The sequence below is a fragment of the Bacillus cereus group sp. MYBK245-2 genome, from assembly GCF_051916145.1.
In the GTDB taxonomy this organism is placed as follows: domain Bacteria; phylum Bacillota; class Bacilli; order Bacillales; family Bacillaceae_G; genus Bacillus_A; species Bacillus_A pacificus.
Map to the genome: position 1 here is coordinate 57,672 of NZ_JBQAGB010000013.1, position 57,671 is coordinate 115,342.

The window sequence follows — 57,671 nt, forward strand, 5'->3', positions numbered from 1 at the left end:
TATTTTGATAAGAATGAATTTTCTTCTCTATCTATTGCACAAGTCGTACTAAAAGAAAAGGATTGTAAAGAGTTTTTATCAGAAATGATTCGCTCTGGAAAATGTCAATTTCCACAAGAGGGTACAGGTGAAAAAATTAATAAAATACAAGATTTAAATGAATATCTATTGGAATATTCACCTGTCATGCTTGATAAGGTAACAAAATTAGATGAGCCATTGCATCAACCAATGAAAGATCAGGCATTATCTCATTTTGATACATACAAAAGACCATTATTCCCTGTACAGGCACATGTAGCAACAGGTGCAGCAAAAGCATTACAAGTACAAAAAGGAATCATTATACAGGGGGAAATGTCGTCCGGCAAAAGTGCAATTATGACAGCGACAGTAGATGGATATTTCCATTTAACCGGGAAAAAAGGGTATCGTACCTGCGTATTTGTTCCACCTACTCTTACTGAGAAGTGGGCAAAAGAAGAAATACGACACTTAATACCAGAAGCAGAAGTACATCTGATTAAACGTACAGAGGATTTAATTGGCATTCATCAATCATGGATTCAATCTGGAAGACCAAAACCAGAAAAACCAACCTACTTTGTCATTAGTTTTACTACGATGCGAGGGGATTCTATTAAACACATGCCATTACGCTATAAGAAAATTGCACTTTCCAAGAAATCGGAGGAAGAGGTGCAAAGATATTATAAGAATGGATACTACTGTCCAGATTGTGGTGCTAGGTTACGTAAAAAAGTGTCTTCTATTATGGTTCAACAAGCTAATGGCGAACAAAAGGAAGTCTGTCAGTATAAAGAATTTACAGGAAGTGACTTAGATTCTAAAACCAATAAAAATAGTGTATGTGCCGATTGTAATTCAAATATTTGGAGCCCGAAGGTAAAAACAAAATATGCAAGTTTTAAAGAGTGGACAAAATATGAGAATAAATTAGTACAGGCAATTAAAGAGGGAAATAAAACTTTACAAAAACAACTAGAGTTAGAAAATCGCAACAAACCTTATAGTGCAAAACACTCAGGAAGAGCATATAGAAAAGTAGCTACAGTTGAGTATATTCGTAGGAAAATGAAGCATTTCTTCGATGCTCTTATCGCTGACGAAATACATGAACTGAAAAGCGAAACTGCACAAGGAACTGCTCTAGGGAGTTTAGTTAAAGTTTGTAAGAAATTCGTAGGTGGAACAGGAACTCTATTTGGAGGGAAGGCAAGCGATGTATTTTATACGTTATGGCGTTTATATCCTTCCAAGATGGTTAAAAGTGGGTTTGAATATAGCTCTTTAATGGATTGGAATGAAACCTACGGAAATATTGAGAGAACGTACTACCATGATGGTGAAGTTGTATCTAATGTAGCTTCACGTGGTGCGCAAGGAATGCTGGATAAGACAAAAGTTGTTCCTGGTATTTCACCTTATGTGTTTACTCAATTTTTAATGGATACAACAATAAATATACGCTTAAAAGATGTATGGCCAAATCCAGTCGAATTAATCAATGTACCTACGATTCTTGTTGATATGTCAGATGAGCAAAAACAAGCATATGAGCATATGAAAGAGTCGTTTGAAAAAGCAATTGAAGCAGCGAAAGGTACACCTGATGTCGGCAAATTATGGCTTTCTTACATCCGTACAGGCAATGCATACCCAGATAACATGAATCATTATCCTGACTATTACTTAGATGGTAATGAAAAAGATGTTGTTTGGTCCAATGGAGAATTTAGATTCGATGAGGATTGTATACAGCCTAAAGAAAAGAAGTTGCAAGAGATATTGTGTACTGAAATTTCTGAGAGCCGACCTACTATCATTTATGTATCAGATACAGGATCTACAGTGAAGGAACGAGACATTCAGCCTCGTTTACAGAAAGTTGCAGAGCAAGTACCTGGTGCGAAAGTAGCAATTTTACGTACCAATACAGTTACTCCGCCAAAACGTAGCGAATGGTTAAAAGAACAAGTAAATAGTGGTGTGAATGTTATCATCTGTTCACAAGAATTGGTAAAGGTAGGATTGGACTGTGCGACAAGAAGTTGCTAACAGATAGTGCTTCATAAGAAGTCATCTTAGTCGTTAGAGATGTTCCCGCCCAAAACTGCTTTTCGAGTAATCGAATTGTTGGGTTGCATGAGGGTTAAATGCTTAATGGAGGACTTTACACAGAAGCTCAACAGAGCTAGGGAAAGATTGAGAAGGTATAAGCGAAGCTGAACCTTTGTAGACTCCGTCACCGACAGCAGACGTACTGTGGTAGAAAAAGTCTGTAGAAGCGGATAGGAAAAGTTCTACGGTCGAGGGACTGTGCGACGACCCATAGATCCGCCGGAGGAAAGAAGGATGCCTAACCCAATCGTATCTATCGTTAGTGAAACTTGGTAAGCCCTATGTATTCCTCTCATTCGAGGTAGGAGAATCGTAAGAGACTTACAACATACAGAGGGTAAAGGATTGTGGAAAAAGCGAATGCCAACAGAACGAAAGTTCAGACGAAAGCTCATTTGTATAAGTCGTTGGATAGGGCAATACCCGAACTGAAAGGTTGCTGACTTCCACATGGTCTTCAACACGAAAGAAAGCGAAAAGAATAATCCTATAGAGAGGGAGATATGTTATGAAAACTAACGAGAGTGTTAAGTCGGCTGTTTCCCCACTAGTGGAGAATTGGCACTCAATTAATTGGGTGAAAATTCAACGCTATGTTAGGAAACTTCAACAACGAATCTATCGTGCCGAACAGTTAAACCAAACAAGGAAAGTAAGAAAACTTCAAAGATTACTTTTAAGAAGCAAGGCTAATCTACTTCTAAGTATTAGACGAGTCACTCAAGAGAATAAAGGTAAAAAGACAGCAGGTATAGACAGTTATATCTCTAACACGCCTCAAGAAAGAGTTGATTTATTCAACAAATTAAGCAGATATAGTGTTAGAAATATCAAGGTTAAACCAGCTAGAAGAACCTATATTCCTAAGAAGAACGGTAAACTTCGTCCACTAGGTATTCCAGTTATAGTTGACAGAGTATATCAAAATGTATTCAAAAACGCATTAGAGCCACAATGGGAAGCAAAATTTGAAATGACCTCTTATGGATTCAGACCTAAACGCAGTACGCATGATGCAATGAGTGATTTATTCACTAAATTAAGCAAAGGTAGTGCTAAGGGATGGATTTTTGAGGGGGATTTTGAAGGTTGCTTTGACAATTTGAATCATGATTACATTATGGGTTGTATTAATAACTTCCCTAATAAATCAATAATTCGAGACTGGCTCGAAAGTGGATATGTAGACAATGATGTATTCAATGAGACAACAAAAGGAACGCCACAAGGTGGAATTATCTCACCATTGTTAGCAAACGTGGCACTACATGGAATGGAGAAAGAAATCGGTGTTAGATACATCCATACAACACGACAAGGAGATACATTGTACTCAAATTCAGTCGGTGTTGTTAGATACGCTGATGACTTTGTAATTGTCTGTCCTACAGAAGAAGAAGCATATGGCATGTACGATAAGTTAGAACCATACCTGAACAAACGTGGATTAAATCTTGCGAAAGACAAAACAAGAGTAGTACACATTAGTAAAGGGTTTGACTTCTTAGGATTTAATTTCAGACAATATCCAACAAAAGACGGAATGCGCTTGTTCATTAAGCCTTCCAAAGATAGTGTCAAACGAGCTAAACAAAAGATTAAAGAAATATTCGAATGGGGTAAAGGTAGAGAAACGTCGGTCCTAATTGATAGATTAAATCGTGTCGTTAGAGGAATAACGAACTATTGGTCTCCTACGGTTGCCAAGAAGATCTTCAGAGATATAGATAGTTATATTCTGAAAAGAACGCTAATTTACTTGAAACATAGACATCATCGTAAATCAATTAAATGGATTAGAAAGATATATTTCAAACCCGACCATACTGGTGTGAGCAAGGACAAATGGATTCTTACGTGTCCACATGATAATACAAAACAACTCATGAAAATGAGTTGGGTAAAAATCGAAAGACATATTAAAATCAAACAATATAACAGTCCATTTGACGCTTCACTAAAAGAGTATTTCGAGCGACGAGATAAAAAAGAGTTCGATAAGGAGAACACTTTAGCGAAACAAAAACTTGCTAAAAAGTCTAAATACAAATGTAGGGTCTGCCATGAATCGCTTGTTGGAGACGAACCATTAGAAGCAAATCATATAATACCGAAAATTATAGGTGGTCGTGACACTTATGAGAACCTTGAGTTACTTCATAAGTCTTGTCATAAAACACATCATGCATTATTAGAGAGATATGGTAACGGTAAGCAATTACCAAAAGTTCAGTCTTACCTTAAAAGAAATAATGTGGATGTAAACAGTAAACAAGCGGTCAAATATATGATGGATGCATTTAAGAAGTTTGCATACTAATTGTCTTCGGATGAAAGAGGGCTTGAGCCGGATGTGCTGAAAGGTACAAGTCCGGTTCTTAGGGGGGAAAGAGATGGTAACATCTTTGACCTACCCGACTGCTGGCAACGCCAACATTGATTTTCGTGCGAAACGTTCATCATTGAAAAGATGATGCACTATCAATCAGAAGTTTCTATGTGAATAGCAACACAGAAAGATAGGAGAACTTTTATTCCGAGAAGTGGAATGACGGAGTAACGCCCCGAAACGCTTCCCCTAAAGCTACGACGTGCATTGAAAGATGTGTTTATTTCTTTGTACGAGGCTCGTTAAGGTCGGCAGAAGTTTGCCGTAAATTCATTTTTATAAATGAAATGCGAAAAGGCGCTGGAGGCAGTGTCCGTAGATGATATGCCGGGGGTCATAAAAAACTAGATATGGCGAGAATGTGTGGAAACACTGACGAACTTGCGAATGTACGGCTCCTGAAGTGACCATATAGAAACTGTATGGCACGCAACAAAAGCGTGGTATCTGTGGTTTAGTACGATTGAAGATTAGGAAAAACCATATGTAGTTATAGGCTACATCAAGGATACGGGGTTAAAGCAAGCGCCTAAGTCTAGGTCTGATAGGAATAAAGGAACGTTGGAAGCTATGGATGTGGAGGGAACACACCCGTTGAAGCAGTACAAGGGAATTCATAACCTTGTTTAATCATAGTGAAAGTAGTGGCACGACCGTTGAAGTCCTTGTAATGAGGATGGAGGAACAGCCACAAGTCGTACCTAATAGAATTGAAACCTCACACTTCATGGATTCTCGTAAGACTTAAAAGGTCACAGATCCAGAAAGGAGTGTGATAAACCATGAGATTCAATTTGGAGAACAAAGCAAGAAAAAATGCTAATCTTCGCCACGCAGAGTATTACGATATGCAAAGCGAATTTGATGCACTATACCAAGATAGCAAGGATGGTAAGAGCTTCAAGAATTTAATGAAACTCATAACATCTGACAATAACATCATACTCGCCTATCGGAATATCAAAAGAAACACTGGTAGCCCGACACCTGGAACTGATGGAATCACTATCAAGGATATAGAGAAAATCGAGACTAATGAGTTTCTTATAATGGTTAAAAAACGGTTTAATTTCTACAAACCAAGAAAGGTAAGAAGAGTAGATATTCCTAAAAGTAACGGTAAAACAAGACCTCTTGGCATACCGTCAATATGGGATAGAATCGCTCAACAGTGTATCTTGCAGGTAATGGAGCCAATTTGTGAAGCTAAATTCAATAGACACAGCTACGGTTTCCGACCATTCCGTTCAACCGAACAAGCCTTTGCCGATGTTTCACATCGAGTCAATAGTAGCAACATGCAATATGTCGTTGATATTGATATAGAAGGATTTTTCGATAACGTGAGCCATACAAAGCTAATGCGTCAAATATGGTCACTAGGAATACAAGATAAACAACTATTGGTCATAATCAGACGGATGTTAAAAGCACCAATCGTCATGCCCGATGGTAAGATCACTTACCCAACAAAAGGTACTCCGCAAGGTGGGGTTCTTTCACCCCTACTAGCAAACATCAATCTAAATGAATTTGATTGGTGGATTGCCAACCAATGGGAGGAAAGAAATCTAAAAGAAATTACACCGCAATATCGCAAAGATGGTAGAAGAAATCGTAAAAATGAAAATGTGAAGCTAAGGAAATCGACCAACCTTAAAGAAATTTACCTTGTAAGATATGCAGACGACTTTAAGATTTTCTGTCAAACCAGAAAGGAAGCGGTCAAAACATATCATGCAGCTAAATTATGGTTGGAAGAAAGGTTGAAACTAACCATTTCCAGTGAGAAATCAAGAATAACTAACCTCAAAAGAGAACCCAGTGAATTCTTAGGTTTCACATTCCGAATGGCGCAAAAGGGAAAAAGAGCATCAGGCGAAACAAAATTCGTCATACGCTCCAATGTCTCACCAAAAGCCATAAAACGAATTCATAACCAATTACGCGACCAAATTAAGAAAATTCAAAAGGCAAATAGAGGATACAAAGCCCTAGCAGAAATGAACAAATACAACAGCATGGTAAACGGTATTCACAACTACTACCGTTTAGCTTCTCATGTATCAAGAGATTTCGGCACACTAGGGGGTCACATCCTAATAACCTTATATAACAGGTTAAATGGACTTAGTAAGATAGGGAAATATGAAGGGAAGCATAAAGGCATTCTCGCATATATGGAATCATCCGGTGTGAGATACTACCGCAAATATCCCATCTTGCCCATTTCTTATGTTCAACACAAAAGTCCAATGAATGCCAAAGTTTCGATCAACAAGTATACAAAAGAAGGTAGATTAGGAATTCACAAAAATCAGTCAATCATTCCTGAATGGAAATTGAAGTGGCTGCGAGAAAATCCTGTAGTAAACAATAGGGTATCCATTGAATTTGCAGATAATAGAATATCCAAATTCATAGCTCAGGGTGGAAAATGCGCTATTACTGGAATCGAATTAGACCTTGAAACCATGCAATGTCATCACGTCAACCCTTACCATAAAACGAAGGATGACTCGTATAAAAACCTTGTAATTGTAAGTTACGAAGTCCACGCACTAATTCATGCAACCAACCTTGAAGTTATTAAGAAATATCTAAAGGCTCTGAAATTAAATGACGAGCAACTGGACAAGCTTAATAAATTGAGGAAAAAAGCAGGAAATGACAAAATTTAAAACCTAATCACCTAAGATGTTAGGAAAAGCAAACTATCCAAATTAAATTGTTGTGAGGGAAACAGATATTTTATTAGATACGAGGGAGCGCCGTATGTGTTGAAAGGCGCAAGTACGGTGTGGATCGGGGGAAAAGGTGGAGATTACCTCAAAGCCTTACCTATCGATATTATCAATTATCATTTAGCTTATTTACGTTAAATCAGGCTGCAAGAAGACATTGGCGTATTGGTCAAACAAAGCAGTGCAGAACTTTCTATCTTGGTTACCGAGAAACGTTCCAAGAACAACTGGCGCAATTAATTGCCCAAAAGAACAAAGCTGCTGAAGCAATGAACGGTGATGCAACAAGCGACGGACTGAATGCAATGCTTGGTGATACTGGTGATCTACAGACTCTATTAATTCAAAACATTAAGAGAGGGAATCAATTAAAAGGTTCAACAGAGGAATGGACAAAAGCAGCATCTGATGAATCTAAACGCGTCCTTGAAAACTTTGGCAATGTAATAAAGACTGTATTTGAACCAATTGAAATTCAATTTATGAATTGGGTGGAAAAATTGCCAAAAACAATGAACGTAGCATTTATGAAAGAGGCTAAATTTGTACAAAAAGCTGTTGAATGTATTAAAAAAGAGCAAGTACCTGGTGTTCGAATGAAGCAGAATGTACTTGAAATAGATGGAGAAATAGAAGATGTGATTCGAACTTTAACAACACTGAATACAGATAAGCGTATGCTTGTACAAAAACAAGACATTACACTGTGGGATGAATTGATTGTGGAAGTAGATACTTCTCAAAAGAAAGGGAAAGGGAAACAAAAAAATAAAGTAATTGAAGGACAATTTGAGTTTGATTTATTTGGTTAAATGAGAGGGGAAAATCATGTTTAAGATGCTTCTTATCGCATTAATTTGCTATATATGTTTTGTAGTTTACAAAACAAAAAGAAATATGTTGATAGAAGAGAAAAGTAAAGAAAAAGGACCAGAACCGGTGGAACGACCTGTTTATTGGTGTCCAAGAGAAAATAGGCCTATTGGCAGGGAACAAGAACGTGTTACTGTTCCAACGAGAGAAATTACCTTAGAAAAGGATGTAGCAAATATATATGATTTAGTTGCTGCATCGATTCAAATGAATGTAGGTGAAGAAGAAAAAACGTTAGAACAGAACAAGGACGTTGCAAAGGAAGTGGAGTATGTTGAAGATTTTCACCATACTCCTGCTTCTGAAGCAGTATATAATATCCCTTTTCCTAGCGATGAGGATATACCAGAGGAATTACTAGAATATGAGGAGACATTTCTGGAACTAGAACAGTTGCCGATCCCACAAGAAACAGAGCATATCGTCACTTTTCAACAAGGAATTTCAGGGGTAGATGATATGGATTTTGTAAAATGGATCGCAAAAGTAATAGGGCGAGAACAAGGACTGACACGTGTACTTAATATGTCTAATAACAAGCGTTATTGGATTCATACAGAGGGAGAAATATTACCAGAAAATCAACTGTTGTATATAGAATTACAAATTGATTCATTGTATTCCTATACACTAGTTAGATGGAGTGAAAGATAACTAGGAAATAGCTGAATGTATTTCCTAGTTGTATTTTCTTGGTTAAATAGCATGAAATACAGCATTTTCTCACTCATTTGTACAAGGATAAAATATTTTTTTATTTTTGTACAAATGAGTGGGACAGAATGATTCACCATATAAGGATATTCGACTATAATGAGACATTGTACGTCATTGTAATATTAAAATGTTTTGAGATTCAGGTGATTAACAGTCTTAAAACAGGAGAATTGAGAACTCTTCGTAATATTACAATGCTTTAAATAGATAGCATCAAATCATGAGAAGTGTATGAAGAATTATTTTATCAAAGTAAATAGGAGTGATAATATATGGCAATCGATCATATAAGCAACAACGTAGTAGAAAAATTAGAACAAACGGTGCGCTATGAAAAGAAACAAATCCAGGTATTACGTGTAAGTAAAAGTAGTTCAAATGTACATGCTTACATGATTTTTCCGGAATTCTCAGAGGTTAAAATTTCAAATACCGAACTGGATGAATATATAGAAAACCTGTCAACAAGCGTGAAGTATGTCATTGATCGCAAGTTGAGTCAACAAGAAATTGAAAAACAAAATCATTCTTTCATCATGACGTGTGAAGTCGAGGAAGATGGTGTGATAGATGATGAAACAATTCATTTTAATACGACGTATGTCAAACCACCAACAATTGCAAATAAAGTATTTAAGTTAGTGTGTGGATTAGGCAATCGATTAGATAGCTTAAAAGAATTACATATTACAGTATTAAATAATAATATTAATCGAATTGAAATTGAGTTTTACAATGAAAATGAAACATATGTGGCAGTAGAAAAAGAAGAAATTGCAAATGCAATTATGGGGGCATATACAAAAGCAAATATCTATTATGCAGCAGATCTTTATTATGCAGCAGTAGGAAATGAAATCAAATTAAAGAGCATCAAACCAAAATTAGCGGGTGATGTGTGATGAAACGAGATAAAGGAATGATAGGAGTCTTATGCACGCTTATTTTAATGATTTTATTACTTGTACCCTTACAAGCAGCTCAAGCTTCTGTAAAAGTAGATTTTAATGAATTAAAAGGAAATGATGTTTCGTCATCATTTAAAAATGGACTAAATAATCGAACGAAAACAACAGAGAAAGATGATTCCTTTGGATCATCAATCATACAAAAGATTGAAGGATTGTATGCACCGGCTTTTAAAGTAGGAGTCAATATCTTTTCTATTTCATTCGTATTGGGTGTTATTGTCATGGTTATGGCATTAATTACAAAGAATGGTCAATGGATGAAGTGGGCAACTGGAAGTATGATTTTCTCATTTATCAGCATGATGTCGATGAGACTAAGTGTATACTTCTTGTTTAGTTCCGATGTATTTTCATTTATGAACATCTTTACGGATTTTTTAGACCTGTTTAAAGCAACAGCACTTATTTTCACACCATTTATGTTAATCGCAGGTATTCGTTTAAGAAGAATTCATGAGAGTACGAAACAGCCGGAATATTACCGTTGGGCAAATCGTGTCATAACGGGATCTTGTTTGCTGTGTATGTTAGCCGTACTCGCTCCATGGCTATTTGCTAATATGTAAAGAACCATATGTAAAGATAGAAAAGGTACTGAATCTGCATTCAGTACCTTTTATCTACCCATTAGGTTGTTTCTTTCATATTCTTCAAAGACTTCTTCTGAAATTGGCGATAGTATGCCGCTCAAATACACAGCGGTATATAAAAAGTATTGCTCATCCCTTGTTTTAATTGTATGAGTACCGTGTTCCTCATTGTTTGGAATAATTCGTTCAATTTTGAGTTGTTTTTTATCACAAATGATCTCTTTTACTCTATATAAATTATGTATCGGTAAACGATCAATATACAAACAAAGGTACTCTAGTAGAAATAGAATAACAGTCATTTGTAGAATGAAAGCAATCTTTAATAGAGTTGGTATGGATGCAAATAATACTAGAAATATAGAGACCAAGAAAATATTTAACTTTGAAAACCACTTTTCGTGTTGATTTAAAGAAATAATACTTTTTTTATTCTGAAACACCTGGAACCTCGTTATAAGAAAAATAGTTGCAAAGATTCCTTCATAACTAAACCAGGTTTTCCACTCCGTATCAGTAAGTTCTAGCAATATATATATGATACCGGTAGATACGAGCAGTGGTACCAGCTGTACCAAACTAAATAGTATGGTATGTTCTAACATTCTTTTCTTGTAGATACGATTAGTAATTGAATCCAAGTTTCTTAACTCCTTCTGCAATTTTCATGATGACACCACCAATAAGAAGATGGTATTCGCCAATTCCTTTTTCATTTACGTACCAACACATATAGTGCCGGATACCTTCTTTTGCATCATGGTCATGTAAAGGAAAAGGAGATGCGTATTTTTTAGATGACATATTATTATCACCGAAAGGTACCTGTTCTGCAAGTACAAAACGTTTCTTTGAATCATTTATAATCCAACAACCATAGTTTACTGACCCATACCATATTGCGTCTTTATGGATTGGATCGATAGCAGGTTGTGCTGGATAGCTTTCATCTAGTATTTGTGCTTTTTCTTCACGAAGTCGTTGATGAATATGTGAATTCAATGGATCTTCCGTTCCGATTTCATAGGTTTCCTCAAAATTCCCACACTCATAAGGAATAAGGGGACTATTTGAATCAGCTGCTAATTGTAGACTGCAAGAATCTGATTTTGAAAGATAATATACGCAGTCTTTGCAGGTGAAGTAGTTTGAAAAAGCTGAATCTGTTTTTGGTTCTGGTTCTGTTACGGTATTATCTACTACAAGTTTTAACATATCTATCACAATCCTTTATAGGCTATTTCAAAATTTAATATAGACGTATCATATCATGCTTATTTTTAAATGTAAATATTTTCCATTTAAAAATACCCTAATTTATTTTGAAAGGAATGTTTGTTTTGAAAAGAAATCGAGAATATATTGCTTTGCGAAATTCTATATTAATAGGCTGGTTACTGACATGCATCGTAATAGGCTTATCTATCTATTTTTCTTCTGTTGTTTATTTATTAATCGGATGTTTCATTCTATCGTTAAAATACGGATTAATGGGTACCGTGAAAAATGTGGAAAAACGTTTGCCTACCTGGGCTAACTTTGGCGTCATTGAAAAACCAGTAAATAGAAGGGTGACCAGACCTTTTCAGTTTCGAGGTGGGCTCCTTGTTTCATTAGCATTAGGATTCGTAGAGATGGTGATAAAAGGCCTATGTATCTCATATTTTATTTTAGGATTAGAAACGCATGTATATCGTTTAATGCGCAGAAACGCAAGGGTGTAAAAAAGGGGGGGCTATTATGAAAGTATTAATATTTGAATTAGTTCTCATTGCGATTCTGATTCCGTTGAATATTGTTGTAAAAAAACATGTCCCAAAATGGAAAGGGAAAGCGGGAGAAAAATTAGTAAAACGTATATTAAGTAAATTGGATCCAAAAAGTTACTATGTGTTACATGATGTTACGGTTCATACGGAGTATGGTGATACAACGCAAATTGATCATATTGTTATCGCGGAAACCGGTGTATTTGTTATAGAGACGAAGAACTACGAGGGATGGATCTATGGAAATGAGAAATCTGCAAGGTGGACACAGGGTATTTTTAGAAAAAAATCCTCTTTTCAAAATCCATTTCGACAAAACTATAAACATATAAAAGCAATTGAATGGTTAATAGAACAACAGCTGCCGTGTATCTCTATTGTAGCGTTCCATCCAAAATGCAGTCTAAAAAGAGTAAATGTTCAATCTAAAGATAAACATGTCCTGTATTATAACGATCTACAAAAATGTATTGAATCATATACTGAAACGCAACTAACAAATGATGAGGTCCAGCACATCTACCAAACAATATTGCGAGCGGACATTATGGATAAGGATATCGAAAAGAAACATGTGAAGTATTTACACAATAAGTTTGCAAAACAATAAGAAATGGAGAAAGGAATAATGTTATATGTAATAGGGTTCATTGTAATCTCTGTAGTATCTATTCGTCTTAACATGAAGTATTACAAATTAAAAGGGGATCCAAAAGATTTGGTGAGAAAGAAAAATAAGTGAATTTATTATTATATTATATATAGTGGTGAAAAAGTAAAGGCATCAGTAGAGATGCCTTTTTTGTTTATTATAATTTTTAATGAATCGACTATGTTAATGTAATAATCAATATAATGGCCTAGTGAAGTAGTTGATTAAAGTTGTAAAATTAATCAACTTAATGAAAAAGGATAAAGTGTTTTACCAAACAAGTCTGTTCGAAAAAAGAAGATAGTTATTCATAAATTGTTTGTCTTAGTTTTATAAGATGGAAATGTGAAAAATTGGCTATTCTATGTTCCTAATAACCACTTTTACAACGGAACTATTTATTCTATTACAAATAGTTACTGTAAAAGATGATAAATAAATTCCAAATACTATGAAAAATAATTGGTATAGAAAGTGACCTAGTAAAGCGATATAAAGATGTAGCTAAAATTCCAAGCAGAAAAGCAATGAATGCATCGGTAAATGTTATTGGAAGGTGTAAAATTGAAAAAAGTGCAGCAGATAGACACATACTAATGAAAAGATTGAATTTTTCAAGTAATTTATTAAAGATAATCCCTCTAAATATAGCTTCTTCAGCTATTGCGGTTAATAGAGTCATTCCTATAATGAATAAAGTTTTTTGTGCCCATGTAGCTTCAAAATAATAAGCCGTGGGACTAGTAAGCAGTTTCCAGGTACTAAGAAGGGGGATATTTAATAGCCAGGCGGAAATTATAAATTGTAGTATAATCGCTGTGAAAAATAAAATATAGTTTTTCCACTTTAAAAGAGCAAATAAGTTCCACTCACCCTTTAAATAATGATAGGATGCACTATATAAAAATAAGAATGTTACTATAATAGAATACAAAGAAATTTCAAAGTTAAACCATGTTATAATATTTTCATTTCCTAGGTTTCTTACCAATGTAGTAGTAATCACTATAATAGATGAAGTAATCAGTATAAAAAACACTTGTAACCAAGTGATTTTTTTTTTAGAAGTCATATATGTCCTCTCCTTATTTGATTTTATTATAAAGAGTATTTTGAATTCAATGATTTAAAAATATTTTTTTAGAAGAACTTAATTTTAATTTAGCGTAATCAAAGTAATTATCCTTAATATGAGACTATTGAAATTTAATGTGAATTTTATTACTTAACGTGAAGTTTCATATTACTTTTTTTTTAATGCATTGTCAATATATTATTCTGAATATTAATATAAAACAAAAAAATTTTATTTTTCTGTTGATTTACCCCTAAAATTGGGCTATATTGGAAAATGCCTAGGCGTTATCATTATACAGGAAAGGAGTTGATATATGTGGAACAGAAAAAAATTCTAGATATTAAATTAACTGAGTCTGGAAAAATTAATTATGTAAAAAACCATGATCCCGGTTGTGCAGGAGCAGGATGTGGTGGTTCGACTTCTTGTTTGGGTCCTAAACCAGGAACAATTGGCAAAGACATATGGAAAAAATGTTCTGGATAACAATTAGAAAAAGGGAGGATTCCCTCCCTTTTTCTTTAAAATTCTCTTAGATTAATGAAACCGTGTACCTAAGCACTAATATAGGAGGGGAATAATGGATCATCTAATTCTTAATTATAAACCCATACTAGATAGCTATTGTTTTGTGAAAGAAGAGAGTGAAGAAATAGTTTTTTTTAATAGAGATACATATATAACCCTTAATGGAGATTCTGTTGAGGATATACTTGATTTAATTCCGTTACTATCTGGTGAATTAAGCACAGAACAATTAGCGAAGAAATTGGAATTACCTATCGAATATCTTTGCGAAATAATTAAAGTGCTAGATGAAAATAACATTATAAAGAATTATGATATGCTTGAAAAATATAAATTTATGGATAAAGATTTGCAAAGATATGAAAAGTTCATCTCAAATTTAACAGGTTCTGTATCCAGTGCTTTTGGAGATATAGAAGTTACTCATACAAAAAAAATAGTATTAATGGGAAATAGAGAATTACAGGAGAATTTAAAGAAAGCTTTTGGTACCAAATTTTCATTTTTAGAAATGAGTCAAATTCAAAATGCAAGTCTAATAATAGCAGTCGACTTTTTTGAAAATGAGGACTTATTTAGTGAAGCAAATGAATTATCTAAATCTTATGGAATCCCATTTTTAAGAGCTTTAGTACAAGAGCAATATTATAGTATTGGTCCAATATTTATATTTAGTGAAACTAGTTGTTATAATTGTTTTTTGAGTAGGAAAATTACGAATTGCGAAAATTCTTACCTAAGCTATAAATATCTGAAGAGATATAATAGTGAATGGAATGAAACTCATATTAGTTTAATTCCAGGGACAATAGAGATGTTTAGTTTTCAAATATTAAGTTTTATTATGAAATATTTCTCTAATTGTATGACTTGCGAAATAATTGGAAAAGAATTTACCTATAATGTATTTAGCTTAAATTCGAATTTAAACCCCGTATTAAAAGTTCCAGGATGTTCTAAATGTGGAACTTTTAATAAAAATATAATCAAAGATTTTGTATTAAATAGTTAGGAGTAAAAATTATGGGAATGCAGAATGCTTTAGAATATATTATAAATAAAAATACTGGAATTATACATCATGTAAAGAATAAGATGGATTTCAAACTGCCATTTCCAATGCACATTTATTTTGCATTTAGAAATGAATTAGTTGATGTTAGTGAGGGAGTAAAAATTCGTGGGGATTATAGCGGATTAGGATATAGTTATGACTGTCCTGAATCGGCATTAATATCAGCTGTGGGTGAGGCACTTGAGCGTTATTGTTCATGTTACCTAAATTCAGAGGTTTTAATAAAGGATTCATTTAACTCTTTAGTAAAAAAAAACGTTCATGCTTTGAATCCACTATCAATTACACAGCCGTTGAATGAACAATATCAAGAAACATATCATACTTGTAAAGAAATTGATGGTGAAACCATATTTTATTGGGTTGAAGCAATGGATGAAATCCATAATAAAAAAATACTAGTTCCTGCTAACACAATGTATTTTGATGTTGATAAAGAGTTCTTACTTCCGCATATAAGAGATTCAATTTCTACTGGTTTAGCAACAGGTTCTACAAGGTTACAAGCGATAGAAAACGCAGCATTAGAATGTATAGAAAGAGACGCAATTATGATTACATGGTTGAACCAATTGACAGTTCCATTAATAGATTCTAAGACGATTCCAGATGAAACTGTGCAGTATTATTTGAACGTTGCAAATGAAAAAGGTTTTGAAGTTTTCTTCTTTGAGATAACAACAGATATCAAAGTTCCTACATATTTTGTCTTAATAAGAAATCTCTATAATAATTACCCTTATATACAGGTAGGGGCAAAAGCACATTATGAACCTATTATAGCGTTAAAAGGAGCTCTAATGGAAACGTTAGCAAGTCTAAATTTATTAGCTGATCCTAACCTTGAAATGGCGGAATTTTCGGATATTAAAAACGTGAAAAATATAAGGAGTATCAAGGATCATATGCTTTATTATGCAGCAGGAAACGATAAAGAAGCTTTTGATTTCTTGATTTCGAATTCTGAAAAGCCATTTAATAATTATTCGAAAGTTAATAATTTTGAAGAACTAAAAGAAAATCTCGATAAGATGGAGTTAAATCTTTATTCATATGATTTAACTACAGAAGATATAAATTCTTTAGGTTTATATGTATATAGAGTGTTAATGCCAGAGTTGGCTTTTCTGGAAATAACTTTACCTATGTTAGGTTGCAATAGATTAATAGATGCCCCCAATAATATGGGATATGTTCCAGCGAAAACTTTTAATAAGAATCCACATCCATTCCCGTAAAGAATATATAAAAAGAGGAGGTAATTGTTGTGAATAAATTTGAAGATCATACAAAGCAGTATATATTATCCAGAATGTATGATTGCAATACTCGAGCAACCCCCATGAGCTCATTTGGGATTTCAAAGCATAAAGTATATGACTATTCCACAAAAATAAAAAAACAACATTATTGTATTAAAAGCATTCCTCTTTGTATAGATAAGACTATGATTAAGCAAGAATTTTATCAAGTTTTAAATAGTAGGCAATCTGTTGCAGAATTAGAAATCCGCACAAGAATTGGTTTTAAAACACTTTCAAACTTGCTTCATTTTTCATATGGATATGTTAATCAACAGCATAATGCTACCCCATCTGCAGGGGGGAAATATCCTATAAGTATTTATATAGCGATTTTTAACGTCGAAAATTTAGAACAAGGTATATATTATTATAATAAGGAAGAAAGTACCTTAGAAATGATTAGAAAAGGAAATTTTAGAGAAGTTATTAATAATCTATATGTTGATAATACACATATTCATTCCGCTTCTTTTATTATGTTTCATGTTGCAAATCTTGATCAAACAAGTAGTAAATATGAAGATAGGGGTTATAAATTAATACATTTAGATATGGGGCATCTTTCTCAAAATCTTTATTTATTAAGCAGTGCACAACACTTAGGTATTAGAGCAATTTTTGGAATATATGAAAATAAAGTAAATGATTTTTTAGAAATTGATGGAGAAAACGAATTTGTGTTACTTTCGCATGTTTTCGGAGGAATAAAATACCCTACCCCAATAATAATGGGGACTAAATATAGTGATTTATATTATGAAAATGAGGAAACAGGAAGTGAAGAATAAAGTGCTATGGAAGTTTCTCGTAAATCTGTATAAGAAGCAAAAATATAAACTTATCATATTGTTCTTATTTTCCTGCTTTCTTGCTTTAAATGAAATCGCTTTCCCACTTATTTTAAAATATATTATTGATAATGTTACAATTAGTAATTTGTATGGGTTTGCAATAAAATATGGCTGGATCTTTATTTCTATCATAATTGTTCAATTAATAATAAAATATTATGCTGTAATTTTAGATAATCAAGTTGTAATTGACAGTAATTTAGTATTAAGAAAGAAGATAAATGAAACATTAAAACGATCGGATTATTTTAGATTTATAAATCTTGAAAACAAAAATCTTACGCAGATTATTACATATGATGTTCCACAGTGTCAAGGAATTCTTAATTCTATAATATTTGACCTAATCGTGCAGTGTTTGGTATTTATAAGTACCTTCTTAATTTTAATGGCTCTTAACCTAAAATTAACTTTAATTATTTTGATGATTTTACCAATATATTATGGTGTGTTTTATCTATTTAATAGCAAACTTAATATAATCAATATGCAACTGATAGAACATCGAGATTATTTATCAAATGTAATAGAGAAAATTCAACTTAATTTTAAAAATTATAAAATATATGTAAGAAAAAATGGTTTTGATCAACAATATAACGATAGGGTCGTTAAAATTTCTCAAACTCAATCCAAGAATGCTAAATTAGTTGCAGTTATGAATATTACAATGACTATTCTATTTTGTCTATTAATTGGTTTAATTGCAATAATTGGGTTTTCAGAGGTGAAGAATAACACTTTAAGCATTGGGGCCTTGTCTGCATTTTTAGTTTATACTATGAATTTTTTCTCACCAATTCAAAGAATTATGTCATTGTTTATTGATTTTAAGATTAGTGTAATTTCTATAAAAAGAGTGCATGAATTACTATGTTTGGACTTGGAAGAAAAAAATCATGTTAAGTTAGAAAAAAATATGCAAGGTAATGTGCTTTTTAAAAATGCACAAGTAAAGCTAGGGAATAAAAATATTGTTAGTAATTTTACAGGTGAGATTGTAAGAGGAAAAATTAATTATTTAGTGGGAAGAAATGCATCTGGAAAATCAACGCTAATTTTATCTTTAATTCAATTTATAAAATCTAGTGGAATCTATATAGATAGTTATGAAGTAACAAGATATGATATTGAAATGTTAAGAAAAAACATTAGTGTTGCATTTCAAGAGCCTGAATTTATTGCAGAAAATGTTACCGATCAATTAAACTTAATTGAAGAAAATAATTATAACAAGCTTATAAACCCTGAGAAAAAAATCATAATTGATAAATATGTGAAAGTACTAGTTTCTTTATTAGAACCTAGTAAAACTATTTCAGAATTATCTGGGGGAAAAAAACAACTATTATCTATTATTAGCGTCTTGAAAAGTTATCCGGAAATATTAATTCTGGATGAAGCTTTTTCCAATTTAGATTCTGAAATTAGATACGAGATCAAAAATGTAATGAACAGTTTGAAAGAACATATAACAATTATTGTTGTAGATCATTTTGCAAATCCAGCGCTAGAAGATAATGTGATTAGCCTGGAACAAGAAAAATTTGTACGGGAGGGAAGTATAAGTGAACACACACATAATTTCTGATTTTCCTTCTTTAGTTGGAAAACATTGTTCTTCTACTGCTATTCAAGAAATTATGATGTATTATAAGCAGCCTTTAAGTGAGGCTATGATTTTTGGGATTGGGAGCGGTTTGTTTTTTAGTTATTTTAGTTTTGCAAATAACTATCCAAGGTTATTAATTACTCGTACACCCTATTTTGAAAATAATTTTTTTAATGCTATTAATCATAATTTTAAGTGGTATAGTGGTGAAGTACTGAACGTAGATAAAATAATTAGTTTTTTAGAAAATGATATCCCTATATTAGTAATTTCGGAAACTGGTTATTTGGATTTTTATGGAACTAAAGGAGGAAGAAATGTCGCTGGACATACGTTTACTATTTTAGGTTTTGATATAAGAAAGAAGACTTTCCTTGTATCTGACTTTATATCTAGTGAATATTTTTCATTAAGCCTAATAGATTTAAAAAAAGCAATTAATCAAGCGAAAGTGCCATATGATCGTAAAAATGTTTGGGCACCTGTGTATCCGTTTGTTATCGAAGATATTCGTGAAGCCATGCTGAAAGGTATGTGGAAAAATGCTAATGATATGCTTCAAAATCAAAATGATAATTATGGAATTCTGAACATTAAAAAACTTTCAGCTGAAATACCTTATTGGACTGAATTACCAGAATGGGAAGAATGTTGCCTCCATACTTATATGATGATTGAGAAAATTGGAAGTGGGGGAAGTGGATTTAGAAAGTTATATACAGAATTTTTAATAGAAGCTTCTTCGTATTTCAAAGAAATTGAGCAGTATTCCTGTATTAATAAAATGCAAAAAATCAATAAGTTGTACAAATTACTTGGTAGAAAATTCTTTGTTACAGGCCGAACTAAAGAAAGAAAAAATTTAATTGAAATTCAAAAGTGCTTAGAGGATATATACTTATTAGAAAAAGAATTTTGGGAAACAATATCTTACATCGTTAATAAAACAACTTCCTCCAAGTTAATTCTAAACTCTAGCAATTAAAAGTGGTTCCGAATGTACAAATTCACGTCAAATATTGTTAAGTTATATATGCAATATAAACATTTACGGTTTCTGGTGTTTTATAAAGATTATTTTGGATTAGCTCCATAAACTTTCTTATTTATAGTATTACGTAAGTTTTGAAAACTTCTTTAATAGCATTAAATTATAACTTCTTTACAAAAAGTGTTTAAGAACATAAAAAACTTGAACTATGTAGCAAATAATAATTATAAAGAAATAAAGCAAAAATGAGTTCTGAGCGATACCGAACAAAAACTCAAATATTTAATAAAATAACATGTTTAACTTTTTGAGGTGTGATTATGTATATTTTTATCTTTGCTGTATTTAAAATTTTAGTAAGTTTTATATTATTAGGCTTGATTTTGTTACTCAGTATTTTATGGGTTAAAATAGAAAAAATTCTAAATGACACCTTATTTAAAACACTTCCCAAAAAAGTTAAAAATATAATAATTATATTGTTTGTTATTTTAATAGAGCTCACTATAATATTTATTGTTTCATTAAATTGGAGTGTTCCATTTATTGATGCACTATTTATAGGAAGCCTCGTCCTCTTGTGTTATATTTGGTTAGTACCTTATTTTGTTAATTATCAAGAGAATATTGCTAAAGTTACTGATAAGTATTTTAATGCGGGAGTAGAGATAGGTGAAATCAAAACATTTCAAATGAAAATTTCTACATTCAGTTTAGGGAGTATACTATTTGCTGTAGTAGGTATTATTGTTACTATTTGCTGTTACTATAAATACTTTTTATAGGTGCTCTATTGCAAGGCTACTAATTTCAACTGAATTACAAGGATACACAAAACTTTTATATTTAGAAGACCTGATAAAGAAAATTAGATTTATAAACAAGAATGCAAGTTTTCAGATTCAGTAATGAGCTTTTGATACAAAGAGCTACAGAGAAATTATAATAGGCATCTAAAGCTTAGATATACTGATAACCATTATTGTAGAAATGATGTATGATTAACATAAACAAGTAAACTTGATGTCATCTAATGATTTGTAGAGAATCAACGGCATTTATATTAAAGTATAATGTAAACTGCTATATTTATATTTTATAGTTTACTACAAGAGAAATTAAATCTAATAAAATATTAAGTTAGTAGGGGATAGTTTGGTGGATTTCCACATCATAAATGGAAAATTACACCAATTAATTTCACTAGATGCTAATCTTTTACAAGATAATGTCAGGTGTAAAAATTATTGATATGTGAGTATTGAAAATGCCTTGAAGGATGTAACTTAAAGACCGGTGTATTAGTTTACTGGTTGGAAGGCAAGATATTGTTGTTTTCTAAGGAATTTTCACAATATTTAATGCTAATTGTTCTTATATTATCGGAAGTTAAACGTAACAATAGATGTTAAAGAGTTCCGTTGAATCTTAATTCTATTTGTATATAAATAGAGGGAATGTTATCATATAAAGTAATCCAATACTTAAAAATCATATTGCAAAAGGACACACCTACGCATAACCATAGCGTAGGTGTGTCCTTTTTTGTTTAAGGAGGAAAAAGGTATGGGGAAAACGTTATTTATTGCAGAAAAACCAAAAATGGCCAATGAAATTATAAAATCACTTTGATTCTAACTTTTAAAAGGAACAGACACCCTAAGATACCTGTTTATCCTGCAACAAATATAAATACATAGTACATGAAAAATAATAGAGATAGACTTGCAATTCTGCCAGCAATCGACTCTTTCATAAATTTCATAAGTATAACTTTGACAATTAATGCTAGGAATAACGGTATAAATAGTACCATGGCAAGTTTGATTGCTATGTCATTCATAACTGGACTTAATGGCTCGAAATTAATTATGATATACACCCCATTTACTTATAATTACTATATATTTATAATATAATTTATATTACTTTGTCCATAAGAAAAGACACTCATTTGAGTGCCTTTTCTTCGACTTGATAACCACTTTAAATTTAATAAGATTTATACGAGCTACCATCCAAATATAATCATATCATATTTTCTGAAAAATGAAAGCGGATTCCTTAACTTACTTAATTATTTTGTCCATTACTTCTTTATATTTGTTAAATTGGGCATCTTCCATGTCACCATTCATTTGTAAAAGAAAATTACCTTTTGCGTAAGTATGAGAGAATAACATTTGATTACCGTTACCTAAATCGTCATAGTACTTTTTCGCTTGTTCAAGATCTTGTTTGTTTTTAAACTCAAATATTCTACCACCACTATCTTCTCCTAGTGCTGGTACAAGAATGCGTTTCGCATCTTTTCTAGTATTCCCAAATTCTTTTTCCGGTAGATCACTAGGCTGTTCTGCTTCAAGTCCTGCAGTCTTAAATTCTTCAATTACTTTTCCTACTGTAACATCGCTAGCCACCGATTTGATGCTATCACAGGCTGCTAAACCAAATAATAGCAAAGTACCAATAAGAAATACTGATAATTTTTTTAACATATTTATGCGTTCCTCCTACTGTAGATAAATCCTTCGATATCATAACACAATATACATTTATAAAATGTAATATATTGTCGAATGGATATTTATATGGCAAATTTTTTTCGAATTAGAATAATATCCTTACATTTATGATAAACAATCGTCTTTTCTTTAAATATTAAAACATTAGTTCCGTTACGAGTGGGACAGGGTACTACATTTTAGTATATATTTTAATGCAGCACAAATAAGGATAAAAGCTAAACAGAGTATATTTTTTAATAAAACGGTTATATTGATGTATTGATTAATATAACGGTGAGGTGACATATTTGAGCATAGCTGTAAAAGTAATGAAATACCAAATAGTCTGTCCTGTAAATATAGAATGGAAGACGTTTGAAATATATTTACGTACACTTTCATATCATTTTAGAACTATTGGGAATAGAACTATACAAAAATTGTGGGAATATGATAATCAATCATTGAAGCACTTTAAGGATACTGGCCAATATCCAAGTGCCCAACAATTATATGGGTGTACTCAAAAAACCATAAGTGGATATATTTATGATCAGTTAAAAGAAGAATATCAAGATATTAATAAAGCCAATATGTCCACTACTCTACAGAAGACAATTAAGACCTGGAATAGTAGAAAAAAAGAAATTTGGAGTGGTGAGATGTCCATTCCTTCATTCCGAAACAATTTACCAATTGATATTCATGGAAACTCTATTCAGATAATAAAAGAAAAGAGTGGTGATTATATCGCAAGCGTATCTCTTTTTTCATCAAAATTTATAAAAGAAAACGATTTACCCAATGGTAAAATTTTAGTGAAATTATCGACAAGAAAACAAAATAGTATGAAGGTAATTTTAGATAGAATAATTGATAGTACATATGCCAAAGGCGCTTGCATGCTCCATAAACATAAAAAGAAATGGTATTTATCTATTACTTATAAGTCAAATATAAAAGAAGAACTTAAATTTGATGAAGATTTAATTATGGGCATAGATATGGGGAAAATAAATGTTCTCTATTTTGCGTTTAATAAAGGTTTGGTAAGAGGGGCAATTAGTGGTGAAGAAATTGAGGCTTTTCGAAAAAAAATTGAGCATAGACGTATAAGTTTATTACGCCAAGGTAAGTATTGTAGTGGAAATAGGATAGGGAAAGGCCGTAAAAAACGAATTAAACCAATTGAAGTACTAAATGATAAAATAGCCAAGTTTAGAAATGCTACGAATCATAAGTATGCCAATTATATAGTGCAACAGTGCTTAAAATATAATTGTGGCACTATACAATTAGAGGATTTACAAGGAATAAGTAAAGAACAAACATTCCTAAAAAATTGGACGTATTTTGATTTGCAGGAAAAAATCAAGAATCTGGCAAATCAATATGGGATTAAAGTGGTGAAAATTGACCCATCCTATACAAGTCAACGATGTAGTGAATGTGGGTATATCCATAAAAATAATCGGCAAAATCAATCTACCTTTGAATGTCAGCAATGTAGTTTTAAAGTTCATGCAGACTACAATGCTGCCAAAAACATTTCTGTGTACAATATTGAGAAGGTAATACAAAAACAATTGAAGTTACAAGAAAAATTAAATTTAACAAAATATAAAGAACAGTATATAGAGCAGATGGAAAATATTAATTAAATAATGTAGTAGGAAGTAGTTTGGCGGATTTCCACGCCATAAATGGAGAAGTGATACACGGTAAATTTACCAAGTGTCAACGCCCCGTAAGGTAGTATCGAATGTTAAAAAACATTGATACATAGGCATTCTGAATGCTTTGAAGGATGTAACACAAAGACCGTTACATAATACATTAATTTGCGGATAAAAAAGCAGGATATTGTTGATATATAAGGGATTGTCGCAATATTTATTGTTAATCATCCATATATTATCGAGATAAAACATAACAATAGATGTATTGAAATGCGGACAGCCAAGTAACCATATGAGTAGGAATCTTAGGAAAAACATAATAATAGATGTATTGAAATGCGTCCTCTTTTTATATAAAAGGAGGAACCTGGTAGGTAAAACATAATAATAGATGTATTGAAATACTTATTAATAAGTCGGTTAGGACCCTCTATTTAGGGTTTAACAAACTAATAGATGTATTTAAAAAGATAACAAATCATTAAGAAACCCTGGGTGCAGGAGTGTGAATTATTAAATTTTCGGCGGATTTCCACGCCATAAATGGAGAAGTGATACACGGTAAATTTACCAGGTGTATACGCTCCATAAGGTAGTATCGAATGTTAAAAAACATTGATACAAAGGCATCCTGAATGCTTTGAAGGGTGTAACACAAAGACCGTTACATAATACATTAATTTGCTGGTAAAAAAGCAGGATATTGTTGATATACAAGGGATTGTCGCAATATTCGTTATTAATCATCTATCTATTATCGGGGTTAAAACATAACAATAGATGTATTGAAATTGGGGAAATGCTCGGCACTTCACAAAATCATTGCGAAGTTTAAACAACCTGATAGATATTTAGGAGTCTCATTGAACATTGATTCGATTTGTATATAAATAGAGTAAATGTTATTATATAAGTAATCCAATACTGAAAAAATCATATTGCAAAAGGACACACCTACGCATAACCATAGCGTAGGTGTGTCCTTTTTTTGCTTAAGGAGGAAAAAGTTATGGGGAAAACATTATTTATTGCCGAAAAACCAAAAGTGGCCAATGAAATTATGAAATCGCCACGATTCCGTCACTCACAAAAGTACATTGGTAGCAAACCTTATTATGGTTATTATGAAAATGAACATTATATTGTCAGTTGGTGCCGTGGGCATCTGCTGGAATTAAAAAATCCAGAAGAGATGGATCCAAAGTACAAAGTGTTTAGTTTAGAACACTTACCTTTAATTTATGAGCCAGCTTATAAGGTGAAACAAGAGAATGCTGAACAATTACAAATCCTTGTTAAACTGCTGCAACGCCCTGATGTTGACCATGCGGTGAACATTTGTGACGCGGACCGCGAGGGAGAGTTAATTTATAGGGAAGTATATGAATTTGCAGGTGTGAATAAAAAGCAATCTCGTGTATATAAATCCTCTTTTGAAGCGGCAGAATTAGAGACAGCTCTCAATCGATTAGAAAGTGCGTCTAAATACGATGGACTCGCGTATTCTGCTAAAGCAAGGCAGTATCTGGATTATCTATTAGGGATGAATATAACCAGGGGATGTACCACAAAATTAGCACAAAATAAGTTCTTATTGTCATCCGGCCGTGTACAAATGTGTTTATTAAATGAGATACGCCAACGCGAATTAGCAATTGAAAACTATAAAGAACAATCTTATTATCATCTGCAGCTAATAACAGATTTAGGACTTAAACCGGTTATGAAAACAGAAGACCAAGTGTTAAACCCATCGCCATTAAGAAGTTTAGGAGAAGATTTAAAAGGACAATATCTTGTAGTAGAAGAGTTTAAAGAGGGAACCAGGAAGAAGAATCCTAAATTACTATATAACTTAACAGACCTGTATAAAGATGCTCATGCGCAATTACAAATTAATGCTGAAACTTCCAGAAAACACATTCAAACTTTGTATGAAGAAGGTTTCATAACCTACCCTCGCTCATCTTCTAGGCATTTACCTACAGAACAAGTGGACCGTGTAAAAGGTGTTATGCAGGCACTAGCTAAGAGTCAGTATTCTTTACTGGTACAATCCGTCGACATTGAAGCAATTGATGTGAAACATAAAACGTTCAATGATGAGCTTGTATCAAGCCATTTTGCTATTATACCGACGACTAAACAATATCAAGAGGAAGGTCGTCCAGAGATTGAAAAACAACTATATAGCCTCGTGGTAAAACGTTTTGTGGGTAATTTCATGCGTCCTGCAGTATACCTGGTAAGAGAAGTATCGCTTATTGACGCGATGGGAAATAACTATCAAACAAAAGAAAGTGTACTTCGAGAAAAAGGGTTTCTAGAAGTGTTTCAAGAGGAAATAGAGGAAGAAAGTGTGGAAGTATTTAAAATTCCTATCATGCAGAAAGGACAGGAACTTCAAATTTGCGATTTTGAGTTACAGGAATCCAAAACAAAGAAACCAGCTCTACACACAGAAAGCTCAATTCTGACTTTCATGGAAACAGCAGGACGGAAAATTGACGATGAACATTTAAAGGAATTAATGAAGGGGAAAAGAATTGGAACCGTTGCAACCGAAGCAACCTTTATTCCAGCTTTACATGAGAAGAACTATATAGCCATTGAAAAAGGGAAAATTACTACGACTCCAATTGGCCGTGCCTTTATTGAACAATTTCCTGTTCAGCAAATTAAAGATCCACTATACACAGCTGAAATGGAAGGAATGATACACCGTATTGAAAAAAATGAAATGAGTTATGAGGACTTCATTGCCCAAACAAATACATTTGTACAAAAAATAACACAAGAGATTATAAGAATACCTGACACGGTTTCGCACAACCTAATAGAGACCTGGAAGCAACAAATAGAAGTCTGCCAATGTCCTTGTGGAAATGGAATAATTTTAGATAGAGGGAAATTTTTCGGGTGTAGCAATCATCCAAACTGTAACATTGGATTACCCAAAAGAATAAAAGAAAAAACAATTCCTGCAGCACAAATTAAAAAACTGTTTGAAGAAAATAAAACGGACATTATAAAAGGTTTTAAATCTAATGGCAAAGAGTTTTCTGCTTATCTAGCATTTGTTAACGGTGAAGTCAGCTTTAATCTACCTTCAGTTGAAGAATTATCGCTAGGTCAGTGTCCAAAGTGTCAAAAAGGACAAATCCTAAACCGTAAAACGTTTTTTGGGTGCTCAGAATATCAAAACGGATGCGATTTTATGTTGCCGGCTAAAATTAAAGGCAAGAAATTATCCGATAGCCAGATTAAAAAGCTAGTTAATAACAATGTAACAGACTTCATTAGTGGTTTTAGTGGGGGAAAAGGAGAATTCACAGCTGCGATTCGATTAAACCCGGATCTTAGTATTTGTTTTGAATTTCCAACTACAGATGATCGTACAGTAGGTAAATGTCCATTATGCCAGAGTAGAGTCATAATAGGGAAAACAAACTATCTATGCGAACAATACAAGAAGGGCTGTGATTTCATTGTTTCAGGAATGATACTTGAAAAAAGAATTACAGCTAGTCAAATAAAAAAATTATTAGAAAAGAATATGACGGATACAATAAAAGGATTTATATCGAAAAAAACAGGAAAATCATTCGATGCGAAATTAACATATGACTCTTCACAGAAGAGAGTCTCGTTTATATATGAGAAGAAGAAATAATATCGCAAAATCTTAAATTTCATATATAAAATTAATTAGAACTATGATATGATAAAAGTAACAAAATACTTCTAAAACTATCTTGCAAAAGGACACACCTACGCATACATATGCCATAGGTGTGTCCTTTTTTATTTGTTTTTGAAATTTCAAGACTCAAAAGGGGGATATATATTGTGTACCACTAGTATAGCATCTACTAATGTTTCTTTTGAAAAATTGAAAAGTCAGGAAGAGAATGAAGAAAATATAGTTTCAATATGTCCAAGTTGTAAGAAACGCTCATTTAGAGCGCTTTATAATGATTATCCAAAATGGATACAGTTTTGCCTATGTTGTAATTATCGAGAAGTAAATACAATAGAGAGTCCGTTTGTTTTTTAGATGCGGCTATTCACGTATTTTGATTAGGAGGAAGAAATTTCGATATGAAAATATGGATTAAGGCTATTTGTATAACATCATTCGTATTTCAAATGGCAGCATGTAGCAATTCAACGCAAACAAAAAATGATTCAAGACCTGCCCAAGCAGTACAAAACGGTATACAACAGCACGTGGAAGGGAAAGGTATTGTTGATATTCCAGAAGCTTATAAGGGGAAAATAAAAGGCTTAGAGACTGTTAAAGGGAAGATATTACATATAAAGGACGGAGATACGATAGACGTGAACGTAAAGGGTCAGAAACAGACGGTAAGGTTACTGTTATTGGATACTCCTGAGTCTGTATCTCAAAAAATCCCACCACAAAAGATGGGAAAAGAAGCCTCTTCCTTTTTAAAGAAACAGCTAGAAGGGAAAAGTGTCACTTTGGTTTATGATCGGGGACAAAAAGAAGACAAATACGGTAGGAAATTGGCTTATGTATTTTGTAACGGAATACATATTAATGAATTAATGGTCAAGTCTGGTTATGGGATTATAGCCTATATTTCTAGACCTAATACTACATTTCTACCTGAAATGCTAGAAGCAGAAAAAAAAGCAAAAGAATTAAAGGCTGGTGTGTGGAGCATTAAAGGATTTGTAGATGAAAAGAATCGGCATTATAACCGTAATGATGCAGCTTAATATCAATACTTATTCCAAAAGGAGGTTTCTTGAATGAATGGAAACAAAAGAAACATGCTCTTATCTTTTTTTATTTCTACTTTCTTTATTTTTTTGAGTCTATTTTCATTTAGCGGTAATGAATATGTGTATGTTATATCAAAAATTGGAGCTGCAGCTGGTGTGATAAATATTGTCATAATGAGTGTGTTCTTGTATTTTCAAAGCAAAAAAATGAGACATCTCTTAAATTAATACAGCAAAAGCGCTTGTTTTCCTTACTCGTATATAACAGAAAAGGGTAAGGAAAACCGAAAGGGGAATGTTTTAGATGAGTCAAATACCAGGGTTCTTGAAGTTTGTTTTAGCAAAGGAAAGACGATATGTATATTTGGCTGTAGCAGAAAAGAAAAACAAACGAGTGAAAACACATATTGTATATAGATTCGGTCCACTAGAAACAGCATTAGAAACTATGTACGGAATGCGTGATGATTTTGAGAATTGCTTTCCACCAGAGTTGAAAGATAAGGGGTATGACTGGGAAGATCTAAATGATTGGATACTATCCATTGAAACCGGTTATTCCAAATACGGAAATAAGTTAGTGACATTCTAAATAGATAATTGAGATAATATCACATCCTTATTATAAAACCTTCAATGCAACTAAAATCGTGTGAGGAGAACATAAAATGGAATGGATTCGTAAGTACCACATTGCAATTGCTTGGACGATAGCTACTAGTGCAATGTTAATTAGTTTGTTTTTTAGTGAATGGATGAAGCTGCCGCCATGTGATTTGTGCTGGTACCAAAGAATGGCCATGTATCCATTAGTATTAATACTGGGGATAGGAATGTATAGAAAAGATCCGCACGTCAGCACGTATGCATTTCCATTTGCGTGTATCGGTTTAATGTTATCTGTCTATCAAATTACAATTCAAGCGTTTCCTATTAGTGAGATGAAGACTTGTTCAGTAGGAGTTTCTTGTACAGAGGATTACTTAAATTTATTCGGATTCATCTCAATACCTATGCTATCTTTTATTGGATTTTTAGCCATCATAATACTTCTATATATTAAATCTGATACAGAGACAAAAGAACAAACAATATAGTGGTTATGAACAATGTACTCAAGTAAAAAAACATACTTAAAAATAGATAATTAAAACAAAAAGAAATTATAAAAGGAGAAATTAAAATGACAACTATTCAAGCAAGTAATGAAATGTACAAAATCCCAGAGGCGGATGTAGAATTATTAAAGATTATGGCTCATCCAGTTAGATTACAAATTGTGAAGGAGCTAGAACACCGCAAAATTTGTAATGTAACACAATTAACAGAGCTATTAGATGTCCCTCAATCAACTGTATCTCAGCATTTATCTAAGATGCGTGGCAAGATTCTCCGCTCCGAAAGAAGAGGATTAGAGATGTACTATCATATTGCAAATTCCAAAGCATGTCAGATTGTTAGTGTACTAGGTTTATAAATACCTCAAATTAAATAGCGGATTATGAAATTAAAAATAAAATAAGGGCAGCCTAGCATAGCTGCCCTTATTTTATTTGTGATTTTGCATATATTTGTGCGCATTTAGTATAGCAAACATTAATCTTTGCTATCAACCTTCAATATTTTTTGTTTCTCAATATGTTTAGTATGCTTTTATTTTATAATAAACTTAATTCTTTTTATTTATCTATATTTCCTGGGGTGAATCCTTTTACTAAGGATTCCTTTTTTTATTTTTACAACTTCTTAAATTAACAAAATTCAATTTTAAGCAGATTTTTATTTATAAAGAAACCGTTGAAATAGCTTGTTTATAAAGGAATTGTTGCTTTCCGTTACTGGAGACTAGCACTGAAAATTTATCAACAGCAATAATGACTCCAGGTACTCTTACTCCGTTTATTAAAAATATCGTTACTACTCTTTGTTCCTCTATTAATTTCTTATAAAAATCTTCTTGTGTATGCATTAATAGTTGCGCCTCCTCTCTAAATGTCCCAATCTTTTTAACTCATTCTAATAAATGTATAAGGAATGGTGTAATTATATTTTTTTATAACATATACACTTGAACGGTTATTTTCTTGAAGGAATAAAACCACAAATTTTTTAATTTATTCTAATACATATTCATGTAGGTCTTCTTTATCAAAATACAACATTATACAACATTCTTGTTTTAATTGTCTTTTCTAATTTGTCGGGAGTCATTTTTTAATTTAAACTTTTAGTATTAAAATGCGATGTTCGTATTCTTCCTTTTATCTACCGTTTCCAATCCATAAGATCTTAGCTTTTCCCAACTCTTTTTAGGATGCCTTTTTCTTGTATGTCTTCTCGTTTGTTCAGTGGTTATAGCTTCTATCAAATCTAATGGGAAATGGTTATAAAGGGCATGCATATATCCTTGCTCTATCATACCGAAGCAATCACAATCGTTGTCCATGAAGTAATTATCTTCAATTAATCGCTCAAGTTCCCTTTCAAGATAGCTCAAGTCATGCACTTTACTTTCAGAAATTAAAATGCCATTAGAAGTTCTTTCGATCTTACCAAGTAAATGATCTCCAATTTCTTTAGATATATTATCTAATTCCTGTATTTTTTTCATATGTTCCTGATTTTCTAAGATAAATTCAATATACTTTTTTTTCATTATATTCAACTCCTAGTATCTTTCTATATCCATGCAATAATAACCTATCTCTAATTTAACAAATTTTTATGGTGTTATTAATTAAAAAAGTACAACCTTCAATGACAAAATGTATCTCTCGCTGAAATCTAGTTTTGTCACGTTAATGTACTTAAGGAGGAACTTTAATGAATTTTGGGTTGGTTACCTGATGATTATTTTATGAACAGAATTAATGAAAATCTATCTATTGTATTAGATTTAGGTACAATAATTTATAATTCTAACGATTCACCAAGAATTATAATAAATAGACAACAAAGTTTAGACAGTAAAAATAGAAAAATAACATATACAAAATAAAATAATCTAAAAAAGGGAAGAAAAATTTCTTCCCTTTTCATAATGCATGAGTTATGAAAAATGAATTAAATTAAGACTTTAACCACCATGATTTCCGTGTGCATATTGAATAACATCAATAGCTTTCTGTGTTTCTGTAGGGGATTGGGCACCAAACATTAAAGTAAAAATAGTAATTACACCAACTAAACCGAGCATTGTCTTTTTCATTTTAATGCCTCCTTCTCAAAAGCTTTTTTTCCTGCTTGAGAACATGAATAGAAATAATGACTTGCTTTAACATGGTTATTTTCTTTATAAAATGCAGTAGCAAGATATTCTTCATACTCTTTAATGTATTCGAAAAGTTCTTGCTCTTTAAAATATGATACGCCTTCTAACACTGTCTTTTCAAGTGTTTCGGCAGGAAAATCTCCATTCATTGCATCTAATATTTTAAAATGGTGCAGATACTCTATATTTGCAACCTCTTCACAAATGGAATGTCCTGTTACTATGAGATCTTTTGCAACGGAGTGATTTCCTTCTTTCATATGTTCCCTTGCCTCAATAAATAGTGCTTTATAATTGTTAGGCATTTTTTGATTTACTTCTGAAAGATATCTAATAGCTAATGACGAGAGGTTTTGAGTAGCATACATTAACCCTAAATTTTGACGCACCATTAAAATAAATTGCTCTTCGTCTATTTTTTGGAACATATCCATTGCTTTCGTAAAATACTCTTCTGCGAGTTCCCATTCTCTCAAATGAGTACAAGCTAGGCCTATAAGGTTATCACAAAAAGCGACATTAATTTCATACCCAGCATGTTGAGCAAAGATTTCCCTTGCCTCTGATACTTTTTTATAAGATAAGAGCCCTTGATACATATCATAATGGAAAGCTCCAACTTTATAATAAAATTCCGCTTTTTCCAATTCATCAGGAATGCAGTCTAAAAGTTTTTCTGCGTTTTCATAACTCTCTTTTGCGATTTGATATTCTCCAATAGTAGAGGCATGAATTCCTTTGAAAAAGTGATAATAATAAGCTAAGAAATTATCTGTAGGCATATCAAAAGCCTCAACTTTGTCAAAACTGCTTTTTGAAACGCTTAAATTATCAATTACAAATTGATATCTAAAATCTAGTAGTGAGTAGTAGAGCAATAAATTCTGATCCTCTTCAATACTATGAATCTTAGTATCAATTATTTCTTTTAATTGATGAGCATTACCTATACGTCTTGAGCGGATTTCAAGATACCAATCGTTTAGTAGCTTTGTAATTTCATTGTTTCCCTTAGTTGAAACAATCATTATTTATTCCCCCATCCTATAGAAGTCTACTGATGTTATATATTACCATTGTAGCAAAATCCCCATTGTATTTAACTGTTTTATTTTTATTTTTCAACAAAATTCAGAAAAATCAATCAACAAATAAAAGCGGAACAGATTTTTGAAGGTACTGGTGCAGATGGTATATGGAATAAGGCTATATTCAAAGTAAAAGAAGGTAGCTACTATTATATATCTGAGAATAGTACGATTGAGGTAGCTGCCAATGAGTATCTAAACGTAGAAGTGTTAGAAGAGGTCCATCAGGGAGAGGATTATAATTTATTTGCTGTAAAAGGGGACGAAAGAGACATGCTGCAGCAGTTAGAGATGGATAGATTTAATTTTGAAGATGTAGAACGGGGAGACCTTAATCTATTGGATAACGAAATTATGAGTAGTACAGGTGCTATAGAAGAGTGGGGAATTGAATCATCAACATTACGTAAAAGAATAAATGATTTCCCAAAAGGCTCAATCCGTAAAATTGGAACTACATATGCTGTGCCTCGATTTGGAATGCGCTGTGTCTTCGGTTCGGATAAGAAGTAAATAAAAATAAAATAGGAGGAGCGATCAATGAAGAATCACATAAGGAATTCTAAGAGTCAATTACTACAAACCAATAAGAAATGATCTCACCTAAGCAAAAACAGCGTGAAACCATATAAAATTGATTAAGAGAGGCTTATATAGAGAAGATTAAGGTTCATAACCGTAGATTGAAACCTCAGGAGCACGCGGATGTTTTAAGCTGGGTATTGTTTAAAATTCGTGAACACAGTATATGATATAATTTTTCTGATAGAGTTGGATAAGTTAACAAAAGGTGGTATTAGCTATGCGTAATGAAAAAGATGTTTCGGTTACCAAAAGAGCTTCTGATGATCTGAATGATTTGGATGATTTAAGAAAAAAGGTTATAGATTTAACAAAGGAAACAGGGGAATCAATCAAAAGAAATATTATTAGTTGTAAAGCATTTAAAGATTCAATCCCTATGGATTTACTTTATATGAGAAATACTAAAGATTCGAATTTATTAGATTTAGTAAAAAGTAATAAGTTTATTGTATTACTTGGGGATGCAGGTGAAGGTAAGAGTATATTTTTAAAAAGAAGTGCTTATGAAATTATGAGTAATCGCGATCCAAGTAACAACTATCTTGCCTTATATTATTCATTAAATATGTATGCAGATGAAGATATTCAAATGTTACTAGAAAAGGAATATGGAGACTTTACTAAATTTAAAGATTTAAAGTTTCTTTTTCTATTTGATGAATTTGATCAAGTCCAAAATAAGGCATTACTTATAAAAAAATTGCAGTCTTTTCGGGATAAGTTTTGTGATTCACACTTTTGTATTGCATCTCGCTCAAATGCTTATTCAAATAACTTTAATAATGCAGAATTGGTTCAACTATTACCTTTTTCCTCCCGTGATATTGAACAATTTGTAAAAAATAAATTACCTTTGAAATATAATGCACTTCTACAGGATGCTAAAATATTTAATTATATGGAATTTATGAAAAATCCATTCAATCTAAATGCAATTATTGATTATTATAAAATAAATAATTCTCTCCCTAAAAATACTGCGAAAATTATTAATGAAGTTATAAAATCTTCAATCAATGAAAAACTAAATGAATTAGAAGAAGATATCTTATTTAAGGAATCGTATGAATTAGAAAAAGTATACTTCAATTTACAAAAAATAGCATTAGTTATGGAAAGCATCCAATCAAATTTCTTAACAAATAAACAGCTTATGACAATTATCCCTAATAAAGAAACTAGGCATGTCATTAAAAATTTATCTATAATTAAAAAAAGATTTAATAATAATAATATTAGTTTCCAGTTTATTCATAATAATTACAATGAGTATCTTGCTGCAGACGCTTTAAAAAATAAGAGCCTCGATGATATTTTACAATTAATTACTATAGATGGATTGCCTGAATTTAATATTCTGCCATCATGGAAAAACACTGTAGCTTTTTTGTTATATTTGAGAGATAGCCAAGATCTAATTGAAAATCTAATTACTATAGATCCTTCAATGCTCTTAGATTTAGAAGTTGGAAGATTAACAAAGCAACAACGTAATCAAATTTTTAAAACTCTATATGAGAGATACTCCTCCCGTGATATTTGGTTAGGAGATAATCCATTTGATTTAGCAAAATTAGCGATGAATAATGAAACATACAGTTATTTAAAGGATAAAATCATAAGTTCAAGTAGTAATATGGATAAATACAACGCTGTTTATATAATTCGATACTTCAAAGAATATGCAGAAATGGATTTAAAAAACAAACTCATTGATCTTGTATTAAACATAGATATTAATACTGAATTGCGGGCAGTTAGCTTATCAACTTTAACAAGTTTGTACCAGGTGGATAATGAACTTGTTAATGCTGTATTACCTATTCTTCAAGAAAAAGAAAATGTAGGCTTAATTGGTTCTTTTTTTAGATTCTTAACTAAATATTCAACAGTGGATGATTATATTGAATTTATTATTGAACACATTCCTTTAATGCACTTTAATCTTGATTCAACCATTCATTTATCAAACTATGCTATTTATGATTGTATAGAAAAACTGCAATCACTAGATGCAATTATAAAACTACTGGATTATTTTATTGAAAACACCCAGATACTAAGGGATATTCATATTGATGATTTAATACCTAGCATAGTAGGTAAAGCATTAATTTATCAGGAATCTTCGGTTGTTTGGAATAAGATGCGGGAACTTTTAAGGAAATCAGATATCATATCTCCGCACAAAGCAATGTATACTATTTTCAATTTTTTTGTAGCTTCAGGTACTTTAAATCAGCTGTTCGATAGTTTTTACAATCGTGCGGAAATTAAAAAAGATCGTTATTATTACAAAGTAATTGCTTTATCGATGACAGAGGAGAATATACTAAGACTTATTTCCGATAAAAAAGATGATGTAATATCTGAAAATGAAATAATGAAAATAATTTTTGAAATGCGTGTGTATCATCAAGAGGAGGATTTCGTAGAAAAATTAGTACATGATCTTAATATCGAAGAGCCCACTTCTAAAAATTATGAAGAAATACAAAACAATAAACTAATGGAATTTATTGAAATTATTTTCTCAAAAGAAAAGTTTTTAGCAGAAGTTAAAAACATATTCATAGGTGAAGAAAAAGAAGCATTATGTTTCGATGATTTGGAAATCGATAAAATGTGGGATAATTTAAAAGGTGATGAGAAATATAATAGTTTTATGTTGCGGTGCTTAAGAGAAATATTGAAAATAAAACCTATTACATTTGATGAATTCGAAACATTAATTCCAGATTATGATGTATTCACACTGAATGAGGCGTATAAAATAAAAACGAATAATTCGAATATCGAATTTTCTAAAGAACAAAGAGAGAAAATTTCACAAATATGCTATGACAAAATAAAACACGTTGATTTTAATACTGCAATTACTTACAACGAAAATAGTGTAACATTTGGTTCAATATATGTGTCATTATGGTTTTTCCAAAGACTGTTTAACCTTCAATATCCGGAAAACATATTGTTGGATATGATATCATTTGATTATGTTATTAAAAACAATCATGTGGGAATTAAATATATAGAAAAATATGTTAGTTTGTCTTTAATGCAGGAAAGAATCCTTTGGAACCTAATAAATAAAGACATCAGGGAGCAAATACTATACAATCATTTAAGCTTTTGTAAAGAGTATAAGGTAAGGGATTCAATAGAGATAATAAAAAAATTATTTAGTAACAGTAATCTTTCTAATCGTGATAAGTTGGAATGTCTAAAAACTTTAATTTATCTAGGTGTAGAAATTTCATACTTAAAAGAGTTAATGGTGTCCACTGAAGACGAGAAGATTTTTGATACATGTGCCGCTTATTTAAGTCAGCTCGAACCTCAAAAAACTCAAGATATTTTAATAGAAAGTCTTAATAAAAAAGACAATATAGCTTTAAAGAGTGCTGCACATTTAATAAACTATCAAAATATAGAAGGTATTGAGTATTACATTAATTACATTCGAAAACAAAAAAAATATGGTTCTTTTACTTCACAAATGTTAATTCAAAAGATATCGAATATAGAAGCATTGGAACTCTTATTTACTTTATTAAATGATGTTGTAAGAAAAGAAATTAAGCAAGAACCATTTGAACGACTTCAAGAAGAAATAGTATCTGCGTTTAAAAATATAGCCGTAAAAGACGCAAGCAGCTTAGGAAAAGTACTTGAAGGGATTTTGGGATTTATTGAACAAAACAAAGAAGATATCGAACTAAACGATTTCCATGTAATCCACGATGATGTGTTGAAGTTTTATAAATCAAACTACAAAAAGAGCAATGATATTTACACTACTTTAACCTCAGTCAATCGAATCCTCTTTGTCCCAGAGGATGAAGAATATCGAAATAAACTAATAGCATGCATAAATCTTCAGACTGATATTATGGAGAATACGACTGCTATAGATATTTTCAAGTTACATCCTAAGAACATGGGGAATATTGCTTATTTAGTTTCCCTTAAATTAAGTAAAAGCAACCGCGAATTCGAGAATTTTATCAATTATATGCAGCAAATCTTTTTTGAATCACTTCACAAAGAGCAAAAGCAAAAGAAAGATATCGATGGGCGTATATATAAAGAACATCGTACACTTTTTGAAATCTTAAATCTGATTCGATGTTTAAGACATTACTATCTTCATATGGAACTTAATGATCTAAATGTGGTAGAAACAGTGAACAACTTCTTTTTAAGCTTTGGAGGTCAACCAGATACTGCCGAAAAGTGGATGTTATTACATTCGAAAATAATTAAAGATTTAGAAGAAGCTCTTCTGAAGACTAAATCTACTCTCTAAATCGCTGCAAATTACAAGGATTAATAATAGAATTTATCCAATATAAATTACGCGATTAGAATTAGTACCTTTGAATTAATTCATTGGATAAAAAAATCTTCAATTTCACATCGAGATTAAGCAACTATATTTTTACCCCCGTCCTATATATAGAACGGGGGTATGTTTGTTCAATTCTTTAAATTTAAATCGCTCAATTTTCGTTCTACAACAGGTGCTTAGTGAATAGATGAACTAGACTGTAATTCTCGGGAATTATATGCTAAATTATTCAAGTTGCCTTTTTTCTAAACAATCAATAGCTTCACGTTTCTTCTCATTACTAATATTTGTATAGATACTAGTAACTTCGACTGAAGTATGTCTAAGTTGATCTCGAAGTAATACTAGGTCTTTGTTTTCCTTATAATGATTGGTGGCATATGTGTGCTGTCGTTTATGAGGGCTACGTTTTTCATCAAATGCACTTGAATATTTGTCAAATAACTTCTGTATAGCTCTAACAGTTAACTGCGTATATTTCCCTTTATAATTTGTTACAAAAAGTAAGTCTTCATCTTGAGGGCAGTTATATTTATCAGGACGAATCCTAATATACCCCTGAACATCATCTAAGCAAGAACGAGTGGCTATCTTTTATTACCTTTACGAGTCGCTTTTATGGTTCCCTGACCGAAGTTTATACTAGAAATAGTAAGACTAGCTACATGGGAAACCAGAAGTCTATTGTTTAAAATGAGGCTTATGATGGCTATATCTCTTTCCTTATCCCGCCGGAAAAACTATATTTTTGTGGTGATATATTTTTCAATATTTCTCGGTAATCAATTATAAAAATAAAATAAGCCATATCTTACTTGTTATTCGTTTAAAAGCCTAAATAGAAATAAAAAAAAAGAGAATAAGAGCAGTGAAAATATGACTAAATATAAATAAAATACTTTCATTTTTGATTGAATGAGAATATCTAGAATTATGACGAATTAATATTTTTATTATTAATCCATATATCATCGAAATTAAAATGAGTAGAAGTAACAGCCAAACAAATTGCACCCTATTATAATCTATGGACGTAGCATTAATAATAGCAGGTTTTATAGCGATAAAAAAAATTATTAAATATATAAAAAGACTTAGAATACAATATAATGAAAAATTCAACAAGTTTCTGTACAAATAATTCCCCCCTCTCATAGAAGTAACCTAGCCCTATTTAATTATTACCATCATAGCAAAATAAAGTTAATCTGAAGTTGATTTTAAACTATTTATTAATAAGAATCAGAAGATAAAAATAAGTAAGCATAGAATTTCTATTAATAATTAAATGTATATATTCATAAATTTTAATGCGTGAATAGTATTATAATGAATTAAATGGATGGTAATAATATTCCTCTTTGAAAGGGTGTATATTAAATGCAGTATTCTTACATTAAGTATTTTGATGGTTGGAAAAAAATATTTCCTAGTGGTAACTTAATAGAATTTCAGGAGAAAAGTTATATAGAGTTAGATTCTATGATTATAGATAATGAAAAGGAAGCTAAGCTTATTAAAGGAAGAAAAGCTATATATCAGGCAATATGCCCTATATGCGAAGACATCATGTCGTTTAATAAAGGATCTAAGGCCGTTAATAAAAATCCATATTTTTTTCATTTAGATAAAGAACAATGTTTTTCATTTGAATCACTGGCACATGCTAGAACTAAGAAATACTTATATGAATTATTTAGTAAGGCTGGTTACATCGTAAAAGAAGAGAAACGATATAAAGACATTTCACGTGCCGACGTAGCAGTACTGCAAACAATTGATGGAAAAGAAGAGCTGAAGCTGGCAATCGAGGTACAGGCGTCAAATATTCGGACTAGTAATATTGCAAAGAGAACAAATATATATTTTGAAGAAAATGTACCAACTGCATGGGTGTTAATACTAGATAGTTTCTTTCCACCTAAGGAAAAAGAAGTAAATGGTGAAAAAATATACACGGATAGTTATAGTGGCACAAGAATTAGTAGTTTTAATCCAGAAACAAATTCATATGAGTATACATATATTGCTCCATTAAAAGAGGAGTACTTCTTTGTAACAGGGGAAAATAATAAAGCATTTAACTATTTGATGGATGTATACCATGTTATTGTAACTGTTGATCATAATGGACATGTATTTTTAATTCGAAGAACTCCCGAAAGTTCTAAGTTAAGGGTAGATGCATTATTAGAGAACCGAGAACATTCAACACAAGATGATATATTTCTGGTTAACCGAATAGCAGAGTCTGACATTGTACCAGTATTATTAGAAACAGAATTATTGCGTGCACCAAATAGTGAAAATGATACGAGGCTGAAAAAGAGTACTCAATTAAATGAAAAATTTAAAGGCCAAATTCATAGAAGTGATTCTGATCCCACGAAGTTAGTAGATGCTGCTATTGAGTTTGATAAAGCCTGGCAGATAGAGGAAGCATTAAATAGTATAGAATTAGCGAGAAAAACAAGAGAAGAAATAAAAATAGCCTATACTAACAAACTACTAGAGATAGAGCAACAAAAAGCAGAGGAGCGCAGAAGGCAAGAGGAAACATTGGCTGAACAAATGGCAAAGGATTATATGAACGACTTATACAATCAATATAAAAAGGAATTTAATATGCTAGTAGACCGCTTGGAGGCAGAAAAGGTTCAATTTCATTTATCTTCAATCGGTAAGTGGTATTCTTGGTTGAACTATTTAAATGAAGAGTGCCATAAGTGGTATATAGTCGTAAAAACTTTATTTAAAGGATTTCCAACACGTTTCTTAAGTGATAAGAATGATTATGAAATGTATTTTAATAAGGAACAAAATAGTTATAAAAAATGGATTGAGGGTAGAAGTTTAAATGAGTTTGTAGAGGAATTACAGCAACATTATGAACAGGAAACAAATAATACTAAGGAAAAAATATTTTATCAAAAGCTTTTGACTAAGTATGGACAAAAGTTAGATAAAGTGCAAAAAAAAGAAAAAATACAAAGGGAGCAAGAAGAGCTACGTATCCGTCAAGAAAAAATAAAGAAAGAGGAAGAAGAACGAAAACGCATTCAATTACAGAAAGAGCAATTATATAGAAAACAAGAACTTTTAAACAAAGATTATGATGATATACCACTTTTAACAAAAAATGAAATCGATAATTTTAGAAATAGGTTTTGGGAGGAATACAAATGTATTCCTAAAAAAGAACGCACTGCTTATGAAAGAAAGTATTTTCCTTCAGGACTACCACGGTGGTTTATGAAAGACAAGATTCTCCATGTAGAAAAAGAAATAGAAGCTGAATTAAAAAAGAAAAATAGCAAGAACAAGGAGCAAAAAGAAAACTTAAAAGATAACGACGATGGCTATATTCAGCTGAAGTTATTATAAAAGAAATTTTTGTAATTGGAAGATAACATATATATCATTAAACTTTATTTCTTTATATTATAATTTTAAAATCGTGTTTTTTAGGAGGATACATATGAGATTAAATAAAAGTGAAAGATCATTGCCTGTATTATTAGCCTATGAAAGAGATGAAAGTGGAAATCTTGCAGTTTGGTGCCCTTATTGTGCGACATGGCATCTTCATGGACGAGGAGACGGGCATCGTAGTGCTCATTGTCAAAATAGGAGAAGTCCATTTATAGAAACCGGGTATATTATTAAAAAGGGATCGAAAAAAGATTATGCTTTCGGTAGAACATATTATGACAGCTATGACAAATTAGATTTGAAATATCGTTACTAGAGGGTTTTTCTTTAATTTAAGAATCAATTTATAAGTAATGCCAATAAGTTAGTCTTATATAATCAGATAAGATATTAAAAGGAAGTGGAAGTTTAATGGGATATAGTACTCTATCTCTTGATTTTAAAAATAAAGTAGTTGTCGATAAAACGAAGTGGAAAGAAATATGGGATGATTGTATGGAACCAGATAGTTTTGCTGAGTATGTGTATATAGTGATTGAAAATGCGGCGCGTCGTTATAAATTTAAACATGACTTTGAACCAGAGATATACATGTTTAATTTGAATAGACCTTATAAGGTGAATCTGAGATTGGGTAATAAAAAATACATATTGATAATGAATCCCTTTGATGAAAGTCAACTTGTTAGTGGAGAATAAGGTTAATAAAAAATAAAAGAAAACCATCGTATTTTTCATTACGATGGTTTTTTAAATGGATGAAAGCCCTAGTTAATTAAGGATGAAGTGGATATTGTAACATACGTGTCGTAGTACGTAAAATGTTTTTTCTAATTACTCAATTAGTATTTTATTTTACATTATAGATGCTTCTTAAGATATTAATGAACCCTATACAAACATTTTCAAGCCAATTATGAATTAATGTTTAATTTGAAGAAATTTAAAAATTCAACGCAACTAAAATCTGATTATTTGAAAATTAATTAGATTTTATGGTAAAATTAAGGTTATTAATACAAAAAAAGGGTGGTTTGATTATTTGATAAATTCTAAAATTGTTTCATTGCAAGAAGGTTATACTTTATCAAAAAATGCAAGAAATCTATTCATTAATAGAAATAATCGTGCATTATTAATATATAGTCAATATGCAAAGCAAAATGCTCAATCTCTGTATAAATTAGCATATACGTATTTGGATAGTCCGTCCAATGAAATTGATAAAGGGTTTAATTATTTTACAAAGGATGAAATTATTTTATTTAATGATACATTAGCAAATGTTATAAATCAGTGCAGAGATGAGTGGATTGGTGATGTAAATCCTTATGAGATTATTGAAGATGAGAAAAAAAGGAAAAAATGTACATTGTGTAAGCAGAAAAATAAATTAATTTTTCATATCAAAAATCAATTTAATGGAATGAAAATGAATGTGGGAAGTAAATGTATAACAGCATTTCATTCATTAGAATATCCTTCTGGTCTGACTAAAGCAGAAGTTATGAGACGTGCACACCGACAATCTCGTATTCAGAGTTTAACATTAAAATTTCCTGGTATAGAAAAAATAGTATCGTCATGGGAATCTGAATTAGAAAAGTATCACGTCTTAATTCCTGAATTTTTAGAGAATAAGTACCTTGATATTGGGAGTGAATTAAAAGAGATATATAATAACTATTTAAAAAGACGGGTTGGAAAAGCTGATATAAAAAAGATTTCTAAACTTTTAAAGTCAAGGGATTCTTTTTTGAGCAATATGAGGGATTATGAAACGGAAAACAAACTAAAGGATTATGTTGTTACACGTAAAATTGTTAAATGGCTTCAATTAAAAAATGATTATGAAACAATTAAGCATATAAAAAAAACTGGTTATGTCACTTCTGATATAGTACATAAAATTTTAGAACCGAATTTTTTGGAATCATTAATCCCTAAAATTAATAGGCTTTTTGAAAAGCAAGGAATTAGTGTTATCGCATATGAGAAAGAATATGTAAATTATAAAATCAAACCTTTTTCAAATTTGGAATTCTATTTAAAAGTAAACAGCAGAATATTATTAAAAAATTTTGGGCCATTGTTATTTAGAAAGGCGATACCAATCGCTCCTAGCTTACAAAATATTTTTAAAATATCACATTTATATTCAGAAAATGAACAGAACATGGTACTTAATGAATTAAATAGAATGGATTCTGTTATAGGAACTGAACTTTTAGATTATGGATATGCATACGATCATTTTGAAAGAAATGAATTAGATTTATTTGATAAGAGAATAAAAAGATTTATTGTAGTGAATTTATCTAAATTTCTTGAAGAATTTAAAGGAGTTGCTTTTGAATTAGGGAAGATAGCGTCTATTGAACAATATGTAGATTATCTCTTAAAAGAAAATACTAAAACGTATACCTATTTAGATTTAAGAGGCATTCGTGATAGAACTGATAATGATATAGATAACAAAGAATAAAAATGACATGTAGTTAAATAATAAACAAGAGTAATAGTGATAATTTATATATTACTTAAATAAATAAATAAATAAAATCTATTAAAAATTTTATTTTAAAACTGAATTTTGCTTTAATTGATTAAAAGCTGTGATATGTATAATGAATAATAAAGGAAAAGCATCCTAAATAGGATGCTTTTCCTTTATTATTCAAACTGTCTTTTTTCTAATCGATCAATAGCTTCACGTTTCTTCTTATTATTTATATTTGTATAGATACTAGTAACTTCTACAGAAGTATGGCCAAGTTGATCACGTAATAATACTAGGTCCTTGTTTTCTTTATAGTGATTTGTAGCATATGTGTGTCGTAGTTTATGAGGGCTACGCTTCTCATCAAATGCACTTGAATATTTGTCACATAACTTCTGTATAGCTCTAACAGTTAGCTGCGTATATTTCCCTTTATAGTTTGTTACGAAAAGTAAATCTTCATCTTGAGAACAGTTATATTTACTAGGGCGGACCTTTATATATTCTTGAACATCATCTAAGCAAGAGCGAGTGGCTAATATAGAAGATCTTTTATTACCTTTACGAGTCACTTTTACGGTACCCTGACGGAAGTTTATACTAGAGATAGTAAGACTAGCTACCTCGGAAACCCGAAGGCCAGTGCCTAAAATAAGGCTTATAATGGCTATGTCTCTTTCTTTATCACGCTGAAAAAAGTTATATTTTTTTGGTGATATATCTTTCAACATTTCACCATAATCATTTGCTAGAAATTGGAGAAAAGCTACATCATCTTTTTCATTAAATATCATGTTTGCAACGTCATCTGCTCTTGCTGCTGCATCTACTTTCTCCTTATGCAGTTCAATTTTCTCCATTACATTACGTGAGATGTAATTTTCCCCTTGTTCATTCTCTGTGTTTTGAGCTAAGTACTTGAATAGAGATTTTAAAGCAGAGAAAGTTCTGTTAATAGCTCTTGTCTCAATACCTTCTCCCTGGAGATATCTTTGAAAAGTTCTAGCTTCATTTAATGGTAGATTTTCTAGTGTTGAAATTGGTACATCACATATATTAGTGACAACCTTACCGTTTTCAACGGCTAATCGATTACTTATAAGCCAGTTTAGAAACTTTTCAAATTCAGTAATGTAAGCATACAATGTAGCGGGGGAGAGGGCTGTTTTCATTTCTGCATACTCTATGATATACCAGGGCATTTTACTTTTATGTTTATCTATTAGGATTTTAAACTTTTCTTTTTCTTGGTTACTCATGTTGTACACCTCAAATCAAATAATGTAAATAAATTTTTAAACTAATACTTAAACTAACTATTCAAATTTTTGAGCTAGAATACTATTTTAATAAATAGCTTGATTACATATATGGATACCATACTAGTCTTTGAAAAAGAAGAGAGGTATCAATATATGATTGATACCTCTACTATACTCAATTCTATGAAATCCATCAAACTGTTCGTTAAATACACTTTTAACGAACTATTGGATGCTGATATTCTATCTCAACTAGGTGTAGCATCACATTACTATTAAGTTAAGGTTTTGAAGTACCCTCTAAATGAAAATTTTCTTTCTCTATAGTTAGTTATTCTGAGAAGTCAGCTTATTTTTTCAATTTAGGGGTGTTTACTCTTCTTAAATTGATGGGCATGTGGCGGGATCACTATTATCCAATCAGTTAGTAAACATAACATGAATTATAGTATTCGATAGATTAAGGGATAAACTGAAATCTAGTCTCAAAAAGGTAATTAGTTTAAATTATATTTATAGTAGAAACATCATTGCAGCATAATGAGCAGTAATTGAATATATACCTAGATTTTAAGTAATGAGAAATTAAAAATCTCCAAATTTTAACAAGTGCTATGATTATCTTGTAAGTTAACTATTTACTCCAACATTTAACAATGTATTGAAGTAGTAGTACTTAGTTTAGTATATAATAAATTATTTTAATTCCTTTCAACTATGTCGCGATGGAGTATATCAAAATATTATAAAGTAATGTAGAGCCATAAACTTTTCATACAGATTATGAATTTAAACAAGAAGTAATGCAAAATGCCATGGATATTGGTATGGGACAAGAAAAGTTCTTATAACAGGCTTTAGAATATTATGTAATAAAAGTATAGAGGTATTAAGTATTAAATCAAATAAAAAAGAGAAAAACTAACTGAAATAGTTGTTCTCAAATAATAAATGAAAATTTATTATTTATAAGTTAATATTAATAAATAGTATACAAATTTCTATACATCTATCAATAATGATAGTGAGGAGAGAATAATGGCAAATAATATATCAGATATTGCAAAATTAGCTGGTGTTGCAAAAAGTACTGTATCCCGTTATTTGAACGGTGGATACGTCAGTGAAAAAACAAAACAAAAAATTGAATTGATTATTCAAGAAACAAATTTTTCTCCCAATACATTTGCACGGAGTTTAAAAGCGAAAACCACAAATTTAATTGGAGTAATCGTCCCTCGGTTAGATTCTTTTGCAACAACAAAAACACTTATCGGAATCGATATCTCACTTCGCGAACATGGCTATCAAATGCTTGTTGCAAACGCAAGCCAAAGCCAAGAAATAGAGATAGAAGCAATTGAAAACTTTGTAAAGCAAAAAGTAGCTGGTATCATTTTATTAACCACAAAATTAACTGCTCAGCACAATAAAATTTTGTGTAAGTTACAAATTCCTATTTTGTTTGTTGGCCAGCAATACGAAAATCAATACTGTTTGATTCACAATGATTTTGAAGCAGCATTTGAATTGGGATCTTATATTTTATCCCAAGGACATTGTGATATTGCATATGTAGGAGTGACGGAAGAAGATGTTTCGGTAGGTATAAAAAGAAAACAAGGTTTTCAAAAAGCAGTTCAAAAGTTTGCCCCATCATGCAATGTTACATACTATAAGACAACATTTCAAGTGAAAGATGCTATGAAACAAGTATCAGACATTTTAAATAATCAGTTTCCAACTATTATTGTTTGTGCAACAGATAATATTGCAATTGGGGCAATTAAGGTGATTCATGAAAGGAAGCTTTCTGTACCAGCAGATATATCAGTTACTGGTTTTGGAGGATATGATATTTCAGAGATGATTCATCCTAGTTTAACAACCGTCTCGTTTGATTACCATTACACTGGTACTGTTGCAGCGACATCTATTATACAATTAGTTGAGAACAAGGAAGTACCAAAAATAATCAGTTCAAAATATGAATTGAAAATTCGAGAAAGTGTTGACAAAGTGTGAAAGCGCTCTATAATCTATTGTAGAACCGGTTCCATTCCGGTAAGGTTAAGACAGGATTTTTTTACATTTAAAAACCTGTCTCCTATTTTGAATATTTACGGAACCGGTTCCATAAATATTTAGGAGGATTTCGGATGGATATGAAAGCAATTGCTAACAGTGTATTACAGCATATTGGCGGAAAAGAAAATATTGTAAGTGCAACGCATTGTGCAACACGTCTCCGCCTCGTTTTAAAGGATGACTCAAAAGTAATACAAACAGAAATCGAAAACATTGAAGGGGTAAAAGGTGCATTCTCTACAGGTGAGCAGTATCAAATTATTTTCGGAACGGGACTTGTTAACAAGGTATATGAACCTTTTGCAAATCTTATTGGCTCATCTCAAATCAATTCGCAAACAGATACAAGAGTCGTAAAGAAAAATATGAATCCAATTGTTCGATTAGCAAAAGTTTTATCTAATATCTTCGTGCCAATCATCCCGGCAATTGTAGCAAGCGGTTTATTAATGGGTCTACTAGGAATGTTGAAAGCGTTTAAAGTGGTGCCGGCTGATCATGCTATGATTCAATTATTTGATATATTTTCAGGTGCTACTTTTATAATTTTACCAATCTTACTTGGTGTTAGTGCTGCAAAGGAATTTGGTAGTAATATTTTCTTAGGAGCTGTAATTGGTGGGATTTTAACTCATCCTGCATTAACGAACCCTTGGACACTTGTAAATGCGAAGCCAACAGTTTTACATTTTCTTGGTATGGATATTGATATGATTGGTTATCAAGGTACAGTCCTTCCAGTTTTATTATGTGTATACGTTATGAGTGTTATAGAGAAACAATTACGAAAACATGTACCAAATACTTTAGACTTATTAATTACACCTTTTTTAACAGTTATGATTACAGGTTTTCTATCGCTCATTATTATTGGTCCTGCGGGTTATAAGATAGGTGATGGAATTACTTACATTTTAAATACTGTATACGAAGTTGCAGGACCAATAGCTGGTTTTATCTTCGGTGGTTTATATTCAACTATTGTATTAACAGGTTTACACCATAGTTTCCACGCAATTGAAGCCGGATTGCTTGCAAATAAAGAAATTGGTGTGAATTTTTTACTCCCGATATGGTCAATGGCCAATGTTGCACAAGGTGGAGCAGCCCTAGCTGTTTACTTTAAAACAAAGAATACCAAAACAAAGGGAATTGCAATTCCGTCTGCAATATCAGCATTTTTGGGTGTTACAGAGCCGGCAATTTTTGGTGTGAATTTAAAATTAGGAAAACCATTTATTGGTGCGGGAATTGGTGGAGCTTTAGGCGGAGCATATGTTGTGTTTATGAATGTTGCAGCAAATGCTTACGGTTTAACAGGAATTCCAATGCTTACGATTGTAGTTCCATTAGGGGTAATGAATGCAGTCCATTATATAATTGGTTTTGTGATTGCGGTAATTACAGCTTTTGTAGCAACAATTATTTTATATAAAGAAAAGAATTAATATTTTGAGGTGAATACCTGATGAGTAAATATAGAAAAATACAGGATGCAAAAGAAGGTGAATTGACTTCACTTGAAAAAGTTGCAAACCAAGACTCTTGGAAGCCAATCTACCACATTCATCCTCCATATGGATTAATGAATGATCCAAACGGTGTATCTTATTATAACGATGAATATCATATATTCTATCAGTGGTATCCTTTTGCTCCGATTCATGGAATGAAGCATTGGGGGCATGTAAAGTCGAAAGATCTCATTCATTGGGAGCGTATGCCTGTGGCCATTACGCCAACAGAAGATTACGAATCACATGGTGCTTATTCTGGTGGGTCTTTTGTGAAAAATGATATACTTCATTTATTTTATACCGGAAATGTAAAATATGACGATGGCTCCAGTAATGCGAATCAATGTCTGGCTCTTATGAATAACAAATATGAAATAGAAAAAATAGCATATAATCCGATTATTCGAGGAGTCCCAGCTGGATATACTAGGCATGTTCGTGATCCTAAAATTTTGGAGCATAATGGGTGCTATTATATGCTCCTTGGGGCACAACGGAGTAATGAGACAGGAACACTTCTCATTTATCACTCAAAAAATTTGTTTAGTTGGGAACTATATGGAGAACTACAAACTAACTTGAAGGATTTTGGTTTCATGTGGGAGTGTCCTGATTTTTTCCATTTAGATGGAAAAGACATCTTGGTTTTCTCCCCACAAGGACTTGAAGGAAAAGGGGATAGTTACCAAAATGTTTATAATGTCATTTATGCAGTTGGAACACTAGATTTAGAGAATTTATATTTTCATATTGAGTCTTATAATGAATTAGATAAAGGATTTGATTTTTATGCACCGCAAACATTACAAGATTCCAATGGAAGACGCATTATGTTTGCCTGGGCGGGATCCAGTGAAATATCATACCCTTCAGATGATTTCATGTGGGCACATTGTTTAACTATTCCTCGTGAGCTTACTCTTGAAGGGAATATATTAAAGCAACGACCTGTTTCTGAATTGAAAGAATTGCGTACATCTTCAAAGTCTATATCAGGTTGTGTGCAGAATGAAACATGTGTATTATTAGACCTCCTTAAAGAACGCTCTTACGAATTAGAAGTACAACTACAAGTGGAAAAGGCTAATGTCTTCGGTATTTCGTTATTTCATCATGAGGAAGAATCATTCCCTATTACTTTTCATCGTGAAAAGGGAACTGTTTCAGTTGAACGTGGAAATTTTCAACATCGTTTTGGTGGAGAGTACGGTTATACACGTTGCAAACAAATTCAAATTCAAGATTCGATGAGTATGCAGATTTTTGTTGATCAAAGTATTGTTGAAGTTTTCTTATGTGATGGAGACACTGTCTTTACATCACGTGTGTTTCCTCGTAAAGATTTAGAAAGTGGCATCTCACTTTTCGCAGATGAAAAGATGGAATTTCAAATTACACAATACAAACTTGGGAGAGGTTTAGAATGAAGAAAGTTTTTTGCATCGGAGAATTGTTAATTGATTTTATTTGTTGCAACAATGAATCTTTAAGTGAAGGTATATATTTTGAAAAGAAAGCGGGAGGTGCCCCAGCAAATGTTGCGGCGGCAATTACAAAATTAGGTGGTAAGGCTTCCTTTATGGGGCAAGTTGGAAATGATTCTTTTGGGACATTTCTTGAAAAAACATTACAAGAAAATAATGTTGATACTTCTATGCTTGTAAAAGAAAAACAAACAACATTAGCATTCGTTTCCATTGACCAACACGGGGAACGTGATTTTACATTCATGCGTGGTGCAGATGGAGAATATCATTTTCAACAAATTGATTTTTCTAAGATGAAAATGAATGATATTATTCATTTTGGTTCTGCAACAGCTTTATTACCTGGTAACTTGAAAGAAACATATTTTAATTTATTTCAATACGCTAAAGATCAAAATCACTTCATTTCATTTGATCCAAACTATCGTGATACACTCATTACAGATAAGGAGCAATTTTCTAAGGATTGCTTATCTTTCATTGGGCAAGCTCATTTCGTAAAAGTAAGTGAAGAGGAAGCGATAATGCTTTCAAAAGAAACAAATATGATTAATGCTGCAAAATTTTTACTTGCAACAGGTGCAAATGCTGTTGCCATTACGCTTGGAAAACAAGGAACACTTATTGCAACAAATGAAGGGGAAGTACTTATTCCTTCGATTACTGTAAAGCAAGTAGATTCAACAGGTGCAGGTGATGCTTTTGTAGGAGCTATGCTCTATCAATTTGCGCAGGAAGAAAATATATTTGATGTAAACTCAGAAAAAATACACACTTTTGTTAAATTTGCAAACAAAGTGGGAGCAATTACATGTATGAATTATGGTGCTATCCCATCATTACCTACGTTAGAAGATATTATTGAAAAATAATACTGTTTATCTATTACTAATAGAGCTTTAGTAAAGTTGAATTAAACCATTTTATTTAAAGTGTGAGTAGATTTGAGTAAATATAAAAGAGTCTTTGTACAATAGTATGTAGCAAGGCTCTTTTACTTGAAGTTGTAAATCGTTTATAAAAACAAAACAATCTACTTTCTTACCTTACAAATGTATAAGAATCTTTTTTGTGTAGAAATAATAAAGTTTTTTAATTTTGTTCTTAGAAATACAATAATCGCCTATCAATAAATTTGATAGGCGATTATTGTATTTGTTTAAAAATTGCTTTAATGCTTTCATAAAACGATATTTCATGAAAAATAAAGCTATTTAAATTTGGAAAGTGATTAGTTACACATAGCCTCCTTTTTAATTAGTTATTTTAGCGAATACAGATTTAACTAAGTTTGTTTTATCATCTAAATACTTATACTTATATTTATTATCGGGATTATCCCGCTCGAATTGAGTCTTTAACTGCTCATACTCAATTCGAGCGGTTTTATTATTTCATAAGTAATCTCTAAAACACAATTGCTCAATTAAATATTTATTACCCTTTTCATACATATGGTTTGATATGTTCTCGGTTCTCCTTAGTTAAAATAATATCTTTCAAGTAATACACCTTTTCTTTTTCTATACCCATAATATAGCTGTTCTAACTTAGCGATACATTTCAAACCATTTTCAAAATTCTTTAATTCAAGTGCAATATTAATATTAGGTTTTGCACTCAAGTTTGGAGTGACAGTACTTTCACAATAGGGTGTATTGCCAAAATGTATTCTCCAATTTGTTTTTCAATTAATTTTTTCTCTTTTAAGAATTCTACCTCCTATTCCTTAGTCAAAAAAACTAAAAAACTTTACTACAGGGTAATCCTAACATTTAATTAACTCCTCCTGCATACAGCCCTTTTTTTAACAAGAAATGTTACAATATTCCTTTTTATTGAATAGCACAAAATAAAATAGAGGGCATAAAATCCTAATTCAGCCCAGCCTGTTAAATAACTATTCTATTTTTAAAAGGCTTTATTGTAATTTAGACAACTTTATTATCCATGCACATTCTTGCATTTTCTAAATTGTTATATCATTGAAGATGTTTTATGAATAGAAGAAATAAGTAATTTTAAAGGTTTTTCTGAAATGAATTTTTTTAACAAATACATACGGAGCGATAATAAATAATTTTACTTTAATATATAAAACGACAAGGATCCAAATAAATACATAATTTAACGAATAGTTTATGTAATAAAGTTATTGTCAACCTAATGCTTTTTATTACATTATATGTGCTATTGAATAGTGAACTACTGTATTGTTAAATTTATTCAACTATTAATTCTCCAAAATGGTCATAAAGTAATTTTAAACCAATAGCATGGTTTTCGTTTAAAAGTTCATATGCTTCACGAAGTAACTTATGTCTTTTGTTATAAAGTGTAGTACATGTAAATGTGTTTGAATAGCAACAAGGACAGACAATCCCCATAATGGCCGTGTTAAAAGCAACAATAGTATTCTGCTCTGGATCAATCTTACAATATAAACGAATAGAATTACCTGTGTCTGTATTTGCAATGATTGTAGCCATGTTATCTTCCTTACGAATATTTCCGTTAGAATCCATCTCTAAAATTGCACTTGTTAGTTTCAATTACTTTCACTCCTTAATTTTATATACAATTAGAATTTGAGGAGTATCTAAATAAACAAAGCTTATATTTAGATACATGACATTTCATAAGTTAATACAATTAATATTATATAATATATATATTAAAAAATAAAGTGTTCGTTAAATAGGAATTTAACGAACAGTTGAGGAAATGTGAGTTAAACTCCCCTCCTATCTTAATGTACTGTACAAAGGCATGAAACTCTAAACTCTCATTTTTGGGACTAGCTTGGGCCAAGAAAATCCAAACTAAAGTTTTATAGATTTACAGAACTAAATACATGTGATCTTGTGTGAACGTATATGTTTAAATACTACGTTACTTTTATTTATAAAAAAGGCATCCTAAGATGCCTATCTATTCTGTAACAAATTTAAATACATAGTACATAAAAAATAGACAAGATAGATAGGCTAGCCTGCCAGCAACGGATTCTCTCATAAATTTCATAAGTATGACTTTGACAAGCAATGCTAAGAATAACGGTATAAATAGTACCATAGCAAGTTTGATCGCTATGTCATTCATTATTGGATTAAATGGTTCGAAATTAATTATAATATTCACTTACCTTTCTCTTATCGTTCTATTTAAAGAATAAAATTATACAAATAAACTCGCTAAAAAGATACCATAAGGTTCCTTCCTCCAACTGAACAATCTTAATTTTAACCGGTTCTTTTGCAAATATAAGACGCATTTCAGGGAACAATCAGGATTCCTACCGAAATTGTTCTTTTTTGTCATATGCATGGCTTCTACTCCTATATAATATTATCCTTTATAACAAAAAAGCACTGCTATGATTTCTAGGAGTATTGAAAATGTTCTATCGTACTAAATTCACTTTATAAATAGAACATATAATAAAAGACCTTGCTACACAAAATAGCAAGGTCTAGATATAGTAAAATAAGCACCTTAGAGATTTATAGGTGCTTTTATTTAAATTCATTTCCACAAAATAAAATGTAAAAAACTAAAAAAGCAAAAAGGACACTTTTTTAGTTTTTTAGCTTCCCAGCACAAATTTGAAAAAAGATTTCAAGCTATCCTTCACTATCTTTAAATTTTCCTCTTAAATTCTTCTCAAAGATAACCCTATTATCTTCCATCTTATTATAAGTTTGAAATAAAGCTTCTCTTTTCTTTTTTCTTACCCTTGGTTCTGGAGGATAACATGACGGACATTTTGCAGCCCCTTCATGTCTAGCTTTGACCATTGCTTTATATTCATGTCCACACTTACCACAAATCCACCATGCTCTTTCGTTACATCTGGTAGATGTCTCCTCTGGTGTTGTTACACCATATACTTCTTTATTCTTTGTAGGATGCCATTCTTTTGCTATTTCTGGGTTATGAAGAGCAATTGACTGTTGATACTTTTCACAAGTTCTACATCCCTTACCATTTTTCACTCTTAAATTTATTTTTTCTCTCCACATATGACCTTCTTTACAAACCCACATTACTTCTTCATTTGAAGTATAAATTGCCTCATATGGATTTCGGAATTTCTGCCGATAACATGTGTCAAAGATACAAAACTCCTTTGCTATCTCTGGATACATTGTTGCTAATGAGTTGTCTTTGCAAACTTTCTTATTTGAACAGTATGGACACACAGTTTTATCATGAAGTCTACTTCTAACAGACTCCTTCCACTCATGACCCTTACCACATATCCACCATCTAACATTCCAATTCTCTTCATCAATCATCTCATTATCAGGTGTTACATCTGCATTTCTTTTGAAATTCCATTGCTTAGATAAATCTGGATCAATACATCTAAGTGATTTAGCTTCTATTTTATTAACATTGTTTAATTTATCTAGCTGCTGCTTTTTCTTCATACACTTTGGACAAAGCTCATCTTCAACTTTCAGCCTATCATTAGGAGTTGATCCCCAAACATGTCCCTCAGAGCACTCCCACCAAATATATTCGTAACTTCCATATGTAATATCTTCAGGATTCAAGTGACCATTCTTGATAGGATGCCATTCACTTAACAGCTTTTTAGAAAGACCTGTATTTATAAGTAAATTAATCATAGTATTCTCACCTCTACTTTTCTGATTCAATCCACCATTTGTCTGCGTTCAATTCTTCTGTAGTCATCTCATACTCATCTAATTTAACAATTTCATTTTCCCTATTAAAAAAGCAAGGCTTTACAAATATAGAAGCATTTCTATAACTATAACTTTCACCTTTATACGCTTCAATTTTAGAAATTTCTAGCTTATAAACATATAATGGATGTGAATATATTTGTCCAACTTTAAAAGTTTTATCACTATTGTTTTCCGAAGAAATCTCTTCAACTATCACTTTACTTGGAGTACCATGGAAATGACTATCCCACATTACGTTTCACCCTAACTTTAAATTTATTTAATTCTATTGTATCAGAATATTCACACGTGCAATTAGGAAAAAGGTATAATTTTATCATTATTTTCATCTATTATAATAAAATAAGTTAAAGATATTACTGGCTAAGTAGTTTAGAGTTTTTTGTCCTATGTTCAAAAGGTTTAGACTTTCATGTCCTGTTATTAAGACATGAAAGTACCTACAAAATTTATAATAATGGCTATTTATCAAAGATTCTTTATAAGTTTTTAGTTTAGAGTTTTTTGGAACTTGATTGGATAAGAAAATCAAGTTCCAAAACTTTATTGATATACAGAACTAAATACATGTAATCTTGTGTGAACGTATAGGCTTAAATACTACATTACTGTTATTTATAAAGAAAAGACATCCTAAGATGTCTTTCTACTCTGTAACAAATTTAAATACATAGTACATAAAAAATAGACAAGATAGATATGCTAGTCTGCCAGCAATCGATTCTCTCATAAATTTCATAAGTATGACTTTGATAAGCAAGGCTAAGAATAACGGTATAAAAAGTACCATAGTAAGTTTGATCGCTATGTCATTTATTGTTGGATTAAATGGTTCAAAATCAATTATAATATTTACTTACCTTTATGCAACTTCTTATTTATATAGTTTAATATAAATAAACTCGCTAAAATGATACCATAAAGTTCCTTTCTCTAACTGAACCACCTTAATTTTAACCGGTTCTGGTGCAAATATGCATGGCCTCTACTCCTATATGATATTACCCTTATATAACCAAAAAAAGCAACGCTATGGACGCTTTAGCCTACATATTCTTCAACTTTACTAAAGATACCATTAATAGATGGAGGGGTATAATTATAATCGTTATCAGTGAACATTAAAAAAGATGATTCCGATTGAATATCGGAACCATCTTTTCCGGGCTTGATTTTTCAGTTTTTTTTTATTAAACTGTCCATTTTAAAGGGTACATTTCAGTTGACTCCGCACCTTTTTAAAAATAATTTATATGAATGTAAATCGCCTTTAACACCACAGTAAAATCTATAATATCAATGTTACATCTTACTACTTTGTATCCCATTTTTCTAAATGGAAGTAGAACAATACCCCATCTTTTGTATTAGTTACACCGTACTTTACATTATGTAAATCTAATATATTTTTTACAATTGAAAGTCCAAGACCCGTTCCACCATATACTCTTTTTCTTGATTTATCCACTCTATAGAATTGATCCCATATTTTATCTATGTTTTCTTCTGCTATATGTGCCCCTTTATTTTCAAACCCTATATATACGTCATGTTGTTTCTCGTTTACATCTATCACAATGGTTCGATTCGCATCTGTATAGCGAATCGCGTTGGTAAACAAGTTTGTTATGACCTGTTCTAACAGATGTGTTTTACCTTTAACACAAACATTATCTATATTTAATTTGATGTGTAGTGATTTTTCTTTAATTTGAACTTGTAAATCTTTTGCTGCCTTTTGAATTAAATTCCCTATATTAACCTGCTCCATCTGTATTTGGTACGTTCCGGATTCATATTTAGCCAAATTCAACATTTCATCTATTAACACATTCATTTTCTCTATTTCTTTTTCTAATGCTTCCCAATAATATTGATTCATTTCAGGCGCGATTCCATCTTGCAGCATAGATGCAGATATTTGCATGACACTGAGTGACGTTTTTAATTCATGCGAAACGCCTGCAATGAAATCTTTTCGTGTCTGTTCTAATTTTTTCTCTTTTTCTAAGTCTGTTTTTAACTGATTGATATATCCTTCCATTCTTTCTGAGAGTTGATTAATATTAGAGGAAAGCTCACCAATTTCATTTTTTGATTTGATAGAAAGCTTATCTTGAAATTGAAATTGCATTATTTTTTTCGTTG

General features: G+C 31.4%; 48 protein-coding genes and 4 pseudogenes (2 of these 52 cut by a window edge). 34 read left to right on the forward strand and 18 right to left on the reverse strand.

Annotated features, from left to right (window positions below; translation table 11 throughout):
• From ACTFRN_RS20360 to ACTFRN_RS20390, 7 genes and pseudogenes are all read left to right on the forward strand, one after another.
• On the forward strand, nucleotides 1–2,079 hold the 3' portion of the coding sequence (locus tag ACTFRN_RS20360; protein WP_046648627.1) for a DEAD/DEAH box helicase family protein. Its footprint begins 507 nt before the window's first position; the window shows 2,079 of its 2,586 coding nt (coding positions 508–2,586); its start codon lies beyond the left edge, outside the window; it ends in the stop codon at nucleotides 2,077–2,079.
• Between the two features lie 571 nt (nucleotides 2,080–2,650).
• Complete coding sequence (gene ltrA / locus ACTFRN_RS20365) at nucleotides 2,651–4,462, forward strand: group II intron reverse transcriptase/maturase (RefSeq protein ID WP_046648629.1); 1,812 nt, start codon at nucleotides 2,651–2,653, stop codon at nucleotides 4,460–4,462.
• 851 nt (nucleotides 4,463–5,313) lie between these two features.
• On the forward strand, nucleotides 5,314–7,212 hold the full coding sequence (gene ltrA / locus ACTFRN_RS20370) for a group II intron reverse transcriptase/maturase (RefSeq protein ID WP_172656215.1): 1,899 nt from the start codon (nucleotides 5,314–5,316) through the stop codon (nucleotides 7,210–7,212).
• A 158-nt stretch (nucleotides 7,213–7,370) separates the two neighbouring features.
• Nucleotides 7,371–8,087, forward strand: a pseudogene (locus ACTFRN_RS20375) (hypothetical protein); the annotation flags it as partial.
• A 16-nt stretch (nucleotides 8,088–8,103) separates the two neighbouring features.
• Nucleotides 8,104–8,802, forward strand: a complete 699-nt coding sequence (locus ACTFRN_RS20380; RefSeq protein ID WP_046648633.1) for a hypothetical protein — start codon at nucleotides 8,104–8,106, stop codon at nucleotides 8,800–8,802.
• A 335-nt stretch (nucleotides 8,803–9,137) separates the two neighbouring features.
• Nucleotides 9,138–9,767 carry a hypothetical protein gene (locus ACTFRN_RS20385; protein WP_046648635.1) on the forward strand — a complete coding sequence of 210 codons (630 nt, stop codon included), beginning with the start codon at nucleotides 9,138–9,140 and terminating at the stop codon, nucleotides 9,765–9,767.
• Nucleotides 9,767–10,402: a hypothetical protein gene (locus tag ACTFRN_RS20390; RefSeq protein ID WP_000817512.1), complete on the forward strand. Its 636-nt coding sequence runs from the start codon at nucleotides 9,767–9,769 to the stop codon at nucleotides 10,400–10,402. Before ACTFRN_RS20385 ends, ACTFRN_RS20390 begins: the two co-directional genes overlap by 1 nt.
• A gap of 50 nt (nucleotides 10,403–10,452) precedes the next feature.
• Here ACTFRN_RS20390 and ACTFRN_RS20395 read toward each other — a convergent pair whose 3' ends face one another.
• Both ACTFRN_RS20395 and ACTFRN_RS20400 read right to left on the reverse strand, forming a co-directional pair.
• Complete coding sequence (locus tag ACTFRN_RS20395; RefSeq protein ID WP_003305759.1) at nucleotides 10,453–11,031, reverse strand: hypothetical protein; 579 nt, start codon at nucleotides 11,029–11,031, stop codon at nucleotides 10,453–10,455.
• A 19-nt stretch (nucleotides 11,032–11,050) separates the two neighbouring features.
• The gene (locus ACTFRN_RS20400) at nucleotides 11,051–11,641 is read right to left on the reverse strand and encodes a hypothetical protein (RefSeq protein ID WP_046648638.1); all 591 of its coding nucleotides are present in this window, start codon (nucleotides 11,639–11,641) and stop codon (nucleotides 11,051–11,053) included.
• Nucleotides 11,642–11,766: 125 nt separating this feature from the next.
• On the opposite strand from ACTFRN_RS20400, the gene ACTFRN_RS20405 reads away from it, so the two are divergent.
• Nucleotides 11,767–12,150, forward strand: coding sequence for a hypothetical protein (locus ACTFRN_RS20405; RefSeq protein ID WP_071713414.1), 384 nt, complete (start codon nucleotides 11,767–11,769; stop codon nucleotides 12,148–12,150).
• 16 nt (nucleotides 12,151–12,166) lie between these two features.
• Entirely contained in the window at nucleotides 12,167–12,805 is a 639-nt protein-coding gene (locus ACTFRN_RS20410; RefSeq protein WP_000866032.1) for a nuclease-related domain-containing protein, read from the forward strand.
• 448 nt (nucleotides 12,806–13,253) lie between these two features.
• Here the strand turns inward: ACTFRN_RS20410 and ACTFRN_RS20415 are convergent, their stop codons facing one another.
• The gene (locus ACTFRN_RS20415; RefSeq protein ID WP_046648641.1) at nucleotides 13,254–13,919 is read right to left on the reverse strand and encodes a CPBP family intramembrane glutamic endopeptidase; all 666 of its coding nucleotides are present in this window, start codon (nucleotides 13,917–13,919) and stop codon (nucleotides 13,254–13,256) included.
• A 321-nt stretch (nucleotides 13,920–14,240) separates the two neighbouring features.
• Here ACTFRN_RS20415 and ACTFRN_RS20420 point away from each other — a divergent pair, with 321 nt between their 5' ends.
• From ACTFRN_RS20420 to ACTFRN_RS20450, 7 genes are all read left to right on the forward strand, one after another.
• Entirely contained in the window at nucleotides 14,241–14,411 is a 171-nt protein-coding gene (locus tag ACTFRN_RS20420; RefSeq protein ID WP_162837638.1) for a hypothetical protein, read from the forward strand.
• A 94-nt stretch (nucleotides 14,412–14,505) separates the two neighbouring features.
• Complete coding sequence (locus ACTFRN_RS20425; RefSeq protein ID WP_046648643.1) at nucleotides 14,506–15,465, forward strand: hypothetical protein; 960 nt, start codon at nucleotides 14,506–14,508, stop codon at nucleotides 15,463–15,465.
• A gap of 11 nt (nucleotides 15,466–15,476) precedes the next feature.
• Nucleotides 15,477–16,766 carry a YcaO-like family protein gene (locus ACTFRN_RS20430; RefSeq protein WP_046648645.1) on the forward strand — a complete coding sequence of 430 codons (1,290 nt, stop codon included), beginning with the start codon at nucleotides 15,477–15,479 and terminating at the stop codon, nucleotides 16,764–16,766.
• Between the two features lie 29 nt (nucleotides 16,767–16,795).
• Nucleotides 16,796–17,620: a SagB/ThcOx family dehydrogenase gene (locus tag ACTFRN_RS20435; RefSeq protein ID WP_046648647.1), complete on the forward strand. Its 825-nt coding sequence runs from the start codon at nucleotides 16,796–16,798 to the stop codon at nucleotides 17,618–17,620.
• On the forward strand, nucleotides 17,610–19,274 hold the full coding sequence (locus tag ACTFRN_RS20440; protein WP_046648680.1) for an ABC transporter transmembrane domain-containing protein: 1,665 nt from the start codon (nucleotides 17,610–17,612) through the stop codon (nucleotides 19,272–19,274). The genes ACTFRN_RS20435 and ACTFRN_RS20440 overlap by 11 nt, the downstream gene beginning before the upstream one ends.
• Nucleotides 19,252–20,280 carry a BtrH N-terminal domain-containing protein gene (locus ACTFRN_RS20445; RefSeq protein WP_046648648.1) on the forward strand — a complete coding sequence of 343 codons (1,029 nt, stop codon included), beginning with the start codon at nucleotides 19,252–19,254 and terminating at the stop codon, nucleotides 20,278–20,280. Before ACTFRN_RS20440 ends, ACTFRN_RS20445 begins: the two co-directional genes overlap by 23 nt.
• Before the next feature lie 326 nt (nucleotides 20,281–20,606).
• Nucleotides 20,607–21,071, forward strand: a complete 465-nt coding sequence (locus ACTFRN_RS20450) for a hypothetical protein (RefSeq protein WP_225991071.1) — start codon at nucleotides 20,607–20,609, stop codon at nucleotides 21,069–21,071.
• An 887-nt stretch (nucleotides 21,072–21,958) separates the two neighbouring features.
• On the opposite strand, the gene ACTFRN_RS20455 is transcribed toward ACTFRN_RS20450, so the two are convergent.
• Complete coding sequence (locus ACTFRN_RS20455) at nucleotides 21,959–22,168, reverse strand: hypothetical protein (RefSeq protein ID WP_071713415.1); 210 nt, start codon at nucleotides 22,166–22,168, stop codon at nucleotides 21,959–21,961.
• 187 nt (nucleotides 22,169–22,355) lie between these two features.
• Complete coding sequence (locus tag ACTFRN_RS20460) at nucleotides 22,356–22,784, reverse strand: hypothetical protein (protein ID WP_046648649.1); 429 nt, start codon at nucleotides 22,782–22,784, stop codon at nucleotides 22,356–22,358.
• 308 nt (nucleotides 22,785–23,092) lie between these two features.
• On the opposite strand from ACTFRN_RS20460, the gene ACTFRN_RS20465 reads away from it, so the two are divergent.
• The 7 genes from ACTFRN_RS20465 (at nucleotide 23,093) to ACTFRN_RS20495 (ending at nucleotide 30,701) form a co-directional block, all read left to right on the forward strand.
• Nucleotides 23,093–24,454 carry an RNA-guided endonuclease TnpB family protein gene (locus tag ACTFRN_RS20465; RefSeq protein ID WP_080344570.1) on the forward strand — a complete coding sequence of 454 codons (1,362 nt, stop codon included), beginning with the start codon at nucleotides 23,093–23,095 and terminating at the stop codon, nucleotides 24,452–24,454.
• 1,027 nt (nucleotides 24,455–25,481) lie between these two features.
• Nucleotides 25,482–28,145, forward strand: coding sequence for a type IA DNA topoisomerase (locus tag ACTFRN_RS20470; protein WP_046648653.1), 2,664 nt, complete (start codon nucleotides 25,482–25,484; stop codon nucleotides 28,143–28,145).
• A gap of 428 nt (nucleotides 28,146–28,573) precedes the next feature.
• Nucleotides 28,574–29,218 (forward strand): thermonuclease family protein, encoded by a 645-nt coding sequence (locus ACTFRN_RS20475; protein WP_000708129.1) that lies wholly within the window; start codon nucleotides 28,574–28,576, stop codon nucleotides 29,216–29,218.
• Nucleotides 29,219–29,251: 33 nt separating this feature from the next.
• Complete coding sequence (locus ACTFRN_RS20480; protein WP_044797021.1) at nucleotides 29,252–29,452, forward strand: hypothetical protein; 201 nt, start codon at nucleotides 29,252–29,254, stop codon at nucleotides 29,450–29,452.
• Nucleotides 29,453–29,528: 76 nt separating this feature from the next.
• Nucleotides 29,529–29,816 (forward strand): hypothetical protein, encoded by a 288-nt coding sequence (locus tag ACTFRN_RS20485; protein ID WP_000078380.1) that lies wholly within the window; start codon nucleotides 29,529–29,531, stop codon nucleotides 29,814–29,816.
• A 76-nt stretch (nucleotides 29,817–29,892) separates the two neighbouring features.
• A complete protein-coding gene (locus ACTFRN_RS20490; RefSeq protein ID WP_046648657.1) occupies nucleotides 29,893–30,321 on the forward strand; it encodes a disulfide oxidoreductase in 429 nt (142 codons plus the stop codon).
• An 86-nt stretch (nucleotides 30,322–30,407) separates the two neighbouring features.
• On the forward strand, nucleotides 30,408–30,701 hold the full coding sequence (locus ACTFRN_RS20495; RefSeq protein ID WP_000207870.1) for an ArsR/SmtB family transcription factor: 294 nt from the start codon (nucleotides 30,408–30,410) through the stop codon (nucleotides 30,699–30,701).
• 306 nt (nucleotides 30,702–31,007) lie between these two features.
• Here ACTFRN_RS20495 and hfq read toward each other — a convergent pair whose 3' ends face one another.
• The 4 genes from hfq to ACTFRN_RS20515 form a co-directional block, all read right to left on the reverse strand.
• A complete protein-coding gene (gene hfq / locus ACTFRN_RS20500) occupies nucleotides 31,008–31,193 on the reverse strand; it encodes an RNA chaperone Hfq (protein WP_046648658.1) in 186 nt (61 codons plus the stop codon).
• A gap of 264 nt (nucleotides 31,194–31,457) precedes the next feature.
• A complete protein-coding gene (locus tag ACTFRN_RS20505) occupies nucleotides 31,458–31,880 on the reverse strand; it encodes a hypothetical protein (RefSeq protein WP_046648660.1) in 423 nt (140 codons plus the stop codon).
• A gap of 420 nt (nucleotides 31,881–32,300) precedes the next feature.
• Nucleotides 32,301–32,432, reverse strand: coding sequence for a Phr family secreted Rap phosphatase inhibitor (locus ACTFRN_RS20510; protein WP_086706967.1), 132 nt, complete (start codon nucleotides 32,430–32,432; stop codon nucleotides 32,301–32,303).
• A complete protein-coding gene (locus ACTFRN_RS20515) occupies nucleotides 32,429–33,523 on the reverse strand; it encodes a Rap family tetratricopeptide repeat protein (RefSeq protein WP_046648662.1) in 1,095 nt (364 codons plus the stop codon). The genes ACTFRN_RS20510 and ACTFRN_RS20515 overlap by 4 nt, the downstream gene beginning before the upstream one ends.
• Nucleotides 33,524–33,646: 123 nt before the next feature.
• Here ACTFRN_RS20515 and ACTFRN_RS20520 point away from each other — a divergent pair, with 123 nt between their 5' ends.
• From ACTFRN_RS20520 to ACTFRN_RS20530, 3 genes and pseudogenes are all read left to right on the forward strand, one after another.
• Nucleotides 33,647–34,096, forward strand: a complete 450-nt coding sequence (locus ACTFRN_RS20520; RefSeq protein WP_046648664.1) for a helix-turn-helix domain-containing protein — start codon at nucleotides 33,647–33,649, stop codon at nucleotides 34,094–34,096.
• A gap of 27 nt (nucleotides 34,097–34,123) precedes the next feature.
• A pseudogene (locus tag ACTFRN_RS20525) lies at nucleotides 34,124–34,332 on the forward strand (transposase); the annotation flags it as partial.
• 53 nt (nucleotides 34,333–34,385) lie between these two features.
• Nucleotides 34,386–38,477, forward strand: a complete 4,092-nt coding sequence (locus tag ACTFRN_RS20530; protein ID WP_046648666.1) for an NACHT domain-containing protein — start codon at nucleotides 34,386–34,388, stop codon at nucleotides 38,475–38,477.
• A 267-nt stretch (nucleotides 38,478–38,744) separates the two neighbouring features.
• Here the strand turns inward: ACTFRN_RS20530 and ACTFRN_RS20535 are convergent.
• Nucleotides 38,745–39,306: pseudogene (locus ACTFRN_RS20535) on the reverse strand (tyrosine-type recombinase/integrase); the annotation flags it as partial.
• A gap of 47 nt (nucleotides 39,307–39,353) precedes the next feature.
• Nucleotides 39,354–39,656, reverse strand: a complete 303-nt coding sequence (locus ACTFRN_RS20540; RefSeq protein ID WP_061130459.1) for a hypothetical protein — start codon at nucleotides 39,654–39,656, stop codon at nucleotides 39,354–39,356.
• Between the two features lie 243 nt (nucleotides 39,657–39,899).
• On the opposite strand from ACTFRN_RS20540, the gene ACTFRN_RS20545 reads away from it, so the two are divergent.
• The 4 genes from ACTFRN_RS20545 to ACTFRN_RS20560 all read left to right on the forward strand — a co-directional run bounded on the left by ACTFRN_RS20545 (nucleotide 39,900) and on the right by ACTFRN_RS20560 (nucleotide 44,436).
• The gene (locus ACTFRN_RS20545) at nucleotides 39,900–41,903 is read left to right on the forward strand and encodes a competence protein CoiA family protein (RefSeq protein ID WP_046648668.1); all 2,004 of its coding nucleotides are present in this window, start codon (nucleotides 39,900–39,902) and stop codon (nucleotides 41,901–41,903) included.
• A 94-nt stretch (nucleotides 41,904–41,997) separates the two neighbouring features.
• Nucleotides 41,998–42,267, forward strand: coding sequence for a hypothetical protein (locus ACTFRN_RS20550; RefSeq protein WP_046648669.1), 270 nt, complete (start codon nucleotides 41,998–42,000; stop codon nucleotides 42,265–42,267).
• A 95-nt stretch (nucleotides 42,268–42,362) separates the two neighbouring features.
• Nucleotides 42,363–42,650, forward strand: a complete 288-nt coding sequence (locus ACTFRN_RS20555; RefSeq protein ID WP_046648672.1) for a hypothetical protein — start codon at nucleotides 42,363–42,365, stop codon at nucleotides 42,648–42,650.
• Between the two features lie 343 nt (nucleotides 42,651–42,993).
• Complete coding sequence (locus ACTFRN_RS20560; RefSeq protein ID WP_046648674.1) at nucleotides 42,994–44,436, forward strand: hypothetical protein; 1,443 nt, start codon at nucleotides 42,994–42,996, stop codon at nucleotides 44,434–44,436.
• A 188-nt stretch (nucleotides 44,437–44,624) separates the two neighbouring features.
• Here the strand turns inward: ACTFRN_RS20560 and xerS are convergent, their stop codons facing one another.
• Nucleotides 44,625–45,710 (reverse strand): tyrosine recombinase XerS, encoded by a 1,086-nt coding sequence (gene xerS, locus ACTFRN_RS20565; RefSeq protein WP_046646355.1) that lies wholly within the window; start codon nucleotides 45,708–45,710, stop codon nucleotides 44,625–44,627.
• 1,041 nt (nucleotides 45,711–46,751) lie between these two features.
• Here xerS and ACTFRN_RS20570 point away from each other — a divergent pair.
• From ACTFRN_RS20570 to ACTFRN_RS20585, 4 genes are all read left to right on the forward strand, one after another.
• Entirely contained in the window at nucleotides 46,752–47,738 is a 987-nt protein-coding gene (locus ACTFRN_RS20570; RefSeq protein ID WP_046646353.1) for a LacI family DNA-binding transcriptional regulator, read from the forward strand.
• A gap of 134 nt (nucleotides 47,739–47,872) precedes the next feature.
• Complete coding sequence (locus ACTFRN_RS20575; protein ID WP_046646351.1) at nucleotides 47,873–49,249, forward strand: sucrose-specific PTS transporter subunit IIBC; 1,377 nt, start codon at nucleotides 47,873–47,875, stop codon at nucleotides 49,247–49,249.
• 20 nt (nucleotides 49,250–49,269) lie between these two features.
• Nucleotides 49,270–50,745 carry a glycoside hydrolase family 32 protein gene (locus ACTFRN_RS20580; protein ID WP_046646350.1) on the forward strand — a complete coding sequence of 492 codons (1,476 nt, stop codon included), beginning with the start codon at nucleotides 49,270–49,272 and terminating at the stop codon, nucleotides 50,743–50,745.
• Entirely contained in the window at nucleotides 50,742–51,677 is a 936-nt protein-coding gene (locus tag ACTFRN_RS20585; protein ID WP_046646349.1) for a carbohydrate kinase family protein, read from the forward strand. The genes ACTFRN_RS20580 and ACTFRN_RS20585 overlap by 4 nt, the downstream gene beginning before the upstream one ends.
• 381 nt (nucleotides 51,678–52,058) lie before the next feature.
• Here ACTFRN_RS20585 and ACTFRN_RS20590 read toward each other — a convergent pair.
• From ACTFRN_RS20590 to ACTFRN_RS20615, 6 genes and pseudogenes are all read right to left on the reverse strand, one after another.
• Nucleotides 52,059–52,580 (reverse strand): annotated as a pseudogene (locus ACTFRN_RS20590) (GrpB family protein).
• A gap of 447 nt (nucleotides 52,581–53,027) precedes the next feature.
• Entirely contained in the window at nucleotides 53,028–53,357 is a 330-nt protein-coding gene (locus ACTFRN_RS20595; protein ID WP_225991072.1) for a hypothetical protein, read from the reverse strand.
• 379 nt (nucleotides 53,358–53,736) lie between these two features.
• Nucleotides 53,737–53,946, reverse strand: coding sequence for a hypothetical protein (locus ACTFRN_RS20600; RefSeq protein ID WP_001021329.1), 210 nt, complete (start codon nucleotides 53,944–53,946; stop codon nucleotides 53,737–53,739).
• A gap of 482 nt (nucleotides 53,947–54,428) precedes the next feature.
• Nucleotides 54,429–55,439 carry a zinc-ribbon domain-containing protein gene (locus tag ACTFRN_RS20605; RefSeq protein WP_000609152.1) on the reverse strand — a complete coding sequence of 337 codons (1,011 nt, stop codon included), beginning with the start codon at nucleotides 55,437–55,439 and terminating at the stop codon, nucleotides 54,429–54,431.
• 13 nt (nucleotides 55,440–55,452) lie between these two features.
• Complete coding sequence (locus ACTFRN_RS20610; RefSeq protein WP_000263523.1) at nucleotides 55,453–55,755, reverse strand: hypothetical protein; 303 nt, start codon at nucleotides 55,753–55,755, stop codon at nucleotides 55,453–55,455.
• 1,080 nt (nucleotides 55,756–56,835) lie between these two features.
• On the reverse strand, nucleotides 56,836–57,671 hold the 3' portion of the coding sequence (locus ACTFRN_RS20615; protein WP_046647183.1) for a sensor histidine kinase. Its footprint extends 1,009 nt past the window's final position; only the last 836 of its 1,845 coding nucleotides appear in the window; the start codon falls outside the window, past its right edge; it ends in the stop codon at nucleotides 56,836–56,838.

What these genes read in the sequence shown, in the direction of transcription:
- ltrA (WP_046648629.1), top strand. Translation starts at nt 2,651, where the DNA reads ATGAAAACTAACGAGAGTGTTAAGTCGGCTGTTTCCCCACTAGTGGAG.
- ltrA (WP_172656215.1), top strand. Translation starts at nt 5,314, where the DNA reads ATGAGATTCAATTTGGAGAACAAAGCAAGAAAAAATGCTAATCTTCGC.
- ACTFRN_RS20380 (WP_046648633.1), top strand. Translation starts at nt 8,104, where the DNA reads ATGTTTAAGATGCTTCTTATCGCATTAATTTGCTATATATGTTTTGTA.
- ACTFRN_RS20385 (WP_046648635.1), top strand. Translation starts at nt 9,138, where the DNA reads ATGGCAATCGATCATATAAGCAACAACGTAGTAGAAAAATTAGAACAA.
- ACTFRN_RS20390 (WP_000817512.1), top strand. Translation starts at nt 9,767, where the DNA reads ATGAAACGAGATAAAGGAATGATAGGAGTCTTATGCACGCTTATTTTA.
- ACTFRN_RS20395 (WP_003305759.1), bottom strand. Translation starts at nt 11,031, where the DNA reads ATGTTAGAACATACCATACTATTTAGTTTGGTACAGCTGGTACCACTG.
- ACTFRN_RS20400 (WP_046648638.1), bottom strand. Translation starts at nt 11,641, where the DNA reads ATGTTAAAACTTGTAGTAGATAATACCGTAACAGAACCAGAACCAAAA.
- ACTFRN_RS20410 (WP_000866032.1), top strand. Translation starts at nt 12,167, where the DNA reads ATGAAAGTATTAATATTTGAATTAGTTCTCATTGCGATTCTGATTCCG.
- ACTFRN_RS20415 (WP_046648641.1), bottom strand. Translation starts at nt 13,919, where the DNA reads ATGACTTCTAAAAAAAAAATCACTTGGTTACAAGTGTTTTTTATACTG.
- ACTFRN_RS20425 (WP_046648643.1), top strand. Translation starts at nt 14,506, where the DNA reads ATGGATCATCTAATTCTTAATTATAAACCCATACTAGATAGCTATTGT.
- ACTFRN_RS20430 (WP_046648645.1), top strand. Translation starts at nt 15,477, where the DNA reads ATGGGAATGCAGAATGCTTTAGAATATATTATAAATAAAAATACTGGA.
- ACTFRN_RS20450 (WP_225991071.1), top strand. Translation starts at nt 20,607, where the DNA reads ATGTATATTTTTATCTTTGCTGTATTTAAAATTTTAGTAAGTTTTATA.
- ACTFRN_RS20460 (WP_046648649.1), bottom strand. Translation starts at nt 22,784, where the DNA reads ATGTTAAAAAAATTATCAGTATTTCTTATTGGTACTTTGCTATTATTT.
- ACTFRN_RS20470 (WP_046648653.1), top strand. Translation starts at nt 25,482, where the DNA reads ATGGGGAAAACATTATTTATTGCCGAAAAACCAAAAGTGGCCAATGAA.
- ACTFRN_RS20475 (WP_000708129.1), top strand. Translation starts at nt 28,574, where the DNA reads ATGAAAATATGGATTAAGGCTATTTGTATAACATCATTCGTATTTCAA.
- ACTFRN_RS20480 (WP_044797021.1), top strand. Translation starts at nt 29,252, where the DNA reads ATGAATGGAAACAAAAGAAACATGCTCTTATCTTTTTTTATTTCTACT.
- ACTFRN_RS20485 (WP_000078380.1), top strand. Translation starts at nt 29,529, where the DNA reads ATGAGTCAAATACCAGGGTTCTTGAAGTTTGTTTTAGCAAAGGAAAGA.
- ACTFRN_RS20490 (WP_046648657.1), top strand. Translation starts at nt 29,893, where the DNA reads ATGGAATGGATTCGTAAGTACCACATTGCAATTGCTTGGACGATAGCT.
- ACTFRN_RS20495 (WP_000207870.1), top strand. Translation starts at nt 30,408, where the DNA reads ATGACAACTATTCAAGCAAGTAATGAAATGTACAAAATCCCAGAGGCG.
- hfq (WP_046648658.1), bottom strand. Translation starts at nt 31,193, where the DNA reads ATGCATACACAAGAAGATTTTTATAAGAAATTAATAGAGGAACAAAGA.
- ACTFRN_RS20505 (WP_046648660.1), bottom strand. Translation starts at nt 31,880, where the DNA reads ATGAAAAAAAAGTATATTGAATTTATCTTAGAAAATCAGGAACATATG.
- ACTFRN_RS20510 (WP_086706967.1), bottom strand. Translation starts at nt 32,432, where the DNA reads ATGAAAAAGACAATGCTCGGTTTAGTTGGTGTAATTACTATTTTTACT.
- ACTFRN_RS20515 (WP_046648662.1), bottom strand. Translation starts at nt 33,523, where the DNA reads ATGATTGTTTCAACTAAGGGAAACAATGAAATTACAAAGCTACTAAAC.
- ACTFRN_RS20530 (WP_046648666.1), top strand. Translation starts at nt 34,386, where the DNA reads ATGCGTAATGAAAAAGATGTTTCGGTTACCAAAAGAGCTTCTGATGAT.
- ACTFRN_RS20545 (WP_046648668.1), top strand. Translation starts at nt 39,900, where the DNA reads ATGCAGTATTCTTACATTAAGTATTTTGATGGTTGGAAAAAAATATTT.
- ACTFRN_RS20550 (WP_046648669.1), top strand. Translation starts at nt 41,998, where the DNA reads ATGAGATTAAATAAAAGTGAAAGATCATTGCCTGTATTATTAGCCTAT.
- ACTFRN_RS20555 (WP_046648672.1), top strand. Translation starts at nt 42,363, where the DNA reads ATGGGATATAGTACTCTATCTCTTGATTTTAAAAATAAAGTAGTTGTC.
- xerS (WP_046646355.1), bottom strand. Translation starts at nt 45,710, where the DNA reads ATGAGTAACCAAGAAAAAGAAAAGTTTAAAATCCTAATAGATAAACAT.
- ACTFRN_RS20570 (WP_046646353.1), top strand. Translation starts at nt 46,752, where the DNA reads ATGGCAAATAATATATCAGATATTGCAAAATTAGCTGGTGTTGCAAAA.
- ACTFRN_RS20575 (WP_046646351.1), top strand. Translation starts at nt 47,873, where the DNA reads ATGGATATGAAAGCAATTGCTAACAGTGTATTACAGCATATTGGCGGA.
- ACTFRN_RS20580 (WP_046646350.1), top strand. Translation starts at nt 49,270, where the DNA reads ATGAGTAAATATAGAAAAATACAGGATGCAAAAGAAGGTGAATTGACT.
- ACTFRN_RS20585 (WP_046646349.1), top strand. Translation starts at nt 50,742, where the DNA reads ATGAAGAAAGTTTTTTGCATCGGAGAATTGTTAATTGATTTTATTTGT.
- ACTFRN_RS20605 (WP_000609152.1), bottom strand. Translation starts at nt 55,439, where the DNA reads ATGATTAATTTACTTATAAATACAGGTCTTTCTAAAAAGCTGTTAAGT.
- ACTFRN_RS20610 (WP_000263523.1), bottom strand. Translation starts at nt 55,755, where the DNA reads ATGTGGGATAGTCATTTCCATGGTACTCCAAGTAAAGTGATAGTTGAA.